The sequence below is a fragment of the Xanthomonas euvesicatoria pv. euvesicatoria genome (assembly GCF_020880415.1).
GTDB classification, from domain to species: Bacteria; Pseudomonadota; Gammaproteobacteria; order Xanthomonadales; family Xanthomonadaceae; genus Xanthomonas; species Xanthomonas euvesicatoria.
The window spans coordinates 57,672-114,667 of record NZ_JAJIUJ010000020.1 but is presented as its reverse complement, the minus strand read 5'-3'; the positions used below and the strand labels follow the sequence as shown (position 1 = coordinate 114,667).

The following is a 56,996-nucleotide window of genomic DNA, read 5'->3' as shown; positions in this document are numbered from 1 at the left end:
AGCGCCCGCCCGATGGTGTCCGAATCGGCGGATTTGGGAATGAAGCCGAACGCGCCGTGGTCGATCGCGCGTCGCATCAGGGTGGGCTCTTCGCGTGCGGAGACCACCACCACCGGCAATTGCGGGTGCAGCGAGCGCATGTGCACCAACGCGCTGAATCCCTGCGCGCCGGGCATGTTGAGATCCATCAACAGCAAATCGGCGTCCGGCTGCGCGTCGGCCAGCGTGTACAGCGCATCCACGTTATCGGCTTCGAACAGTTCGACCCCCGGCATCACGCGCTGCACCGCCCCGCGCAAGGCTTCACGGAACAGGGGATGGTCGTCGGCGATGAGCAGGGTGGTCATTGGGGAGCCGGGATTGGGATTGGGGATTCGTAAAAGCAGGGATGTTGGGATTCGTAACTGCCCGCACGCATTACTGTTCGACAATGCAGATCCGGAGATGAAAATGGAAAGAGATTGGAAAGCCGCTTCTGCGAATCCCCAATCCCGAATCCCGAATCCCGGCCCTTCGGCGCGTCAGCGCGCCAGGCGCTCGTTGACCAGCGAATCCACTACCGACGGATCTGCCAGCGTGGAGGTGTCGCCGAGCTGGTCGGGCGCGTTCTCGGCGATCTTGCGCAGGATGCGGCGCATGATCTTGCCCGAGCGGGTTTTGGGCAGGCCGGGCGCCCACTGCAGGTGATCGGGCGAGGCGATCGGGCCGATCTCCTTGCGCACCCAGCTGACCAATTCCTTGTGCAGGTCTTCGCTCGGGCTCTGCCCGGCGATCAGGGTGACGTAGGCATAGATGCCCTGGCCCTTGACGTCATGCGGGAAGCCCACCACGGCCGCTTCGGCGACCTTGGGGTGCGAAACCAGCGCGCTTTCCACTTCGGCGGTGCCGATGCGGTGCCCGGAAACATTGATCACATCGTCCACGCGGCCGGTGATCCAGTAGTAGCCGTCGGCATCGCGACGGCAGCCGTCGCCGGTGAAGTAGCTGCCCGGATAGGTGCGGAAGTAGGTGTCGATGAAACGCTGGTGGTCGCCGTACACGCTACGCATCTGGCCCGGCCAGGAATCGAGCAGCACCAGATTGCCTTCGGTGGCGCCTTCCAGAATCTTGCCTTCGGCATCGACCAGCGCCGGCTGCACGCCGAAGAACGGCAAGGTGGCCGAGCCCGGTTTGAGATCGACCGCGCCGGCCAGCGGCGAAATCAGGATGCCGCCGGTTTCGGTCTGCCACCACGTATCCACGATCGGGCAACGGCTGTCACCGACCACCTCGTAATACCAGCGCCAGGCTTCCGGATTGATCGGCTCGCCAACGCTGCCAAGCAGGCGCAGGCTCTTGCGCGAGGTCTTTTTGACCGGTTCCGCACCGTCGCGCATCAGCGCGCGAATCGCGGTGGGTGCGGTGTAGAAAATGGTGACCTGATGCTTGTCGATCACTTCCCAGAAGCGCGACACGTTCGGGTAATTGGGCACGCCTTCGAACATCACCGCGGTGGCGCCATTGGCGAGCGGGCCATAGACGATGTAGCTGTGGCCGGTGACCCAGCCCACGTCGGCGGTGCACCAGTAGATGTCGTCCTCGCGCAGGTCGAACACCACTTCATGCGTGTAGCTGGCAAACAACAGATAGCCGGCGGTGGTGTGCAACACGCCCTTGGGTTTGCCGGTGGAGCCGGAGGTGTAGAGGATGAAGAGCGGGTCTTCGGCGTTCATGCGCTCGGGTGTGCACTCGGCCGGCTGGCCGTCGACCACATCGTGGAACCAGCGATCGCGCGGTGCCTGCATCTCCACTGCGCCACCGGTATGGCGCACCACCAGCACGGTTTCCACCGTATCGGTGCCGGGAATCTTCAGCGCTGCATCGACATTTGCCTTGAGCGGAATCTTCTTGCCGCCGCGCAGGCCTTCATCGGCGGTGATGATCAGCTTGCTCTGGCAATCGATCACGCGGTCGGCGATCGAGTTGGCGGCAAAGCCGCCGAACACCACCGAATGCACCGCACCGATACGCGCGCAGGCGAGCATGGCCACAGCGGCGTCGACGATCATCGGCAGATAGATGGTGACCCGGTCGCCCTTCTTGACGCCCAGGTTGCGCAGCGCATTGCCCAGCTTGCAGACGCGCTCGTACAACTCGCGGTAGGTGACCGGGTAGGAGGCCGCATCCGGGCTGTCGGGTTCGAACAGCAGTGCGGTCTTGTCGCCGCGTGTGGCCAGCTGGCGGTCCAGGCAGTTGACGCTGGCGTTGAGCTCGCCATCGCCGAACCAGCGGATATGGAAGTCGTCCAGCGCGTAGCTGACGTCCTTGATCTGGGTGGGTTGCTTGAACCATTCGAGCCGCTGCGCGGCCTTGCCCCAGAACTGTTCGGGGTGTTCGATCGATTCGCGGTACAGCGCGGCGTACTGCTCGCGCGTCACGCGCGCATCGGCGGCGAACGCGGGATCGACGGGATAAACATCAGCCATGGCACCCTCACTTGCGATGAACTTGTCGGAAGAGGGCGTTGCGGCTGCCCTCGGTAGACAATCAGTGTGCCGCATCCATTCTGTCCCGGCGGTCAACGGCGCCTTAGACCATGGTCGTAACCGGGGTGAGTGCGCAAACGCACATGCCAGGCGTGCTGCGGTGCGACCATCGGTCATCTTGCGCAATGCTGCGTTGCAGCTACGACCAAAGGCGAATAGGCTCCGAAGCGCGGACTGCCTCACGCTCCGCACAGCATCGCCATCAAGCGCGAGGCCTTCATTGGGGAGAGGGTTCCATGAAACACCGTATTGCACCGCTGGTGCGCCATCCGTTGGCGGCCGCCTTGTTCGTGGCCACCATTTTGCCGGGCGCTGCGTTCGCCCAGACGTCCAAGGAAAAGGCACTGGAAGCGCGCATCGCCGAGCTCGAGCGCCAGGTCCAGATGCTGGTGTCTGCGCAGCAACAGCAGCAGGGCCAGATCGCGCAGACGCAGACGCAGGTCACCGAAGTGCGCACCTTGCAGGCGCAGACGCCGCCTGCACCGGCGGTGCCGGCCGGCAAGAAGCCGATCCAGCTGACCAGCATCACGCCGAACGCGTTGCCGGGGACAACGTTCCGTTACGGTGGTTTCATCAAGGCCGACTTCATGACCACCCGCACCAGCGACGGCGCATTGCCTGAGGGTGCGGTGGGGCGTTACCTGTATATCCCGACGCAGACGCCGGTCGGCGGCCAGGCGTCCAGCACCGATACCGACTTCCACGCCAAGTTCTCGCGCTTCAATCTGGGCGTGGACACCGTCACCGAGAACGGCGACAAGCTCACCGCCTTCATCGAACTGGATTTCTTCGGCAACGCGCTGGCCAACCAGGTCAACAATCTGTATGGCGGTACCTTGCGGCACGCCTACATGAGCTGGAACAACTGGCTGGCCGGTCAGACCTGGTCCAACTTCATCGATCCCACCATCCTGCCGGAAGCGGCCGACATCGTCGGGCCGACCGACGGTGCGTTGTTCAGCCGTCAGACCCAGATCCGGTACACCCGCGGCGCTTTCAGCGTGTCGGCCGAAAACCCCGAGACGCTGACCACCCCGTACCAGGGCGGCAACACCATCCTGGCCTCGGACCATGGCGCGATGCCGGACCTGACTGCACGCTACAACTGGAAGGGCACCTGGGGCACCTTCGGTCTGTCGGCCATTGCGCGCCAGTACCGCACCCGCAGCGCGCTGACCAACGACACCGACTTCGGCGGTGCCATCGCCGGCGGCGGCCGCTGGATCATCAACTCCAAGAACGATCTGCGTTACCAGCTCAGCTACGGCGAGGGCCTGGGACGTTATCTGGGCCTGGGCAACGGCTCGGATGTGGAGATCGACATCGACGGCAATATCCAGACCGTCACCACGGTTGCCGGTTGGGTGGCCTGGCGCCATGACTACAACGCCAAGCTGCGCAGCACCCTCATGTACTCGCGCGTGAATTACGACCATTCGCTGGCCAATACCGGTGGGCTTGCCAGCAAGTCCCAGCAAAGCATTCGCGCCAACGTGTTCTATTCGCCGTTGCCGAAGGTGGATGTGGGCGCCGAGCTGATGTACGGCCGTCGCGAAGCCGAAAACGGCGACAGCGGCGACATTTCGCGGCTGCAGTTCACCACCAAGTACAGCTTCTAGCGTTCTGCCACTGGCGGCCTGCTCCACTGCGGTGGAGCGGGCATCGCCGCCTTATGTCTTACCAGCGCTCTACCAGGAGACAGACCATGACCGTCTCGAATGACGCGTTGATCGCCAAGATCGATGCCAATCCGAAGTACCACGCACTCAAGCGTCAGCGCAACACGCTGGGCTGGACGCTCACCATACTGATGTTGCTGGCCTATTACGGCTACATCGGCCTGATTGCCTTCGACAAGGAATTCCTCGCCAAGCCGATCGGTGCCGGCGTGACCTCGATCGGCATCCCGATCGCGATCGGAGTGATGGTGTTCACCATCGTCATCACCGCCATCTACGTGCGTCGCGCCAACAACACCTACGACCAGCTGACCGCGCAGATCCTGGAGGAAGCCCGCAAATGAGCAAGACTTCGCGCCTTCTCCTGATCCTGGCCGGCCTGGTGCCTGCCGGCATCGCGCTGGCCGCCGGCGGCGACCTGGGCCAGGTCGACAAGCAGCCCACCAACTGGGTGGCGATTGCCATGTTCGGCTTCTTCGTGCTGGCCACCCTGTGGATCACCAAATGGGCGGCGGCCAAGACCAAGTCGGCCGCCGACTTCTATACCGCTGGCGGTGGCATCACCGGTTTCCAGAACGGCCTGGCGATCGCTGGCGACTTCATGTCGGCGGCCTCGTTCCTGGGCATCACCGCTGCGGTGATGGCCAACGGCTACGACGGCCTGATCTATGCGATCGGTTTTCTGGTCGGCTGGCCCATCCTGACCTTCCTGATGGCCGAACGCCTGCGCAACCTCGGCAAGTACACCTTCGCCGACGTGGCCGGTTACCGCTTCGCGCCCACAGCGACCCGCAGCTTTGCGGCGTCGGGCACCTTGGTGGTGGTGCTGTTCTATCTGATCGCACAGATGGTCGGTGCCGGTGCGCTGATCAAGTTGCTGTTCGGCCTGGACTACTGGGTGGCGGTGACCCTGGTCGGCGTGCTGATGATGATCTACGTGTTGTTCGGCGGCATGACCGCAACGACCTGGGTGCAGATCATCAAGGCCGTGCTGCTGCTGACCGGCGTGACCTTCATGGCCGTGGCGATCATGTGGCATTTCAACTTCAGCTTCGAGGCGCTGTTTGCCGAAGGCGTGCGGGTGAAAACCGCGGTCGCGGCCAGCGGTGGCGCTTCGCCCGAGGATGCGGCAAAAGCAGGCTTGTCGATCATGGGGCCGGGCGGTTTCGTCAAGGACCCGATTTCGGCGATTTCCTTCGGCATGGCGCTGATGTTCGGTACCGCCGGCCTGCCGCACATCCTGATGCGCTTCTTCACCGTTCCCGATGCCAAGCAGGCACGCAAGTCGGTGCTGTGGGCCACCACCTGGATCGGGTACTTCTACATCCTGATCTTCATCATCGGCTTCGGTGCGATCGCACTGGTGTTGACCAACCCGCAGTTCGCCGATGTCGCCACCGGCACCATCCACGGCGGCAAGGGCGCGGCCAACATGGCGGCGGTGCTGGTCGGCAACGCGGTGGGCGGCAACGTGTTCATGGGCTTCATCTCGGCGGTGGCCTTCGCCACCATCCTGGCGGTGGTGGCCGGCCTGACCCTGTCCGGCGCCTCGGCGGTGTCGCATGACCTGTATGCCACGGTGATCAAGAAGGGCAACCCGGCGCCTGGTTCGGAGCTCAAGGTCTCGCGTGCCACCACCCTGGTGCTGGGCGTGATCGCGGTGCTGCTGGGCATCGTGTTCGAGAAGCAGAACGTTGCCTTCATGGTGTCGCTGGCCTTCGCCATCGCCGCCTCGGCCAACTTCCCGGTGCTGATCCTGTCGTTGCTGTGGAAGAACTGCACCACCCGTGGTGCAGTGACCGGTGGTTTCCTCGGCCTGATCTCCTCGCTGGTGCTGACGATCCTGTCGCCGTCGGTGTGGGTGGACACGCTGGGCAACGCGGCCGGCTCGGCGCCGTTCCCGTACACCTCGCCGGCGCTGTTCTCGATGACGATTGGTTTTGTCGGCATCTGGTTGTTCTCGGTGCTGGATCGCAGCCCGCAGGCAGCCAACGAACGCGCTGCCTTCAAGGCGCAGCAGATCCGTGCCGAAACCGGCCTGGGTGCCAGTGGCGCCTCCGGTCACTGATCGACGGGTTGATGGTTGCTGTGATCGCAGAACGCCGGCCCAGTGCCGGCGTTCTGCGTTTTGGCGATGCCGCCGCTGTTGGGGCGGCCCGGCCAGGAACGTGTGCGAGATGCCCGCGCGGCCCTGGCCCAGGTGGCCGCGTGTTCGCGGTGGTGCGCGCATACTCCGGTGCCACGGCTGAGGTCGGCACGGGTGAGTAGGCCGGCCAGACGCAGGCGGTCGCGCATGTCGCGCTCGTCAAGGCTCAGGCCGGGGAAGGCAGGCGACTGCGGTGGCGACGCGACTGCGGCGGATGACGGCATGGCCGGCGGTCTCATGGGGGTCAGGCCAGCTTATCCACTTCGACCGGGCGGGTTGCTTCACGTCAAGTGATTGAATGACGGCGGCTGTCCGGTGCAGGTGCCCGCCTCGTGCCTTCGCTCACGGGCGGCGGCGGCGCCCGACCGGCAGCGCCCGCGCGTAGGCGCAGGCCGCTCGCCAACGTTCGGCGGCAAGCGCGTCAGTTGCGCTGATCCAGTGCGCCAGCTCGCAGGGTGGCGCCGATGACGCGCACGCCAGGCCGGCACGCGCGCCTTCCCACACACGGCACGGCAGCGCGTGGCGGAATAGCCCGGTTCCGCCACGCCGGGCTCCACCGTCCTGAGGGCGACGCATGGCGCGGTACCATTGGTGGTTTGAACCATGGTCCGCGCCATGAAGATTGCCTCCTGGAACGTCAACTCGCTCAATGTGCGCCTGCCGCACCTGCAACAGTGGCTCGCCGCGTTTGCGCCGGATGTGGTGGGCATCCAGGAAACCAAGCTGGAAGACCACAAGTTTCCCGATGCAGCGCTGGCGGCACTGGGCTACCGCAGCGTGTTCTGCGGGCAGAAAACCTATAACGGCGTGGCGATCCTGTCGCGCTCGCCGGCAGTTGACGTGCAGATGGGCATCCCCGGGCTCGACGATGTGCAGCAGCGCGTCATCGCCGCCACGGTGGATGGCGTGCGCATCATCAATCTGTATGTGGTCAATGGCCAGGACGTGGGCACCGACAAGTACGCCTACAAGTTGCGCTGGCTCGCCGCAGCGCACGACTGGATCGCGCAGGAGCTGCAGCGGTACCCGCAGCTGGTGGTGCTGGGCGACTTCAACATCGCCCCGGACGCGCGCGACGTGCACGATGCAACGGTGTGGAACGAGCACCACATCCTCACCTCGACCGACGAGCGCGCCGCGTTGGACAAACTGCTGGCGCTGGGCTTGCACGACGCATTCCGGTTGCACAACCAGGACGCCGAGCACTTTAGTTGGTGGGATTACCGCCAGGCCGGTTTCCGCCGCAATCTGGGCTTGCGTATCGACCTGACCCTGGTCTCGGACGCGTTGCGCACGCGCGCGGTGGAATCGGGCATCGACCGCGAACCGCGGACCTGGGAGCGGCCCAGTGACCATGCGCCGGCGTGGGTGCGGCTGGCGGAGGTCGGCGCATGAGCGAGCGGCATCTGCGTCGTAGCACGCACAAGGTGGGCGATGTCACGCTGGGGCCGGTGCATCGCCTGAGTTGCCACTGCGGTGCAGTGCAAATCGATCTGGATCTGCCGCATGGCCTGCTCGATCCACGCCGCTGCGATTGCTCGATGTGCCGCCGGCGCGGCGCCATCGTCGCGTCGGTCACCCTCGATGGCCTGCATGTAGTGCAGGGCGAGGAAGTGCTGCAGCTGTATCAATTCAACACGCAGACCGCAGCGCATTATTTCTGCGGCGTGTGCGGCATCTACACCCATCACCGGCGCCGCTCCAATCCCAATGAATACGGCTATAACGTCGGCTGCCTGGAAGGCGTCAATCCGTATGCGTTGAACATCGCCGTGCCGGTGGAAGACGGCGTGCACCACCCGGCCGATCGCATTGCCGCGAAAGGCTGAAACGACAACGCCCGGGCAGGCCCGGGCGTTGCGCGACGCGAGAGCTGTGTGAGGCGCTGCGTTAGCGCAGGCGGCCGCGGGTCACCAGATTGACGATGGCCAGCAAGATCACCGCACCCACCAGCGACCACACGAAGGTCCACAGCGTAATGGCCTGGTTGATGCCGCCACCAAACAGGAAACCGGCGATCAGTGCGCCCACGATGCCCACCACCACATTGAGGATGATGCCCTGCTGCGCGTCGCGGCGCATGATGATGCTGGCCAGCCAACCCACGATGCCGCCGACGATCAACCAGATGATGATGCCCATGTTGCTGATCTCCATGTTCTCGTGCACCGGAAGTGGTGCATGGGCGCCATTCAACGCAGCTGCGCGTGAAGCAGCTGTCGAGCGCGATGAACGATGTGGCCGAATGTTCGGCTTGGTGCACGGCGCGTGACAGCGCATGCGAGCTGGCAGGTTGGCCCGGTGCAGCTGTGGCTACGCCCGCACCGCCCCGGCGAGCGTGGCGAGCCGCAGGCGCGTCAGTTGCTCGGCCCGGCCTTGGGCATCGACCCGGCAGTGGTGCCATTGCAGCGCGATGCACGCGGGCGTCCCTCGTTGCAGCCGGCGCTGCCCGACCGCGATACCGGTTGGAGCCACAGCGGCGACTATCTGCTGGTAGGGCTGGGCCAGGGCGTGCGACTGGGCGTGGATCTGGAGCGCATTCGTGCGCGCCCGCGTGTGCTGGAGATCGCGCAACGCTTCTTTCATCGCGATGAAATCGCCTTGCTCGCTGCGCTGGCGCCGGACGCACAACACGCGTTGTTCTTCCGGCTGTGGTGCGCCAAGGAAGCCTTGCTCAAGGCCCATGGGCATGGCCTGTCGTTCGGCTTGCACCGGCTTGCGTATGCGCCCGTGCCCGACGGCGCACTGCGCCTGCAGTGGTGCGATCCGGAACTTGGCCAGGCCGAACACTGGCAGCTGCACGAATGGTGGGCCACTCCAGAGTGCCGCGCCGCATTGGCGTTCCATCCGTTGGCGGGCGCGTAATCCGTCCGCCGCGTTCCTAAGCCACGCCGTGCGGCAGAATCGGTTGACGGAACTGCGCCACCCCATCCAGGTCGCGCAACGTCACCGTGAGGACGCCGCTGCGGCCATCAATGTCCACTTCGCCAAAGAACTGGTAACCGGCCAGCGGCGAGGTGTTGGGCGCAGGTGGCGCTTTTTGAAACACCACGCTCGGGCCGAACGTGGCATCCAGTGCATTGGGCCCGAAACTGCCGGCATTGAGCGGGCCGCCGACAAATTCCCAGAACGGTTCGAACTGCTGAAATGCGGCGCGATCGGGGTGATAGTAGTGCGCCGCGCAGTAATGCACGTCGGCGGTGAGCCACACCGTATTGCGGATGCGTGCGCGGCTGATGAAGCGCAACAGCGTGGCGATTTCCTGTTCGCGGCCACGTGGCACGCCGGGGTCGCCATTGGCAATCGCCTCCCAGCGCGGGCGCCCGTTTCCATCTTCGCCATCTGGCACCTGCAGGCCGATCGGCATGTCGGCGGCAATCACCTTCCATTGCGCGCGCGAGCCGGCCAGTTCGCGCTGCAACCACGCCAGTTGCTCCGGCCCGAGAAACGCGGCATCGGGACCGGGCCGCGGTTGCAGGTTGTCGCTGTTGGCGCCGCGGTAGCTGCGCATGTCCAGCACGAACACATCCAGCAACGGGCCGTAGGCAATCTTGCGGTAGATACGCCCGCTGCCGTCGGCGCGCACGCCGCGCATCGGCGCGTATTCCAGAAACGCCTGGCGGGCGCGCCTGGCCAGCACGTCGATGTCGCGCACCTGATAGCGCGCATCCAGTTGCTTGCCGGGCGACCAATTGTTGGTGGTTTCGTGGTCGTCCCATTGCCACAGTTGCGGCACCTCGGCATTGAAGCGGCGCACGTGCGCATCGAGCAGGTTGTAGCGATAGTTGCCGCGAAATTCGTCCAGCGTTTCGGCCACCTTGCTTTTGGCCGCGGTGGTGAGATTGCGCCAGCGCTTGCCGTCTTCCACCGTCAGCTCGGCCGGGATCGGGCTGTCGGCGTAGATGGTGTCGCCGCTGTGCAGGAAGAAATCCGGATTGCGCTCGCGCATCGCCGAGTAGATGCGCATGCCGCCGATGTCCGGGTTGATGCCGAAGCCCTGGCCAACCGTGTCGCCGCTCCAGACAAAGCGCACATCGCCACGCGCCTGCGGTGCACTGCGCAGATGGCCGTGGACGGGCGCGCTCAACACACCGCTGTCGGCATCTTCGAAACGCACGCGATAGAAGATGTCCTGGTCGCGTGGCAGGCCGCGCAGGTCCGCACGTGCGGTGAAGTCGTGCGCCGCCGATGCGATCGTGCCGTCCACGCGCCGCGCCTGACGCAGGCTTGGGCGGGTGTCCCATTCCACCCGCAACCGCGCCGGGCGATCGGCACGGCTCCACAGCATCGCGCGGTCGTCCAGCACATCGCCGCTCTGCACCCCGTCGGTGATGGTGGGTCGTCCCGACGGCGCGGCCAGGCTGCGCGCTGACCAACCGGCAGTGGCCGGCAGCAACACGCCGGCACCCAAGCCTTGCAGGATGCGGCGACGGGCGGGATCGGAGACAGTCATGCGTGTCCTTCAGGCGGCTGCGGCTGCGTGCAGGTGTAGCGCCGCCGTCTTACCGCCACGTGTCCGTGACCACCCCTGGCCGCGTTACCGCGATGGGCCGCACAGTGCGCCGCGATCAGGATGCCGCGCGCACCAGCCTCGGGGCAGTGCGTCCGCGGCTACCGCCCCGGCTCAGGCCCCCACTGCGCCGGGTCTGCCGTCCTCCACCACGAAGCGCTTGGTGGTCGACACCGTGGCGTTGCGGTCGCGCCGATCGGAGATGCCCTGCAGCCGGGTTTCCATCTGGCCCGGCGTAAGCGTCACCGACACATAGCCGCGCGTTTGCCCGTCCACGTAGTGCACATGCGGGTTGGCTGCCATGGTCGCGTGCAGTTCGTCGTTGCTCTGGCCGTCGGAAGTGATCGAAGTGCCGACGAATTCGGTGGCCAGCGTTGCCGACGCGTCGTCGGCCGGATCGGCCTTCAGGTCGGTGACCCAATACGAGTGGATGTCGCCGCCCCAGAACACCGGGTTGCGCAGGCGCGTCTTGGCAATCGCATCGAGCATGCGGTCGCGCGTGGCCGGGTAGCCGTCCCAGCCATCGGTCCAGTGCCCGACCACGCCGTCGCGCCCAGCCTGTCGCATCGGTGCCACCAGCAGATCCTGCGCAATGACGTTCCAGCGCGCTGGCGACTGCGCGAAGCGGCCATGCAGCCAGCGCTCCTGCTCCCAGCCGAGCATGGTGCGCTGCGGGTCGGTGCGCTGGCGGCAACTTTCGGCCACCACATGGCCGCCGCGCCAGCCATTGGCCTGCGGGCAGGGTTGCTCGCTGCGGTACTGGCGGCCATCGAGCACGTAGAAACGCGCCAGCTGGCCGTAATCGAAGGAGCGGTAGATGCGCATGTCCGCGCCGTGCGGGCGATGCCGCGCACGCAGCGGGAAATGTTCGTAGAAGGCGCGGTAGGCGGCAGCGCGCCGGGCCAGAAAGGTATCGACCGGAATCGAGGGGTCCTGCGACCAGCGATTGGCGTAATCGTTCTGTACCTCGTGGTCGTCCCAGGTCGCCACGCAGGCGCTGCCGGCGTGCAGCGCCTGCAGGTCCGGGTCTGTGCGGTAGAGCGCGTAGCGGTTGCGGTAGCCGGCCAGATCCAGGCATTCGCCGCTGCCGTGCGGGCGCACGATCTTGTGCGCCGCCTCGCCGTGGTTGCTGTACTCGTAGATGTAATCGCCGAGGAAGAACACCAGGTCCGGCTGTTCCGCGGCGAGGTGGCGGTAGGCACTGAAATACCCCAGTTCCCAGTGCGAGCAGGAGACAAACCCGAACCGCGCTGCGTCCGGCGTCCGATGCGCCGCCGGCAGGGTGCGCGCACTGCCGATCGGGCTGCGTGCACCCAGGGCCTGAAAGCAATACCAGTAGGGACGATCGGCCGCCAAACCGGTGAGCTCCACGTGCACCGCGTGGCCCCAGACGGGGCTGGCGATGGTCTCGCCCTGGCGCACGATGGTGCGCATCTGCGGGTCGCTGGCCACCTGCCAGCGCACCGGCACCGCTGCGCGCAAGCCGCCGCGTCCGTCCGGGTCCAGCGGGCGGGGTGCCAGCCGTGTCCAGAGTACGAAGCCATCGGCCAACGGGTCGCCGGCCGCAACGCCCAGCGTGAAGGGATCGGCACTGCCGCTGGCGCGTGCGAACGGGCTGAGCAGCCCCGCCGCGGCCAGGCTGGCGCCGGCAATGAGGATGCGCCGCCGGCTCGGATCCGGTGGCGCCGGCGTGGCAGCGCAATCAGGCAGGGGTGAGGCGGCAGACGGGTCGATCACAGGCATGGACAAACGGCAGGCAAGCAGACACGGCCATGCTGTGGCCACGGCATGTCCGTTTTGTGTCACGTGTTGCAGCGTCACTGCCGGTGGTTCAGCACAGCCAGCCACGGCGCGGCCGGGCAGCACGCGGCAGGGCAACGGCCTGCCGAGGCAACCACGCCATTCCCAGCCGCGATGCAAAGATCGGTGCGCGCATGCCCGCCAGCCCAGCTGCGATAATCGCGCCATGAACGATGCCGCACTCGCCCCCGATGTCTCTGCCGCGCTCGAACGCGGCCTGCAGGCCCAATCCCTGGATGCGGCCTTCGCCGCACCGCTGCTGCGCTACCTGGCCCTGCTGGTGCGCTGGAACAAGACCTACAACCTGACCGCCGTGCGCGACCCGCGCGAGATGGTCACCCGCCATCTGCTCGATTCGCTGGCCATGCAGCCCTACATCGCCAGCGGTACCCTGGCCGACCTGGGCACCGGCCCCGGCCTGCCCGGCATCCCGCTGGCGATCACCCGCCCGCAGCTGCAGGTGACGCTGGTGGAAAGCAATGGCAAGAAGGCGCGCTTCATGCGCGAGGCCTTGCGCCATCTGGAGTTGGGCAACGCCCGCGTGGCCGAATCCCGTGCCGAAGCGCTGGACGAGCCGGCCGCCTACGACCACCTCACCGCGCGCGCGCTGGACACGCTGGCCGGCATCATCGCCGTCGGCGGCCACCTGTTGCGCCCGGGCGGCAGCCTGTTGGCGATGAAGGGTGTGTACCCGCACGAGGAAATCGCCGCATTGCCGGCCGGCTGGACCGTTGGCGAGGTGCACCCGCTGCAGGTCCCCGGCCTGGAGGGCGAGCGGCACCTGGTGGTGGTGCGCAAGGGCTGAGCCGAAGCCGCGTCGGCCGGTCTCAAGCGGCCCTCACCCCGACCCTCTCCCACAGGCGGGGGCGATACCGCACTCACCAAGAGCGTCTCGTCCTTCCCTGACAAACCTAAAAGTCCCTTCCCCCGCCTGCGGGGGAAGGTGCCCGAAGGGCGGATGGGGGCAGTCCCCCTGACACGCCCGTCAATAACAGGGCAGCACCGACACTCCAGCCATGCCCCTGCACCAGCCCGTGTTGGGACTTCCGGCCCATGGCAGCACGACCGGGTGCTGCCATGATCGGGCGTTCGCTCCAGATCAGGCGTCCGCACGTGACCTCTCCGCTCGCCGCCGCACTCTCGCTCGCCCTGCTGGGCGCAGGCTTCGCCGCCCCCTCGGCGCAGGCCGCCACGCCACCGGCCACGCTCACCGCCGAGGCACCGGCCGATGCACGCTTTCGCGCGATCTACGAGAAAGAGTGGGCCTGGCGCCAGGCCGAGACCGGCCAGGCCGACGAAGACAGCGACACCACCGGCGACAACACGCATCTGCCCGATGTCAGCGCGGCCGCGCAGCAGGCGCGTCTGGCGGTATGGGACGGCGTACTCAAGCAGCTCGACGGCATCGACCCGAAGCAGCTCTCGCCGGCCAACCAGATCAACTTCGCCATCTACCGCCCGCAGGTGGAAAACCTGGCCGCCGAAGTGCGCCTGCGCCTGTACGAAATGCCGTTCAATTCGGATAGCTCGTTCTGGTCGAATCTGGGCTTCATGGCGCAGCGGCCGATGAAGACCGCGGCCGAGTACCGCGCCTACATCGCGCGCCTGAACGATGTACCGCGCTATTTCGACCAGCAGACGGTCAACATGCGCGCCGGCCTGGCACGCGGATTCAGCGTGCCGCGTGCCGTGCTGGACGGGCGCGATGTCTCCATCGCCACCGTGGCCGATGTCAAAGATCCCACCGAATCCACTTTCTACGCGCCGTTCAAGCAGCTGCCTGCGCAGATCCCGGCGGCCGAGCAGGCGCAACTGCGCGAACAGGCCAAGGCCGCGTTGCGCACCGCCGTCCTTCCGGCGTACAGCAAGCTGCTGACGTTCTTCCGCAACGACTACATGCCCAAGGCGCGCACCACGCTGGCGGCCGAAGCACTGCCCGACGGCAAGGCGTTCTACCGGCAGCAAATCCGCGAATACACCACGCTGGAACTGACGCCCGAGCAGATCCACCAGATCGGCCTGGACGAAGTGGCGCGCATCCAGACCCAGATGAACGCCATCATCCAGCAGGTGGGTTTCAAGGGCAGCTTCGCGCAGTTCCTGGCCTTCCTGCGCACCGACCCGCAGTTCTACGCCAAGACCCCGCAGGAGTTGCTCGATCGCGCCGCATGGATTTCCAAGCGCGTGGACGGGCAGGTGGGCAAGTTCATCGGCACGCTGCCGCGCGGGCGCTTCACCATCAAGCCGGTGCCCGACGATATCGCCCCGTTCTGGACCGCCGGCCGCGGCGGCGCCACCACTTACTGGGTCAACACCTACAACCTGCCATCGCGGCCGCTGTACAACTTGCCGGCGCTGACGTTGCACGAGTCCTCGCCGGGTCATTCGCTGCAGGGGTCGCTGGCGCTGGAGCAGGGCGAGCAACCGGCGTTCCGGCGCGAGAACTACATTTCCGCCTACGGCGAGGGCTGGGCGCTGTACACCGAAAAGCTCGGCCAGGAGATGGGCATCTACGAAACCCCGTACGAAGAATTCGGCCGGCTCACCTACGAAATGTGGCGCGCCTGCCGGTTGGTGATCGACACCGGTGTGCACCATGACGGCTGGAGCCGCGCGCAGGCACTGGCCTATCTGCGCGACCGCACTGCGCTCAGCGAGCACGAAGTCACCACCGAAGTGGACCGCTACATCTCCTGGCCAGGCCAGGCGCTGAGCTACAAGCTGGGCGAGATCACCATCGTCAAGCTGCGCGCCGAGGCAGAAAAGGCGCTGGGTGACCGCTTCGACATCAAGGCCTTCCACGATGTGGTGCTGCGCCAGGGCTCGGTCACCTTGCCGGTGCTGGAGCAGCAGGTGCGCGCCTTTATCGCTGAGAGCAAGGCACGCCCGATAGACGCCAAATCGGCCGGTCGCGCGGCGCCGTGATGCTGGGTCGCATTGCCGACCGCCGGCCAACCTTCTAGTGCGGTGAGGGCATCGCGCCCTCAAGGTCTTCGCGTTTACTCCAGGGCCCTTGCCCGCCCACCATCGCGGGACACGCCGCAAGTGCGTCCATGTAGGCTCCGTGGCGGCATCCATGCCGCCAAGGGCCCCACGACGGTAGGCGGGCAAGGACCAGTCGCGTTGGTGTGCAGCGTTTTCAACAAGCAACCAGCAGACCACCGGACGTGGCTCTCGCTCTTCAGTAAGAATCACCAGCCAACTGTCTGGTGCGGTGTCCTTGCCGCCATCGAGCCCCCATGGACGGGTTGACGGCGTGTCCCGCGAGCGGCGAGGGCACCGCGCGCTCGAACCACTGAGCTTTGAAAGCCACCTAGCGCATCAAACAACGCAACACCCCGTGCAATTGTGTAACCACCCCGGCCCCTATACGCTGCGCCCATGCTGCTTCCTCGCGCCCGCCTGTCGCACCCGTTGCTCCGCCTGATGGCGTTGCTGGTGCTGGTCATGGGCGTGCTGGTTGCACCGGTCGCCTGCGCACTAGGCGATGTGCATGCGCTGGCGCACGATCAGGCCCACCTGGACGACACCGCACCGCATGGCCATGACGGTGCCGACGAAGGCGATGCCGGCGAACGCGACGGTGCCGGTTTGCTGCATGCCTTGATGCACAGCGGCTACTGCCACGGGCACAGCCCGGCCATGCTGCCGGCGTTGGCCTGGGGCCCGTTGCCTGCGCGCACGCACGGGCAGCCGCCCGTGCTGACCACCGCCTACCGCTCGCATCTGAGCGAGACCGGATTGCGTCCTCCGATCGCGGCCTGATGTATCGCCGGCAGCTGCCGGCCTGTCCATCGATCCCGATTCCGGAGACACCCTCATGTGGTTGCGACTGACGGCGCTTGCCGTCTTCGCGGTGGTGCCGTGCGCCAAAGCGCAGGACCTGCCGCCCAAACCCGTGCTGACCCTGGACGACGCCATTGCACGCGTCGCCCGCCAGCACCCCGATCTGCGCCTGGCCGATGGCCAACGCGCGGTCCTCAGCGCCGACGCCGAGCGCGACGCACTGCGTCCGCCGTTGCGGATCGGTGCCGAACTGGAAAACGTGTTCGGCACCGGCCCCACCCGCGCGCTGGACCAGGCCGAACTCACCGTCACCCTGGCCGGCGTGCTGGAACGCGGCGGCAAGCTCGACGCGCGCCGCACCCTGGCGCAAGCACGTCTCGATGCGCTGGCACCGCAACGCGCCCTGGCCCGGCTGGATGTGCTGGCCGAAGTCGCGCGGCGTTACCTGGCCATCGGCATGGCCGCGCAGCGGCACGCGGCGGCGCTGGACACGCTGGCCCAGCGCCAGCGCACCGTCAGTGCTGCGCGCCAACGGCTGCAGGCCGGCGCATCGCCCGAATCGGTGCTGCTGACCGCCCAAGCCCTGCAGGCGCGCGCAGAACTGGAGCGCGATCGCGCCCAGCAGGAGCTGCTGGCCGCACGGCGCCAGCTGGCGGTGTTGTGGGGCGAGCGCACGCCGGACTTCGGCGCCATCACCGGCGACCCGTTGCAGCTGCCGGCGATTCCCGAGTTCGAGGTGCTGGCGCAGCTGCTCGATGCCACGCCGGAACTGGCGCGCTTGAACGGCGAGCAGCGCGTGCGCGAAGCCCGCGTACGCCTGGCGCGCAGCCAGGCGCGCCCGGATCTGGACTGGCAGGTGGGCGTGCGCCGGCTCGAAGGCAATGACGCCACTGCATTGCTTGGCAGCGTCTGGCTGGCATTGGGCAGCGCTGCACGTGCGCAGCCGGAGATTCGCGCCGCCGAAGCGGAGCTGGCGTTGCTGGACATCGAACGTCAATCGCAGGCGTCGGTGCTCTACGCCACGCTGGCCGATGCGCATGGCCGCTACCGCGCGGCACAGCTGGAAGTGACGCGCATGCGCGAGGATGTACTGCCGGCGCTCGCACGCGCCGATGCCGCCGCCGAGCGCGCCTATCGCGCCGGCGCCACCAGTTATCTGGACTGGGCGCAGCTGCAGGCGCAACGCAGCGATGCACGCCAGCAGCAACTGGCCGCCGCACTGGAAGCACAGACGGCGCTGATCGAAATCCAGCGTCTGACCGGGCAGCCGTTCGTGCGCGAGCCTGCCGCGCAGGTGACGCCATGACTGCTGTTTCGCTACTGCGTTTTCATGCCGCGCGTGAGGGCGTTATTGGAATCGCCGCATCTGCAGCGATGTCGGCACCCAGCGCTCGCCAAACGCTGCCCACCCCAGGCGCACCTTCTTCGCAACCCACTTCCATTCGTTCGCCCGACGCAGCGCGTCGGCGCCAACCAGGACCACCTTCGATGACACGTTTCATGATTGCGCCGCTGCTGCTGGCGCTGGTGCTCAGCGGCTGCAGCCGCAACAGCGACGCAGCGCACGAAGACCACACAGGGCACGCCGCCGAAGGCGAGGCGGGCGCCGATGCGCACGCTGATGAAGCCCAGACCGGCACGCACGGCGGGCGGTTGCTCAGCCAGGACGGCGACAGCGTGGAGCTGGCCATCGCCGAAGACGGCACGCCGCCTACGTACCAGGCCTGGCTGTACCGCGATGGCAAACCATTGCCGGCCACCGCCGGCAAGGTGGAGGTGCATCTGACCCGGCTCGGCGGTATCAATGAAGTGCATCGATTGCAGCCGCGCGACGACGGCAGCCTGCTGGCCGACAGCACGGTCGGCGAGCCGCATTCGTTCGATGTGGAGGTGCGCGCCACCGTGCAGGGCAAGACCCATCGCTGGGCCTATCCCAGCTATGAAGGCCGCACCACCATCGCGGCCAAGGTTGCGCAGGACGCCGGCATTCGTGTTGCGCCGGTGGGCGCCGGCAGCATTGCCGACCAGCACGAAGTGCAGGGGCTACTGACGCCGGCAGAAGGCGCGCAAGCGCAGGCAACCGCGCGTTTTCCCGGGCCGGTACGCAGCCTGCGCGTCAACGTGGGCGACCAGGTACGCGCCGGTCAGGTGCTGGCCACGGTGGAGAGCAATCTGAGCCTGACCACCTATTCGGTGAGCGCACCGATCAGCGGCACCGTGCTGGCGCGTAATGCCAGCCTGGGCAGCAATGCCAGCGAAGGCCAGGCCTTGTTCGAGATCGCCGACCTGTCCACCTTGTGGGTGGATCTGCACATCTTCGGCGCCGACGCCGGGCATATCACCGCCGGCGCACCGGTGACGGTCACGCGCATCAGCGATGGCGTCGTGGCGCAAACGAACCTGGAGCGTGTATTGCCCGGCACGGCGACGGCGAGCCAGAGCACGGTGGCGCGCGCGGTGCTGCGCAATAGCGATGGTTTATGGCGGCCTGGCTCTGCGGTGAAGGCGCGGGTCACGGTGGCGCAGCAACCGGCAGCGATGGTGGTGCCGGTGGGGGCGTTGCAGCGGTTCCGCGACTGGGACGTGGTGTTTGTACGGGTGGGCGATGTCTACGAAGTGCGGCCGGTGAAGCTGGGGGCGCGCGATGCGCAGCAGGTGCAAGTGTTATCGGGCTTGGCGGTAGGCGATGCGGTGGTGGTGGAGCAGAGTTATCTGGTGAAGGCCGATATCGAAAAGTCGGGGGCTTCGCATGATCATTGATCGCGTTGGTTTGTGTGGCAGTGCGTTGTCGAGTGGGGGCGTTTGTTGGGTGCAGGGGGACGTGCCACGTCCAAGGCCTTCGCGCCCTCTTGGGCTGGAGCAGAGGCTTTCGCGCCCCTTCGGGCTAGGGCAAAGGCTTTCACGCCCTGTCGGGCGCGAGTCACTTTTCTTTGCTTGTGCAAAGAAAAGTAACCAAAAGAAAGCACACCCCGTCCTCGCGCCCTCCGCGCCTGCGGCGCTGCGGGTTCGCAAGGCCGGCAGAAATTTTTGTAAGGGACGTCCCTGTCCCTTACAAAAACGTCGCGCATCCATGCGCGCCGCCCTGCGGGTTGTATCTGCCGGCCTTGCCGCTGCGGTATGGGGCCCCGAAAGCAAACAACAGCAACAGCAACAACGAGAACTAATACCACGACAGTGCTGGCGCGTGGGTGAGTGTCTGTTTGATGTGGTGCGGCGCGTTCCTGTGGGGCAACGGCGCTGTCTGTCGGTGGTGCGACCAGTGCGACGCTCGGCGGCTTGCGGTGCCATGTCTGCACGGGGGAGCGTGTCATGCTGACCAACATCATTCGCTTTGCGATCGCGCAGCGGTGGTTGATGCTGGCGTTGACCGGCGTGCTGATTGCGATCGGGGCGTGGAGTTTTTCGCGCTTGCCGATCGATGCAACACCGGACATCACCAACGTGCAGGTGCAGGTCAATACCGCAGCGCCCGGCTATTCGCCGCTGGAATCCGAGCAGCGGGTGACGTTTCCGTTGGAGACAGTGCTGGCGGGCTTGCCGGGTCTGGAATCCACCCGCTCGCTGTCGCGCTATGGCTTGTCGCAAGTCACGGCGGTCTTTGCCGACGGCACCGATCTGTATTTCGCGCGGCAACAGGTGGCCGAGCGTCTGCAGCAGGTCAAGTCGCAATTGCCTGCCGAGCTGGAGCCGCAACTAGGGCCGATTGCCACTGGCCTGGGCGAGATCTTCATGTATACCGTGGAGGCCAAGCCGCATGCGCGCAAGCCCGATGGCAGTGCATGGACGGCGACCGATCTGCGCACCTTGCAGGATTGGGTGGTGCGCCCGCAGCTGCGCAATGTGCCGGGCGTGACCGAGGTCAACACCATCGGCGGGTATGCGCGGCAGATCCATATCACGCCCGATCCGGCGCGCCTGGTCGCGCTGGGATTTACCCTGGACGACGTTGCCCAGGCGGTCGAGTCCAACAACCGCAACATCGGCGCCGGCTATATCGAACGCAACGGCCAGCAGTTTCTGGTGCGGGTGCCGGGGCAGGTGGACGACATCGCGCAGATCGGCGCGATCGTGCTGGATCGGCGCGCCGGCGTGCCGATCCGCGTGCGCGATGTGGCGCAGGTGGGCGAGGGGCGTGAGTTGCGCACCGGTGCGGCCACCCAGGACGGCACCGAGGTGGTGCTCGGCACGGTGTTCATGCTGGTCGGCGCCAATAGCCGCACCGTGTCGCAGGCCGCTGCCGAGCGCTTGAAAGTGGCCAACGCCAGCCTGCCGGCCGGCGTGCAGGCAGTGCCGGTGTACGACCGCACCGCACTGGTGGACCGCACCATCGTCACCGTCGCCAAGAACCTGATCGAAGGCGCATTGCTGGTGATCGTGGTGTTGTTCCTGTTGCTGGGCAACGTGCGCGCAGCGCTGATCACGGCCGCAGTGATTCCGCTGGCGATGCTGTTCACGCTCACCGGCATGGTGCGTGGTGGCGTGTCCGGCAATTTGATGAGCCTGGGTGCGCTGGATTTCGGCCTGATCGTCGATGGTGCGGTGATCATCGTAGAGAACTGCCTGCGCCGCTTCGGCGAAGCGCAACGCTGGCTGGGGCGCGTGCTCGAACGCGATGAGCGCTTCGCGCTCACTGCCGAAGCCACTGCCGAGGTGATCCGCCCCAGTCTGTTCGGCCTGGGCATCATCATCGCGGTGTATCTGCCGGTGTTCGCGCTCACCGGCATCGAAGGCAAGATGTTCCACCCGATGGCGATCACCGTGGTGCTGGCGCTGACCGGCGCGATGCTGCTGTCGCTGACCTTCGTGCCGGCAGCGATCGCGTTGCTGCTCGGCGGCAAGGTGGCCGAGCACGACAACCGCGCAATGCGCTGGGCGCGCGGCGTCTACGCGCCATTGCTCGAACGTGCGCTGCGCCACGGCCGGTGGGTCGGCATTACAGCGTTTGCAACGGTGGCGCTGTGCGCGGTGCTGGCCACGCGCCTGGGCAGCGAGTTCATCCCCAATCTGGACGAAGGCGATATTGCGCTGCATGCCCTGCGCATTCCCGGCACCAGCCTGGAGCAGGCCATCACCATGCAATCCACGCTGGAAAAACGCATCAAGCAGTTTCCGGAGGTGGCGCATGTGTTCGGCAAACTCGGCACCGCCGAAGTGGCCACCGACCCGATGCCGCCATCGGTCGCCGATACCTTCCTGATCATGCATCCGCGTGCGCAGTGGCCGGATCCGCGCAAGCCCAAGGCGCAGTTGCTGGCCGAGATCGAGGAGGCGGTAAAGCAGCTGCCCGGCAACAATTACGAGTTCACCCAGCCGATCCAGATGCGCATGAACGAGCTGATCTCCGGTGTGCGTGCGGATGTGGCGATCAAGGTCTATGGCGACGATCTGGACACGTTGGTCCAGCTCGGGCAGCGCGTGCAGGAAATCGCCGGCGCGGTGCCCGGTGCGGCCGATGTGAGTCTGGAACAGGCCACCGGTTTGCCGATGCTGGCGGTGGTGCCCGATCGCGCCGCGTTGGCCGGCTACGGGCTCAATCCCGGCGTGGTGCAGGACACCGTGGCGGCGGCCGTAGGCGGGCAGGAGGCCGGGCAATTGTTCGAAGGCGACCGGCGCTTCGACATCGTGGTGCGCCTGCCCGAAGCCCTGCGCCAGGACCCGACGGCGCTGGCCGATCTGCCGATCCCGCTGCGTGGCGATGGCGAACGTGCCGATGCGGACGAGTCCAGCCACGCGGCAGGCTGGCGCAGTGGCGAGCCGACCACCGTGCCGCTGCGCGAGGTCGCCAAGGTCGACACCGTGCTGGGGCCCAACCAGATCAACCGCGAAGACGGCAAGCGCCGCATCGTGATCACGGCCAACGTGCGCGATCGCGATCTGGGGAGCTTCGTGGCCGAGGTGCAGCAGCGCGTCAAGGCGCAGGTCAAACTGCCGACCGGGTACTGGATCGGCTACGGCGGCACCTTCGAGCAGTTGATCTCCGCCAGCCAGCGCCTGGCCTGGGTGGTGCCGGGCACCTTGGTGCTGATCTTCGCGCTGCTGTACTGGTCGTTCGGCTCGCTGCGCGATGCGCTGGTGGTGTTTAGCGGCGTGCCGCTGGCGCTGACCGGCGGCGTGGTGGCGTTGGCGCTGCGCGGGCTGGCCTTGTCGATTTCCGCCGGCGTGGGCTTTATCGCGTTGTCGGGGGTGGCGGTGCTCAACGGTCTGGTGATGATCGCCTTCGTGCGCAGCCTGCGCGCCGAGGGCATGCCGCTGGAGCAGGCATTGCGCGAAGGCGCGCTGGCGCGGCTGCGACCGGTGCTGATGACCGCATTGGTGGCCGCGCTGGGCTTTGTGCCGATGGCCTTCAACGTCGGTGCCGGTGCCGAAGTGCAGCGCCCGCTGGCCACGGTGGTGATCGGCGGCATCGTCTCCTCCACCCTGCTCACCCTGCTGGTATTGCCGGTGCTGTATCGCTGGCTGCATCGGGAGCGGGCGCCACGCGTCGCATCGCTTCCCACGCAGCCGCACGGGAGCACGCCATGAGCGATGCCTGCTGCGGCTGCGGCAAGACCCTGGATGTGGCCGCCATGCAGGCGCGCCAACGGCGCGTCCTGTGGTGGGTGCTGACGATCAATACCGGCAGCTTTGCGCTGATGTTGGCCGGCGCGCTGCACAGCGGCGCGGCCTCGCTGCTGTCCGGCAGCCTGGACAATCTGGGCGATGCACTCACCTATGCACTCAGCCTGGCTGTGGTAAGCGCCAGCCTGACCGCCAAGGCGCGGGTGGCCCTGCTCAAGGCCGGCATGATCCTGCTGGCGGCGCTGGCGGTGGCGGCCGAGATCGGCTGGAAACTGGCCCACCCACAGCTGCCGCTGTTCCAGAGCATGGGGGTGGTGGCGGCGCTGAACTTCGCCGCCAATCTGGTCTGCCTGCGCCTGTTGTGGCCCTACCGTAGCGGCGACATCAACCTGGCATCGGCCTGGGCCTGCTCGCGCAACGATGTCTACGAGGGCGTGGCGGTGCTGGCGGCCAGCGCAACGGTGTGGGCGTTCGGCAGTGGTTGGCCGGACCTGCTGATCGCAGGGGTCTTGCTGCTCTTGTTTCTGCGCTCGGCCTGGCAGGTGGCGCGTGGTGCCTGGGCGGAACTGCGCCGGGTCGCTGCGCCAGCGCAAGCCGGAGGCGGGTGATCGCGCGTTGGCACCGTTGCCGGGTGCGCCGCCGACCGCGTCCGGCAGGTAGCGTAAGTGCTTGCGGCACATAGGAAAGCCGTGCATAATGCGCGGCTCGCTGTGCCCGGATCGCTCCGGATGGCGGTACCCAGCGCAATGGGGTTTCCGGCCTGTTCCAGCGTAAGTTCTTGATTCCCAACGTTGCGTGACAGCCCTGCGCTGTCGGGGCCGCCGCTCCCCAGGCTATGGGTGGCAATTCATTTATCGAGGTGCGTAATGTCCCGCGTATGCCAAGTGTCCGGCAAGCGTGTGCAGACGGGTAACAACGTCTCCCACGCAAACAACAGAACCCGTCGTCGCTTCCTGCCCAACCTGCACGAGCGTCGCTTCTGGGTTGCCAGCGAAAACCGCTGGGTGAAGCTCCGTGTTTCCGCGCATGCATTGCGCACCATCGACAAGAACGGCATCGATGCCGTTCTGAAAGAGCTGCGTGCGCGCGGCGAAAAGGTCTGAGGAGTAAGCAGTCATGGCAAAAGGCAAGCGTGACAAGATTCGTATGATTTCCTCGGCCGCTACCGGCCACTTCTACACCACGGACAAGAACAAGAAAAACACGCCGGGGAAGATGGAAATGATGAAGTACGACCCGGTCGTGCGTAAGCACGTGATGTACAAGGAAGGCAAGATCAAGTGATCGACTGATCGCTGGATCCGCTTTCAAGCAAACACCCGCCGCAAGGCGGGTGTTTGCGTTTGTGGGGTTGGGGAATGGTGTTGATGCGTGCAGGTGCCGATGGCAGTGTGATTTCCACTACCGGGTTGCCAGCCAAGCCCAAGAGAAACAAAGGTGCGTGATAAAGCCCCTCTCCCCTCGGGAGAGGGGTTGGGGTGAGGGTACGGGGCGAAGCCTCGCAATTATTCTGACTGCACGAGGCTTCGCCCGTACCCTCATCCGCCCTACGGGCACCTTCTCCCGACGGGAGAAGGGGACACGGCTACAGCCCACGCGCACGCAATTGTGCGTCCAGCCGTGGATACACCCGCCGCGCATTGCCCTCGAACACCTTGTGCTTGTCGGCATCGGAAATCGCCAGCGCATCGATGTAGCGTTTGGTGTCGTCGAAATAGTGGCCGGTCTGCGGATCGATGCCGCGCACTGCGCCGACCATTTCCGAGCCAAAAAGGATGTTGTCGATGTCGATCACCTTGAACAACAGGTCGATGCCGGGTTGGTGATACACGCAGGTGTCGAAGAACACATTGCCCATCACATGCGTGGACAGCGCAGGCTTGCCCAGCATGTCGGCCAGGCCGCGGAAACGGCCCCAGTGATACGGCACCGCACCGCCGCCGTGCGGAATGATGAAGCGCAGCTGCGGAAAATCGGTGAACAAATCGCCTTCGAGAAACTGCATGAAGGCCGTGGTGTCGGCATTGAGGTAATGCGCGCCGGTGGCATGGAAATTGGCATTGCAACTGCCGGAGACATGCACCATCGCCGGGACGTCGAGTTCGACCATTTTTTCGAAGAACGGATACCAGGCGCGGTCGGTCAGCGGCACACCGTTCCAGTGCCCGCCGGATGGGTCGGGATTGAGGTTGCAGCCGACGAAACCCAGCTCGTTGACGCAACGTTCCAGTTCGGCGATCGCGTGTGCGATCGGCACGCCCGGCGACTGCGGCAGCTGGCATACGCCGATAAATGTCTGCGGATACAGCTGTACCACGCGGGCGATCAAGTCGTTGCAGTGGCGCGTCCACGCCTGGCTCACGGCTTCGTCGCCGATGTGATGCGCCATGGTGCTGGCGCGTGGCGAAAAGATCGTCATGTCGGCACCACGCTCGCGCAGCAGGCGCAGTTGGTGCATCTCCACACTTTCGCGCAGCGCATCGTCGCTGATGTGCGGATACACCGGCACAGGCGCTTGCGCATCGTTGTAATGCGCGATCTGTGCCTTGCGGAACGCATCGTGCGCGGCAGGCGCGGTGGTGTAGTGGCCGTGGCAGTCGATGATCATGGCGATGGTGGGTACGTTGTAGCGGAAGCGGTGCGCCAGCGATTGCCTGCGCGCAAGGTGGGGCTGCCGGGGGCACGGACGCTGCAGGTCCCGACGGATGTGGCGGTCCCAATGCGCAGATCGGCACGGATCACGACGCGCTGCGTGTCGATGGCCTGCTCAGGCGGTCCATACGCACACGTGCCGCTGCGATGGCGGCCGCGGCAGCTCGGCGATGCAACGGCACGTTCAGCCATACAGCTCACCATCGAACAATTTGCGCGCCGTGCGGACCACCGCGGCACCGACCACGCTGCCCTGCGCATCGAGCTCGATCAGGCAACTGCTCGCACCGCTGGGGTGTTCGACGTCCAGCCGCTGGCTGCGCCCGCCAGGCACCTGTGCCAGCGCGTGGGCGGGCGAGCCGGGCAGCAGGCAGGCGGTAGCGACGGTGACCGCACCCAGCACGCCAATGGAGGCATGGCAGCGGTGCGGGATGAACGAGCGCACGCTGATGGCACCACCGGCGCGCGGGGCGGCGACCAGCATCATTTTCGGCACCGTGGCAGTGCCTACATCGCCCAGATGCATCAACGGGCCTGCCTGCAGACGCAGCGTTTCCAGGCGCGCCCTGAGCGCAGCATCGGCGTCGAGCGTGGCGCGGTCTTCGTAACCGCTGATGCCGACATCGCTGGCGCGTAGCACCACGCAGGGCATGCCGTTGTCGATCAGCGTGACCTGCAGGCCGTCGAGGGTGTCCACCGCATGCCCACTCGGCAGCAGCGCGCCGCACGAAGAGCCGGCGATATCGGCGAATGCCAGCGCGATCGGCGCGGCCGTGCCGGGGACGCCGTCGATGCGGGCATCGCCGTCGTAACGCACCGTGCCACCGGGCGTCTGCACGGTGGCGGTGGCCAGGGTGCCGGTGTTGCGCATGAAGATGCGCACCTGGGTCTGGCCATTGCGCGTGGGCAGCAAGCCGCGTTCCAGCGCGAACGGGGCAACGCCGGCCAGCAGGTTGCCGCAGTTCTGTGCATCGCTGACCTGCGCGTGTTCCACCGCGACCTGCAGGAACAGATAGTCCACGTCGGCATCGGCACGCGTCGAGCGCGACACCACGGCGACCTTGGACGTCAGCGGGTCGGCGCCGCCCATGTCGTCGATCTGGCGCGCATCCGGCGAGCCGTAGGCGCGCAGTAAAAACGCGTCGCGCGCGGCGGTGTCGGCGGGCAGATCGTCGGCCAGAAAGAATCCACCCTTGGAGGTGCCGCCGCGCATCCACATCGCGCGCACGCGCTCAGACATAACGCAGGCCTTTGGCGGCCAGACGTTCGCGCATCGCATAGATGTCCAGGCCAAGTTCGCCGTTTGCCAGGCGTTCGCGCTTGCGCAGCTCGCGTGCCTGGCGCGCCTGTGCCTCGGTCAGCACCTCGGCAGCGGTGGCACGCGGCACCACGCAGACTCCATCGTCGTCGGCCACCACCACATCGCCGGGCTGGATCAGTTGCCCGGCGCACACCAGCGGCACGTTGACCGAGCCGAGCGTCTCCTTGATGGTGCCCTGCGCGCAGATGGCGCGGCTCCAGGCGGGGAACTGCATGGCAGTGAGATCGCGCACATCGCGCACGCCGGCGTCGATGATCAGGCCGCGACATCCGCGCGCCTGCGCCGAGGTGGCCAGCAGGTCGCCGAAGTAGCCGTCGCAACAGTCGCTGGTGGGCGCGACCACCAGCACATCGCCTGCATGCAGTTGCTCGATGGCCACATGCATCATCCAGTTGTCGCCGGGCGGAATCGACACGGTGACCGCGGTGCCGGCGATGCGGCAGCCGGCGTAGATGGGACGTAGCCGATGGTGCAGCAGGCCGCTGCGGCCCTGCGCTTCGTGCGCGGTGGCCACGCCGGCCTGCGCCAGCCCGTCGACGATGGCCAACGGCGTCCGCTCGATCCGGGTAACGACCTGGCTCATCCATCCATCCTCGTTAAGAGTGCGCCGAGTCTGGCTGGCCGAAGCCAGCTGGCTCAAGATTCATTTGAGGTATGCATATTGGTTTTGCTTATAGTTAGAGCATGCAGCCGATCCCGGAACCAAATCTGCGTCACCTTTACGCGCTGGTCGTGGTGCACCAGGCCGGAAGCATCAGCGCGGCGGCGCCGCGGGTGAATCTGTCGCAGCCGGCGCTGACCCAGGCGGTGGCGCGATTGGAGCAGCACCTGGGCGTGCGTCTGTTCGACCGGCACCCAGGTGGCATGTCGGCCACCGAGGCTGCCGGGTTGCTGGTGCCGCGTATCGAGCGGGTGCTGGCGCATCTGGCACGGGGGATCGGGGTCGCGCGGCGTGCGCTGCGCCTGCCGGCGCGCCCTGGCCTGGAGCGGCGGGTGTCGCTAGGCCAGCTGCAGGCCTTGGTGGCGGTGGATGCGGCAGGCAGTTACGCGTTGGCGGCGGTGCGCGCCGGTGTTTCGCAGCCGGCGATCTATCGCGCGGTGCAAGCGCTGGCCGATGTGATCGAAGTGCCGTTGACGGTACGCCGCGGCAAGACCATGCAGCCCACGCCGGTGGCGCTGCGGCTGCTGCGGCAGGTGCGGCTGGCGCTGGCCGAGTTGCGCGCCGGGCTGGACGAGGTGGCCGCGTTGCGTTCCCAGCACGTCGGGCGCCTCACCCTGGGGGTGATGCCGCTGGCGCGCGCCATCCTGTTGCCGCAGGTGCTGGCGCGGTTTGCGCGTGCGCATCCGGGGGCCAGCGTCCAGGTGGTCGAGGGCCCGTACGAGCAATTGCTGGCGCGTCTGCGCGAGGGCGGCCTGGATCTGTTGATCGGTGCGCTGCGCGACCCGTTGCCGGTGCGCGATGTGCTGCAGGAGCCGTTGTTCGACGACGAACCGGTGATCGTGGCGCGTAGCGGCCACCCCTTGGCCGGGCAGGGCTACGCGTTTGCGCAACTGCGCGATTACCCCTGGGTGATCGCTGCCGCCGGCACGCCGGTGCGCGCGCGCTGGGAGCAGCTGTTCGGCGACCACCAGCTGGAGCCGCCGCCGGTGCGTATCGAATGCGGCGCCGAATTGACCGTGCGTGGCCTGCTGCTGGAAGGCGACTGGTTGACCTTGATGTCGCGCGACCAGTTCCTGTTCGAGCGCCGCGCCGGCCTGCTCGAGGAAATCGGCAGCGCCGGGCCGCTGCTGCGCCGGCAGATCGGCATGACCACGCGCAGCGACTGGTATCCCACCCGGATGCAGTCGGCCTTCGTGCAGACGTTGCGGCAGGTCTGCGCCGAACGCGTGCAGCCGGCCGATGCGCAGGGCGGGCCGTTTCGTTATTGCCCCCCTGTCTATGCACCGCCGTTGCGTTTGCGCGCGGCCAAGTCAGAATCGGATTCCTGATGAAAACGGACCACTGATGCTGCCCGATTGGGTCACAGGTACCTGGCTGCTGGCGCTGGACTGGGCGATCCGCCTGGCCGCGCTGCTATGGATTCCCGCCCGCACCACGCCGGGTGCCGCGCGCAGCTGGCTGCTGTTGATCGGCTTTGTGCCAGTGGTCGGTCTGCCGCTGTACCTGTTGTTCGGCCACCCATGGTTGTCGCGGCTGCGGGTGGAGCGGCAAGCCACCGCTTCGCAGGTGATTCGCGAACAACAACTGCCCTTGCATGCATTGCGCTGGATGCCGCAGGCAGACACCAGCAGTGCCGAAGTGGTGCCGCTGATCGAACGCGAGGGCGATTTCATGCCCACCCTGGGCAACGCGGTGGAATTGCTCGACGACTACGCGCAGTCGTTGCAGGCCCTGATCGCGGCGATCGACGCGGCCGACAAACGTGTGCACCTGCTGTACTACCTGATGTTCGACGATGCGGTGGGCGAGGCGGTGGTGGCGGCGCTGGAACGCGCCAGCGCGCGCGGCGTGCGTTGCCGCGTGCTGCTGGATGCGGTGGGCGCCAAGCGCGGCCTGCGCCGTTACCGCAAGCGCCTGCAGGACGGCGGCGTGCAGGTGCTGGCGGTACTGCCGGGCGGCCTGCGCTGGCGTCGCAGCGGCCGCATGGATCTGCGCAACCATCGCAAGATTGCGGTGCTCGACAACCGGGTGGCGTTTGTCGGTTCGCAGAACCTGGCCGAAGCCGGCTTCATCCATGGCGTGCCCAATCGCGAATTGGTGGCACGCGTGCGCGGGCCGGTGGTCAATCATCTGGAAGCGGTCTTCGCCAGCGACTGGTTCACCGAAACCGGAGAGCGGCTGAATGTGTGGCCCGATGCACCGGTGTGCGAGGCCAATATCGCGACGCAGTTGCTGCCCAGCGGGCCGGCGTACCCGTTCGAAAATGCGCGCGATGCGATCAATGCGGTGATCCATCTGGCGCGGCGCAAGGTGGTGCTGGTCACGCCGTACTTCGTGCCCGACGAAGCCTTGCTGAGCGCATTGCGCATCGCCGCCGTCTCGGGCGTGGACGTGCAGCTGATCCTGTCCGAGCACAACAATCAACGCCTGGCCGCGTGGGCGCAGGAAGCCTATTTCGAAGAACTGCTGCGTTGCGGGGTGAAGATTTCGCTGTATCGCCCGCACTTTCTGCACGCCAAGCACCTGAGCATGGATGAAGACATCGCGCTGGTGGGCTCGATCAATCTGGACATCCGCTCGTTCGCGCTCAACGCCGAGATCGGCATGCTCTGCTACGACACTGGGGTGGTGCAGCGGTTGCGTGAGATCGAGCAGGATTATCTGGCCAACGCGCGGCAACTGACGTTGGAACAGTGGCGTCGCCGCCCGGCCTGGCGCCGCAGTCGCGAGGGCATTGCGCGGCTGGCCGACGCGTTGATGTAGGGCGCCTGGGTCAATCCAGGCGCATGACCTGAAAGACGTTGCCCTCCGGGTCGCGGCCGTCGTACATCTGGTACGCAAAGCCGGGGTAACGTTTGAGCTCGCCCACATGCACGCCTGCGTGCTGCAGTTGCGCACGATGCGCGACCAGATCGCTGGTCATCGCAAACACCAGTTTGGTGGTCGCGTGTGTCGCATCCGCGACAGGAGCCGGCGCATGCGTCGATGGCCGCTGCCGGTAGGCTTGGCCCACCCGGTGCAGCGCCAGCTCGATGCCGCCAGCTGCGAGCACCACCCACTCGTCGGCAATTTCCTCGGTGACCGGGAGCGCGAAGTGGGTCTGGTAGAACGCCTTGATTGCCGCCACATCGTGGACGTAGAGGATGAGCCTGACCAGGGTGATGGACATGTTGCAGATTCCCCAAGGGCGCGTGCCGATGCTGATCAACCAATCGTAAGCGCCTGGCATGCAGTGCGTGTGGGAGGCGTTGACACACACCGCGCTTGTGATGCCGTGAAGACAATCACTGCCGGCGACAGCCTGCGGGTATTGCGCATGCATCGCCTACAATGTCGACATGAATACACTGCGTGATCCCGGCGATGCCGTCATCGCCATCGTCGGTGGTGGCGCGTCCGGTGTGCTGGTGGCGCTGCAGCTGCTGCGCCAGGCCGCAGCGCCGTTGCAGATCGTCATGATCGAGCCGCATGCGGCGCTTGGCGAAGGCGTGGCGTATTCCACCGCGCGTGGCGAACACCTGCTCAATGTGCCGGCTGCGCGTATGAGTGCGCTGCCGGAACTGCCCCACGACTTTGTCGATTACCTGCGCGCGAACGCTTGTTGCCCCGAACTGGACGATGCGCAGTTGCCGCAGCAGTTCGTGGGGCGGCGGCACTACGCGCCGTATTTGCGCGACCGCCTGCAGTCGGCGCGTGCGCACAGCCCGGCGACGCTGCGCGTCCACCCCGCACGCGTGCAGGCGCTGCAGCCCAATGCCGGTGGCGCACTGTTGCAGCTGGACGATGGACAGGTGCTGCAGGCGAGCGTGGTGGTCTTGGCAGTGGGCAATGCGCTGCGACCGCTGCCGCTGCGGGGTGCCACCGGGCTGTCGCACGCGCAGCGTGTCGAAGCCTGGGAGACCGAGGCGGTGGCAGCGCTGCCACCGGACGCGGCCGTGTGCATCGTCGGTTCGGGCTTGAGCATGGCCGATACCGTGATGACGCTGGCAGCGCAGGCGCATCGGGCAAGCGTGCACGTGGTGTCGCGGCATGGACTGCTGCCGTTACCGCAGGCGCACGGCGGCGTGGCGCTGTTCGATCCACAGCCGCTGCTGACCATGCCGCTGCGCGCACGCATGCGCACACTGCGCCAGCACGCGCGTGCCGCCGCCGCGCAGGGCCTGCCGTGGCAGAGCGTGATGGAGCGCATCCGGCCGTTGAGCCAGGCGCTGTGGCAGACGCTGTCGGTTGCCGACCAGCGCCGTTTTCTGCGGCATGTGGTGCGCTACTGGGACGTGCATCGGCATCGCATCGCCGCAACGGTGCATGCGCAGCTGCAGGCCATGCAGGCAAGCGGGCAGCTGCAGGTGCATCGCGCACGGCTGGACGTGGCCTTCGAGGTGGGTGCTTTCGTGCGCGTGAGCGCCGGGGCCGCCAGCGCCGCCAGCGCCGGACATGCCTTGCAGCTGGATGTGCAGACGCTGGTCAATGCCACTGGGGTGGAAATGCGCGTGCAGGCGATGCGCAACCGGCTGCTGCAGCAACTGCTGGGGCAGGGCATTGCCGTGGCCGGGCCGCATGGGATCGGCGTGGACACCACTGCCGATGGCAGCCTGATCGATGCCGAAGGGCTTGAGAATCCGCAACTGCGGGTGATCGGCAGCCTGCGCATCGGCACGCTGTGGGAAAGCCTGGCGGTGCCGGAGTTGCGCGAGCAGGCTGCGGCGATTGCGCGGGATGTGTTGGGAGTGCTGGGGCGGTGATGGGCGTTGTTCCCTTCTCCCGCTGGGAGAAGGTGGCGCGAAGCGCCGGATGAGGGTGCGAGCGAAGCCTCGTGTTACCCATCACTCGCAGTGGCTTCGCCCCGTACCCTCACCCCAATCCCCGCTCCGCGCTCCGCGCCCAGCCCGCGCCAGCGGCGCGGCCGCTCAAAGGCACGCGCGCCTTCGGCACGTAAGCCGTGCCTTCTCTTCCCGAGGGGAGAGGGGCGAGTGCAGTCCCTGCTCGATGCTGACATGTCCAGGAAGGCCCTCTTCCCAAACCGCTTCATCGCAATCTCAGCCGCAGCGACGCCACAACCGGTAAAATGCGCCGGTGGATGTCTCTCATTTGCTCGATCATTTAAACCCCGCCCAGCGTGAGGCCGTTTCTGCGCCGCCGGGGCATTACCTCGTGCTGGCCGGCGCCGGCTCCGGCAAGACGCGCGTGCTGATCCATCGCATCGCCTGGCTCAACGAAGTCCAGGGCGTGCCCAACCACGGCATCTTCGCGGTGACCTTCACCAACAAGGCGGCCGGCGAAATGCGTCACCGCACCGACCTGCAGCTGCGCAATGGCAGCCGCGGGATGTGGATCGGTACATTTCACGGGCTGGCCCATCGCCTGTTGCGTCTGCATTGGCAGGACGCGCGGTTGCCGGAAGGCTTCCAGGTCATGGACAGCGACGACCAGTTGCGGTTGGTCAAGCGCGTGGTGCAGGCGCTGGAGCTGGACGAGAGCAAGTATCCGCCCAAGCAGATGAGCTGGTGGATCAACGAGCAGAAGGATGAGGGCCGCCGTCCGCAGCATATCCAGCCCGAGCCCAACGACGATTGGACCGAGGTGCGCCGGCAGGTGTATGCGGCTTATCAGGAACGCTGCGACCGCTCCGGGCTGCTGGATTTCGCCGAGTTGCTGCTGCGCGCGCACGAGTTGCTGCGCGACACCCCGGCCTTGCTGGCGCATTACCGTGCGCGCTTCCGCGAGATTCTGGTCGACGAGTTCCAGGACACCAACGCCATCCAGTACGCCTTCGTGCGCGTGCTGGCCGGCGAATCGGGCAATGTATTCGTGGTGGGTGACGACGACCAGGCCATCTACGGCTGGCGCGGCGCCAAGGTCGAGAACGTCCAGCGTTTTCTCAAAGATTTCCCCGGCGCGCAGACCGTGCGGCTGGAGCAGAACTACCGCTCCAGCGCCAATATCCTGGGCGCGGCCAATGCGGTGATCGCGCACAATCCGGACCGCATCGGCAAGCAGCTGTGGACCGATTCCGGCGATGGCGATCCGATCGATCTGTATGCGGCCTACAACGAAGTGGACGAGGCGCGTTATGTGGTCGAGCGTGCACGGCAGTGGGTGCGCGACGGCGGTAGTTATGGCGAAGTAGCGGTGCTCTACCGCAGCAATGCGCAATCGCGCGCGCTGGAAGAAGCGCTGATTTCCGAGCAGTTGCCGTACCGCGTGTATGGCGGTATGCGCTTCTTCGAACGTGCCGAAATCAAGGACGCGTTGGCTTATTTGCGCCTGCTCACCAACCGCAGCGACGACGCGGCCTTCGAACGCGCGGTCAACACGCCCACGCGTGGCATTGGCGACCGGACGCTGGATGAGGTGCGCCGGCTGGCGCGTGCCAGTGCGCTGTCGTTGTGGGAAGCGGCCATGTTGTGCACGCAGCAGAACACGCTGGCCGCACGCGCACGCAATGCCCTGGCCAGCTTCCTCAGCCTGATCGGCCAGCTGCATGCCGAAACCGGACAGATGGAACTGGCCGAACGCATCGACCATGTGCTGATGCGCTCGGGTCTGCGCGAGCATTGGGCCAAGGAAAGCCGTGGCGGGCTGGATTCGGAATCGCGTACCGAGAACCTGGACGAACTGGTGTCGGTCGCCTCGCGCTTCACCCGCCCCGACGACGAAGACAGCCAGGGCATGACCGAGCTGGTCGCCTTCCTGGCCTATGCCTCGCTGGAGGCCGGCGAAGGCCAGGCCCAGGCTGGCGAGGAAGGCGTGCAGCTGATGACATTGCATTCGGCCAAGGGCCTGGAATTCCCCATCGTGTTCCTGGTCGGTCTGGAAGACGGCCTGTTCCCCAGCGCACGCTCGTTGGAAGAGAGCGGCCGGCTGGAAGAGGAGCGTCGCCTGGCGTACGTGGGCATCACCCGCGCGCGGCAGAAGCTGGTGCTGTGCTACGCCGAATCGCGCCGCATCCACGGCCAGGACAACTACAACGTGCCCTCGCGCTTCCTGCGCGAGATTCCGCGCGACCTGCTCAACGAAGTACGCCCCAAGGTGCAGGTTTCGCGCACCGCATCGCTGGGCGCGGCCCGCGGCGGCCCGGTACATGGCATCGTGGAGACCGCGCCGATCAAGCTCGGCGCCAACGTCGAACACCCCAAGTTCGGCGGCGGCGTGGTGGTCGATTACGAAGGCGCTGGCGCGCATGCGCGCGTGCAGGTGCAGTTCGACGAGGTCGGCGCCAAGTGGCTGGTGATGGCCTACGCCAATCTGACTGTGGTGTAGGCGGCTCGGCACTCGTCAGCGATTGCGCGTTGTTCAGCAGGCGAGGGCGTCGTGCCGTTGCATTGTGCGTGCAGCAAGCAGAGCCGACCGCTGCTGCACTTCATACGTCGAGCGAGATCGCATGACCATCCGTGACAGATGATCGATGGATGAAGTGTCGCCTCCGCTGCGCTGTTGCGCGCCTACATTTCCCAGCTGAAGCTTGAGTTGATCTGCTTGCCGTTCACGGCCAGTGTCGACTTGTTGGCGAGCACGACCAGGGTAAAAGGCGGCACGCGCGTGTCGTCGCCTGTGTAAATCAGGCGCAGGATTCTGCGTTTGGTATCGAACGTCTTGACCTGGAAATTGCCCCGCAACCAGATGCCCGCGCTGTCGCCAGGTGCATTGAAACGAAGACTGGCGATCACTGGTCGGGTGTCGTGCCCGATTTCGAACAGGATGGAGTAGCCACTCTCTTCAAAAGAAAGTGAGGAAGTTGCGTGCGCAGAGGTGCTGAGGTAGGCCGACAGCAACAACGCAATGCAAGCGGCTACAAATCGTGTCATGACGTCATCCTTGAACGTGGTCGCACCGGAAGGGCACGGCCTGGAGTATCGATGCCGGCGCCGCGGCATTGCAACGGATGCGACAAGCGGTGAAATGGCGACACAGTCACCTCGCGGGTGAGGCCGGTGCTCGAACTCCCATTGGCGGTTTCCGGTGGTGAGCGCGCCAATCGCTTTAGCGAATAGGCAGATCGTGAGGTTCTGAGCCGGCAATCGGGGCTATTGGTGCATCGCTCGATGCGTAGCGCGCTGCATCCATGCCACCCTGTCAGCAGTTCATTGCACAGGTACCCGGCGGCATGCAAACCGAAAAACAGAAGATGCTGGCAGGCGAGCTCTACAACGCCACCGATGCGCAACTGCAGGCCGATCAAGCGGCGGCTGCGGCGTGGATGGAGCGCTACAACGCCACTGGCGCGCAGCCATCCACACAGCGGCATGCATTGCTGGTCGAGCGGCTCGCCGAGGTGGGTGCCGGTGCGGTGATCCGGCCGCCATTTCATTGCGATTACGGCTACAACATCCATCTGGGCGCGGGCGTGTTCCTCAATTTCAATTGCGTGATTCTGGATATCTGTCAGGTGCATATCGGCGAAGGCACGCAGGTGGGGCCCGCCGTGCAGTTCTACGCTGCCGATCATCCGCGCGATGCGGCCGGACGCGCCAGCGGGCTGGAGTTCGGACGGCCGATTCGCGTCGGGCGCAATGTGTGGATCGGTGGCGGGGCGATCATCCTGCCGGGCGTCAGCATTGGCGACGACGCAGTGATCGGTGCCGGTGCGGTGGTCACGCGCGATGTGCCGGCCGGCGCGACCGCCGTGGGCAATCCGGCGCGCGTGCGCGTACCCCGGGGTGCTGCCGATGAAGCGCCCACTGACTGAAGGCAACCAAGAAGCGCCGCGACCGAAGCTGTCAGGCGGACGTGGCCGCTGCGCAATGCAGCTCATACGCAAACAGGGCAGTTTTGAGCGCGTTACTGGCGCCGAGGTGATGGTCGCTCGTCAGCCAGATGAGCGGCTTGAAGCGCTACAGTCCGTGACGTGCAAGATTGATTTGCATCAAGGTCTGCGTTGTTGAGTGCTGTCAATCTCAAATCGCCGGCGCCGCTGCCGGTTCATCCGGGAGGTCATCATGTACAAACGAATCCTGATCGCCATCGATGCGTCCGAGCTGTCGCATCGCGGCCTGTTTCAAGGCCTGGAGCTGGCCAAGGCGACCGGTGCGAAAGTGGATATCGTCACCGTGTCCGAGCCGTGGGCGATGGGCATGTACGACGCAATGGGCTGGAGCGTGGGCTACGAGGCCAGCCCCGAATACCGCAAAGAGCGCGAAGCGGCCGCCGAAAAGATCCTGCGCCCGGCGCTGGAGCTGGCCGCCGCTGCCAACATCAAGGCCACGCCGCGGCATGTGCTGGATCGTTTCGCGGCCGAGGGCATCGTGCAGACCGCCAAGGACTGCAACAGCGATCTGATCATCATGACCTCGCACGGCCGCCGCGGGATGCAGCGCATGCTGCTCGGCAGCCAGACGGTGGAAGTGCTGACCCACAGTGCGATTCCGGTACTGGTCATTCGTTGATGCCGATGCCAGTGCCTTGCCTCACCTGGGCGCGTACCTGGGTGCGATGTGGCGCCCAGGTCATGCACTTCGTGCCCAGGCGCGCTCCTACGCAACTCAAGGTGCTTCGCTCTCCATCGGCTCCAGTTGTGCCGCAAAGCGCGGGACCGGTCGGGCGAGCCGGCGCAGTGCTTCGGTATGCACCAGCGGAGAGCCGTGCGTGGGTGTGGCCGCGCCGCTGCGCATGGATGCGTACTCGGGTTGTACGTGCTGGCTCAGTTCGCGCATGAAGCGCCACATCGGCACGTAGTGACCACGCCGTGGCGCAGGAAGATGCGGCGCTGCGCGGCACTGGCGACGCCACTGCATGGGCGGCATGCCGAAGCGCTGCTGAAACGCGCGCTGAAACTGACGTTCGGACGCAAAGCCCATCTCGTAGAGCAACCAGGTCAGGCTGCAGTCCGGATAGGCCTGCAGGTAGCGGTGCGCGGTGCTTAGCCGCTGCTCGCGGATATAGCTGGCCACGCCGCCGCGCGACTGGAACAGGCGGTACAGCGATGCGCGCGATAACGCGAACGCGTGCTGCAACGACTCGGTGCCCAACTCCGCCTCGCCGATGTGCTGCTCGATATACGCCAGCAGGTCGATCATCAGCGGCGTGTGTGCCTCCCCGGCCGTGGATACGTGCGGAACGATGGCGCTGTAGTAACCGGTGCTGCTCATGCGGATGCTGCCTGCGGCCCACTCCCCGGGGCCTGTCCCCTGGTCAACCGAGAAAAGCAGCGCCAACCCATCACGCCTCTTTCACAAAGTCGGCGCTGGATCACGCATCGGTGCCTGCCTGCGCACGATCGCGGCGATTGAGACGATTTGTCGGGTGAGCCCACGGGCGCATTTCTATCCTCGCCGCAGCGCTGAGGAAGCGTCATCGCACGGCCCGCCGCTTCGGTCCGCGTGGTGCGCGGCGGTTGCGGGCTAGCCCGCGGCAGCGGCGTCGCACGCAGGCTGCAGGCATTCCGCCGGGCCGGCGACATCCAAGCCACATGGCAGCGCACGTGCACCGCACGCTGGCGCAACGGGCTCAATCGGAGATCAGGCATGGCCAGCAGTCAGAAGTTCATTGCCCGCAATCGGGCGCCACGGGTGCAGATCGAATACGACGTGGAGGTCTACGGCGCGCAGAAGAAGGTGCAGATTCCGTTCGTGATGGGGGTGATGTCCGATCTGTCCGGCGCCAATGCCGGTGAGCTGCCCTCGCTGGATGAGCGCAAGGCACTGGAGATCGACGTCGACAACTTCGACAGCCGCCTGCAGTCGATGCGGCCGCGCGCGCAGTTCAAGGTGCCCAACACGCTCACCGGCGAAGGCGAGCTGGCGGTGGATATCACCTTCGAAAGCATGGACGACTTTTCGCCGGCCGCCATCGCGCGCAAGGTTGCGCCGCTGGCGAAGTTGCTGGAAGCGCGCACGCAGCTGGCCAACCTGGACACCTACATGGACGGCAAGGCCGGTGCAGAGCAGCTGATTGCCAACGCCATCCGCGACCCGGCGTTGCTGCAGTCGCTGGTGTCGGCCGCCAAGCCTGCCTCCGAACCGGAAGGAGCCTGACGCCATGTCCGCGACCGAAGCCGCACTGGCCACCAGTAGCACCGAAACAACCGAACAGGGCGACTTTGCCGCGCTGCTCAATCGCGAGTTCCGCCCCAAGAGCGAGCGCGCCAAGGAAGAAGTGGAATCGGCCGTGCGCACGCTGGCCGAGCAGGTGCTCAACCGCAGCGATGTGGTCAGCGAAGACGTGTCGCAGACCATCAAGGCCTATATCGCCGAGATCGATCGCGCCCTCACCGAGCAGCTCAACCACATCCTGCATCACGCCGATCTGCAGCAGCTCGAAGGCGCCTGGCGCGGCCTGCATTATCTGGTCAACAACACCGAGACCGACCAGCAGCTCAAGATCCGCGTGCTGAACATCAGCAAGAAGGAACTGGGCAAGGTGCTCAAGCGCTACAAGGGCACCGCCTGGGACCAGAGCCCCATCTTCAAGAAGGTCTACGAGCAGGAATACGGCCAGCTCGGTGGCGAACCGTATGGCTGCCTGGTCGGCGATTACTATTTCGACCAAAGCCCGCCGGATGTGGAACTGCTCAACGGCATGGCGCAGGTGGCTGCTGCCGCGCATGCACCGTTCATTGCCGCGGCCGCGCCCAAGTTGATGGGCATGGACAACTGGAGCGAGCTCTCCAACCCGCGCGACCTGGCGAAGATTTTCTCCACGCCCGATTACGCCGCATGGCGCTCGCTGCGCGAATCGGAAGATTCCAAGTACATCGGCCTGGCCATGCCGCGCACGCTGTCGCGTCTGCCTTACGGCGCGGCCACCAGCCCGGTGGATGAATTCGATTTCGAAGAAGACACTGCCGGCGCTGACTCGTCCAAGTACACCTGGCAGAACGCTGCCTATGCGATGGCAGTGAACATCAATCGCTCGTTCAAGCAGTACGGCTGGTGCTCGCGCATTCGCGGTATCGAATCCGGCGGCGCAGTGGAAGGCTTGCCCACCCACACCTTTCCCACCGACGACGGTGGCGTGGACATGAAGTGCCCGACCGAAGTGGCGATCACCGACCGCCGCTCTGCCGAATTGGACAAGATGGGCCTGATGCCGCTGGTGCATCGCAAGAACTCGGACATGGCCGCCTTCATCAGCGCGCAGTCGCTCAACAAGCCCGACGAATACGACGACCCGGATGCCACCGCCAACGCAGCGTTGGGCGCGCGCTTGCCGTACATGTTCGCGTGCTGCCGCTTTGCGCATTACCTCAAGTGCATCGTGCGCGACAAGATCGGTTCGTTCTCCGATCGCGAACAGATGCAGAGCTGGCTGACGCGTTGGGTCACCCAGTACATCGACGGCGACCCGTCCAACTCAAGCGAAGAAACCAAGGCGCGCAAGCCGCTGGCTGCCGCCGAGGTGGTGGTGGAAGAAGTGGAAGGCGCGCCGGGCTATTACAGCTCCAAGTTCTTCCTCAAGCCGCATTACCAGCTGGAGGGCCTGACCGTGTCGTTGCGGTTGGTCTCGCGCCTTCCCTCGGCCGCCAAGGCCTGATCCGACGCATTCGCGTCACGGGCACGACGCGAATGCGCGTCGCGCCACCTCGTGTTGTCACTCTCATTGAAGGAGCAGTTCCATGGCGTTCGACATGCACATCAAGTTCGGCAGCGGCAAGGTCAAGATCGAAGGCGCGTCCAACCACAAGAAGCACAAGGGCGAAATTCCGATCCTGGCCTGGTCGTGGGGCGCGAGCAATTCCGGCGACCTGCACACCGGTGGCGGCTCGGCCAGCGGTGGCAAGGCGCATATCCAGGACATCTCCATCACAAAGTACGTGGATGGTTGCTCCAACGCATTGCTCGATGCGGTATGCACCGGGGCACGTGTGGAAAACGCCTGGCTGTACGTCACCAACGCCACTGGCGAGCAGAGCGACTTTCTCACCCTGGAATTGAGCGAAGGCGTGCTGATTACCTCGTTGTCGACCGGCGGTTCCGGCGGCGAAGACCGCCTGACCGAAAACGTGACGCTGCACTTCGGCAAGTTCAAGTACGGCTTCCAGCCGCAGGACGACAAGGGTGCCGCCCAGGGTGGCGCGAAGGAATTCACCTACGACATCCAGGGTGTGGCCAAGGCCTAACACGAACGCGGGCAACCACAACGCTTTCGCCACGCAGGAGCGTTTGGCGACGCGGTGCGGCACGCAACATGCGTGTACATCGCTCGCTCTGCGCCGCCCATTGGAAGTTGACGCTTTGACGTTGGCTGCCTCCGATGGCGGCAATGCAATGACGGGCGGTGCCGCGCACGGCACCGCCACCTTCTTCGATAAGGAACCACGCGATGGATGCCACCGCACAGACCCTGCTGGCCCAAGGCGAGCCGGCGCAGGCGTTGCAGCAACTGATCCAGCAGGTGCGCCGGCAACCGGCCGATGCAGCGCAGCGCGTGTTCCTGTTTCAGTTGCTGGCCGTCCTCGGGCAGTGGTCGCGCGCCGCAGATCAGCTGCGCGCCTGCGCTGAACTGGATGCCGCCACGCTGCCCTTGGTGCAGACGTACCTTGCAGTGCTGCAGGGCGAACAGACGCGCGCCGAGGTGTTTGCCGGCGCGCGATTGCCGCATGTGATCGGTGAGTCGGCCGAATGGTTGGCGATGCATCTACACGCGCTGCAACTGTCGGCGCAAGGGCGTGGCGAACAAGCAGCTGCGTTGCGGACGCAAGCGTTCGAGTTGGCACCGGCTAGTGCCGGCGTGCTCGATGGCGAACGCTTCCAGTGGCTCGCAGATGCCGATACCCGTTTCGGACCCTGCATCGAGCTCATGCTCGACAGCGGCTACGCCTGGGCACCGCTCAGCCACATCCAGCAGTTACGCATGCAAGCGCCGCTGGATCTGCGCGACACCGTGTGGGCGCCGGTGAGCGTGCTATGGCGCAACGGCGGCCAGGCCTTCGGCTACCTGCCGGTGCGTTACCCCGGCAGCGAGCACCTGGATGCCGGCGAGCTGCAATTGGCGCGCCGCACCGAATGGACCCACGGCACGCAGGGCGAAATCGGCCTGGGCCAGCGCATGTGGAGCACAGAGTCGCACGAGATTGCGCTGCTCGATGTGCGTGACGTGCAGTTCGACGCGGACTGATTTCAATGGCCGAACTCACCACTACCGAACGCTTGCAGCCTTCGCTACTGGACCGGCTCACCGATGCCGCGCCCAGCCAGCGCGAAGAGAGCCGCGAGCAACGCGTGATCTCGGCCACGCGCCTGCGCGAATGCGTGATCCGCGATCTGTCGTGGTTGCTCAATGCCGTAAATCTGGAAACCAGCCGCCCGCTGGAGGCGCACCCGCAGGTGCGCAGCTCGGTGCTGAATTACGGCATCCCGGACCTGGCCGGTGTTGCAGTGGCCGGCATCGATGCGGCAGCGCTGCAACAGCGCATCCGCGAGGCGATTCTGGCCTTCGAACCGCGGCTGATACCCGAGACGCTGCGCGTCAGTGTGCATGCCGATGCCGCACGCATGGACCGGCGCTCGCTGCTGTTCACCATCGAATCGGAGATGTGGGCGCAACCGCTGCCGTTGAATCTGTATCTGAAGACCGCGCTGGACCTGGAAACCGGGCGGCTCGATGTCGTCGAAGGGCACGGTTGACGCCATGGACCCGCGCCTGCTGCCGTACTACACCCGCGAATTGCAGCACGTGCGCGACATGGGCGCGGAGTTCGCGCGCGAGTATCCCAAGATCGCCGGACGGCTCGGTCTGGACGCGTTCGAATGTGCCGACCCGTATGTCGAGCGGTTGCTGGAAGGCTTCGCGTTCCTGGCCGCGCGCGTGCAACTCAAGCTGGACGCGCAGTACCCCGTGTTCACCCAGCACCTGCTGGAGATGGTCTACCCGCATTATCTGGCGCCGCTGCCGTCGATGGCGGTGGTGCAGTTGCAGCCGGATCTGAAAGACAGCGGGCTGGCAGCAGGCGTGGTGGTGCCGCGGCAAAGTGCGCTGCGCAGCCTGGTCGGCCCGGGCGAGCGCACCGCCTGCGAATTTCGCACCGCGCATGCAGTGAGCTTGTGGCCGTTGCAGCTGGCCGAGGTCAAGTATCTTGAATCGCCGGCCGCGTTGGCGGCTGCCGGCATCGCCTTGCCGGCCGGGCGCGTGGTGCGTGCCGGCGTGCGTCTGCGCTTTGAGCTGGTGGGTGGTGCGCAGACGCAAGCGCTGGCGCTGGATCGGCTGCCGCTATTCCTGGCCGGCGCCGACGGCTTGCCCAAGCGGTTGTACGAACAGCTGCATGCCGATACCACCGCCGTGGTGGTGCGTGGCAGTAATGCCAGCGGTGGCATGCTGGAGATGACGCTGGGCGCCGATACCGTGCAGATGCGCGGCTTTGCCGGCGACGATGCATTGATTCCGTACGACGGCCGTTCGTTCAGTGGTTACCGCCTGCTGCAGGAATACTTCGCCTGTCCGGAGCGCTTTCTGTTCGCAGAACTCACCGGGCTGCGCGCGTCATTGCGGCGGTTGCACGGCAGCAGCTTCGAGGTGGTGGTGTTGCTGCAACGCAGCCTGCCCAGCCTGGCTGCGGCAGTGGGCGCCGAGCATTTCAAATTGTTCTGCACCCCGGCAATCAATCTGTTCCCGCGGCGTGCCGATCGCATCCATCTGCACGCCGGCCTGCACGAATACCACGTGCTGGCCGACCGCACCCGGCCGATGGATTTCGAGATCCATCATTTGGGCGAAGTGGAAGGCTTCGGCGATCGTCAGGAGCCGGAGCAACGCTTCGCGCCGTTCTATGGTGGCGACGCACGCACTTGGCATGCCCGGCATGGCGCGTTCTACAGCATGCGCCGCGAGCCGCGCATGCTATCGGCCCGCCAGCGCCGCGATGGCGCGCGGTCGAGTTATGTGGGCAGCGAAGTGTTCGTCAGCCTGGTCGATGCCGACGATCAGCCGCACAGAACGCGCCTGCGCCAGCTTGGGCTGCAACTGTGGTGCAGCAACCGCGATCTGCCGCTGCATATGCCGGTAGGCAAGGGCACCACCGATTTCACCATGGACAGCGGCGTGCCGGTGCAGAGCGTGCGCTGCGTGGCCGGGCCGACCAAGCCGCGCCCGGCGTTGTCGGATGGGCAGACTGCGTGGCGCCTGCTCAGCCAATTGCAGCTCAATTATCTCTCGCTCTTCGAAGACGGCCCCGACGGCGCCGCTGCGCTACGCGAGATCCTCACCTTGTACTGCGACCCGTTCGACGCATCCGCGCAGCGGCAGATCGAAGGCGTCAAGCAGGTGAGCGGCACACCGATCGTGCGGCGTATCCCGGTGCCTGGCCCGATCACCTTCGGCCGCGGCCTGGAGATCACGCTGACCTGCGAGGACGCCGCGTTCGAAGGCACCGGCGCCTTCCTGCTGGCTTCGGTGCTGCGGCACTTCTTCGCGCGCTATGTCTCGGTGAATTCCTTCACCGAAACCGTGCTGCGCACCACCGAACGCAACGAGGTGGCCCGATGGCTAGCCCAGCCCGGCACGCGCCCACGCCTGTGAGCGCCGCGGCTGCGGCGCTGGCCCAGGCGCTGCAGACCCGGCCACAGGATTTCAGCCCGTTCGCGGCCTTGCGCGCGATCGAGCGCTGCCATCCGCTGCAGCCACGCCTGGGTGAATCGACGCGCGCCAGCGACGATGTGCTGCGGCTGCGGCATGCGCCATCACTGGCATTCGCACCCCATGCGCTGGACCGCTACACACCGGCAACGCACGATCAGCCTGCCGCGCTGTACGGTCTGTTTTTAGGCCTGTTCGGCCCGAATGCGCCGTTGCCGTTGCACCTGACCGAATACGCCATCGAGCGTGCGCAGCAAGCCAAGGACGGCACCTTTGCCGCATTTGCCGATGTGTTCCACCACCGCATGCTCAGCCTGTTCTACCGCGCCTGGGCGCAGGCACAGCCCAGCGTGCAGGCCGAGCGCCCGGCGAGCGACCAGTTCCGTGCCTGGCTGGATGCACTGGTCGGCATCGCCAGCCCGCATCTGCGCGACCGCGACGCGTTGCCGGACGATGCACGTCGTTACTACGCCGGCCGTCTTGGTACCGCCACGCGCACGCCGGAAGGCTTGCGTGCCCTGCTGCAGCAGTTGTTCGAATGGCCGGTGCAGGTACAGGAATTCATCGCCGAATGGATGCGCCTGCCGGCCGATGCGCACCTGCAACTTGGTCTGGGTCCGCGCAACGCGCGGCTGGGCGTGGACAGCGTGGTGGGCGCACACGTGCGTGGCGCCCAGCAACGCGTGCGCATCTGCCTGGGGCCGCTGCCGCGCCTGGCATTTCAACGCTTTCTTCCGGGCGGCCAGGCGCTCAGGCAACTCACCGCTGCGGTGCGCAGCTATCTGGGCGACGAATTTGGCTGGGAACTGCAGCTGTTGCTCAAGGCTGATGAGGTCCCCACGCCGCACCTTGCGCGCAATAGCCGGCTGGGCCTGGACACCTGGCTCGGCCGCCGCGCCTGGAGCATTGCCGACGCCGACGAGGTGCTGCTGCGCCCATCGGGCTGACGCACACCGCTCTCCCTTTCGCTCACACGCAACGTACCGACTTCGAAGGACGCACCATGGCCGAGATCTCCCGCAGTGCCCTGTTCGGCAAGCTCAATCCGCTGGCCTACCGCGGTATCGAGAGCGCCACCGTGTTCTGCAAGCTGCGCGGCAACCCGTATGTGGAGCTGGTGCATTGGCTGCATCAGTTGCTGCAGCTGCAGGACTCGGACCTGCATCGCGTCATCAAACACTTTCAACTCAACCCCTCCACGCTGGCGCGTGATGTCACGTCGGCCCTGGACGCCTTGCCGCGCGGTTCCACTGCCGTCACCGACCTGTCGGCCAATGTCGAAGAAGCGGTGGAGCGCGGTTGGGTGTATGCCTCACTGAGTTTTGGTGAAGCGCAGGTGCGCACCGGCTATCTGGTGGTTGGCATTCTGAGCGTGCGCGGTTTGCGTAATGCATTACTGGCGATCTCCAAGGAGTTCGACAAGCTCAAGCCCGCGGTACTCAGCGAAGACTTTGCGCGGATCGTGGCCGGCTCCCCGGAAGATGGTTTGCTGCCCAGCGATGGTTTCTCACTCGGTCAGACCGCTGCACCTGGGGAGGCTAGCGGCGCCATCGCGCCGGCCGCACTGGGAAAGCAGGAAGCACTGAAGAAATTCACCACCGACCTCACCGCACAAGCACGCGAGGGCAAGCTGGACCCGATCATCGGCCGCGACGACGAGATCCGCCAGGTGGTCGATATCCTGATGCGCCGCCGCCAGAACAACCCGATCCTGGTTGGCGAGACCGGTGTCGGCAAGACCGCGGTGGTGGAAGGCTTCGCGCAACGCATCGCGCGCGGCGATGTGCCACCCGCGTTGAAGGACGTGCAGCTGCGCACGCTGGATGTGGGCCTGCTGCAGGCCGGCGCCAGCATGAAGGGCGAATTCGAGCAACGCCTGCGCGCAGTCATCGACGAAGTGCAGGCCAGCCCCAAGCCGATCATTTTGTTTGTCGACGAAACCCACACCCTGGTCGGCGCCGGTGGCGCGGCCGGTACCGGCGATGCGGCCAACCTGCTCAAGCCCGCACTGGCGCGTGGCACCTTGCGCACCGTGGGGGCGACCACGTTTGCCGAGTACAAGAAGTACATCGAAAAAGACCCCGCGCTGACGCGGCGCTTCCAGGCCGTGCAGGTGGACGAGCCGGACGAAGCCAAGGCAGTGCGCATGATGCGCGGCGTCGCTTCGATGATGGAACAGCACCACCGTGTGCAGATCCTGGACGAAGCGCTGGAAGCGGCGGTCAAGCTCAGTCACCGCTACATCCCGGCGCGGCAGCTGCCGGACAAATCGGTGAGCCTACTCGACACCGCCTGCGCGCGCGTGGCGGTGAGCCTGCACGCTACGCCTGCGGAAGTGGACGACAGTCGCCGCCGCATCGAATCGCTGGAGACCGAACACGCCATCATCGAACGCGAGCGTGCGATTGGTATCGTGGTGGAGGAGCGTGCTGCCGCTTGCGCCAACCTGCTGCAAAGCGAGCATAGCCGCCTGCGCGAGCTGGACCAGCGCTGGGTTGGCGAGAAGGCATTGGTGGACGAGCTGTTGTCGTTGCGCGCACAACTGCGTAGCGGTAATTCATCGGTGGAAGGCACCGGCAGTGCGTTGGAAGCAGAGGCCGACACCGACGCAGATGCCGCTGTGGCGCAGTCGGCGTCTGGCGACACTGCCGTGCTCGACGCACCGGTGCAAGTTGATCGCGACACGCTGTTAGCGCGCCTGCAGTTGGTGCAGGCCGAACTGGCAGCATTACAAGGCGAATCGCCGCTGATCCTGCCCACCGTCGATTACCAAGCGGTTGCCGCCGTGGTCGCCGACTGGACCGGCATCCCAGTCGGGCGCATGGCGCGCAACGAGATCGACACCGTGCTGCGCCTGCCCGACCTGCTGGCCAAGCGCGTGATCGGCCAAGACCATGCCATGGAGATGATCGCCAAGCGTATCCAGACCAGCCGCGCCGGTCTGGACAACCCGGACAAACCGATCGGCGTGTTCCTGCTGGCCGGCACCTCCGGCGTGGGCAAGACCGAAACCGCACTCGCGCTGGCCGAAACCTTGTACGGCGGCGAACAAAATCTGATCACCATCAACATGAGCGAGTACCAGGAAGCGCATACCGTCTCCTCGCTCAAGGGTGCACCGCCGGGCTATGTGGGCTACGGCGAAGGCGGCGTGCTCACCGAAGCGGTGCGACGCAAGCCGTACTCGGTCGTGTTGCTGGACGAAGTGGAAAAAGCCCACTCGGACGTGCACGAACTGTTCTTCCAGGTCTTCGACAAGGGCTGGATGGAAGACGGCGAAGGCCGCCGCATCGACTTCCGCAACACCTTGATCATCCTGACCAGCAACGCCGGCACCGACCTGATCGCCAGCCTGTGCAAGGACCCGGAACTGATACCCGACCCGGAAGCCATGGCCAAGGCCATCCGCGAGCCGTTGTTGAAGGTATTTCCGCCGGCATTGATCGGGCGGCTGGTGGCGATTCCGTATTACCCGCTGAGCAACGACATGCTCGGCCAGATCGTGCGGTTGCAGTTGAATCGCATCAAGAAGCGCATCGAGGAGCGCTACAAGATTCCGTTCGAGTACGACGATTCAGTTGTTGAGCTGGTGGTGAGCCGGTGTACCGAGAGCGAATCGGGTGGGCGGATGATCGATGCGATTTTGACGAATTCGATGTTGCCGGAGATCAGTCGCAAATTTCTGCGTGGGGTAGTGAATCGGGAACGGACTGAACGCGTTGATATTCGTGCTGAAGAGTCTGCATTGGTTTATTCGTTTCTCTGATTTCGAAAATTTTATGCTGGATTTAGTGGTTAATAGAAAATTAGTGGCGACGGGAAGGCCGGGCCATGAGTGGGGGGGTGTATGACTGACTACGACACCTTGAGAAGTAGCGGTTTCAATCCTATTTAAAATCATGCATTGGTTTAATTTTTCGATATTCAAGAAAATCGCCAATTTCACTGTTGCGGGAAGGTAACGGTGTAGAGGAGTTTAATGATGCCAAAAGCATTGCGTAAGCGAGTTAACCGCAAGGATAAGGGCTACCATGCGCTCCGGCGCTCGGAGATAAACGACCTAGACAAGGCTGCAAGTTTTTTACTAGCAATTAGCTACTCTGGACGAACTTCGCAGACAAAAGTTTCCCAAGGACTGATTCAAATGGATTGCGTTGCACTGGCGGTCATTAACGACGAATGGCTAGTGGCGGCCAACAGCCGTCGACTCGACGACTGGCATATGGAAGAGCTGGCGCAGGAGCTGGGGTTCGATTTTACATACGCCATCGTCGAGCGTGGCCAGGGTGGTATGCATGCCGAGATGCAGGTTTTGGAGGAGATTAAAGCCAGTAGCTACTCGGCAAAGGGCGTGCATATGGGAATCTCGAAGCCGTGCTGTTTCGATTGCAAGACGACGCTTGATACCGTGCAAGCTCTGTACTCCCACTACCACACAGATACAGTGGTGAACTGGGAGGCTCCGGATCTGAGCTAGATATCGTGCCTCAGGCTCAGATAATTTGCATACAGCACTACGGAAGTTATGCGACGCATGGATCGTGATTTAAAGTTGCCACAACTTAATTTGATTTATTCAAGTAGTTTTACAGTCTTGCTGAGGTGATGAATGGGAGCCTCTGAACACGAGTATGAGGTGTCGCGCGCAATACGCAATTCGGCTGATCCAGGAGATAATCCAAGCGACCGCTGTGCAAAAGGTGGCCTTCGAAGCGTCAAGGAAACCGACCCCCGTCGAATTTCCATCATCCGTGAATGGGAGTACGCCGCTTCGCGGGTGATTGCTTTCTCGAAAGTCGATTCATGTCTGGGCGCGTTGCAGATAATAGATAATGATAGACTGCGCGGCGCTCACTTCTCTATGTTTGCATCGGGTGCGCAATACGATGTAGTTCAGTTCAATGCGATGATGGCTTCCGCTGGATTTCAGGTAAATCTGCCAATTTTATATTTCGGTGGAGGCGTGGATGATTGGCGGCAGGGGCTGGGTGTCAATACTTACATGAGTGTAGGACCTTTCGCCCACCCTGTAATTGACGCGGAGCAAAAGGCGTGGATTTTTGAGATGAATAATGGTGCTTTTACTTACCATTCAATGAATTAGCAAATTGAAATTACAATAAAAGTTGGTAACGGGATCAGGTTTGGTAACGAGGGTAACGGGGTCGGGTTCACTTTCTCCACGAGCGCGATGTTACGGAGAGCAACTCCACCCCGCGACCCCCTGACCGATGTGCATCCGCCCGAGTGGCGACTGGATGGTGCCGCATGTCGGTGGGCCGATGATCGCGTTGGGTGCACCGAAGGTGCTGATCGGAGCAAAAGGGGTACAGGTAATTGACTGGAAATATTTACGTCCGACAGAGGGGCGGAGGTCATTAGGTCGCATAAAAGTGCCGCATTCGTCATTTGATATGCGTCCTGTGTATTGAGCAGATGAATGTCGCGAACGTCAAGCGGATGGCCGACATTTCTTGTCTCCGGTGCGACTCCGCCATTTTCAGCTGCTTCCGGGATCTCTCACAAAATACGAGGTGATTTATGGTTGAACTAGTATGCAGCGTCTGCAAGAAGCCCGCCTTGGGATTGGTAACGAAGCCGGTGAATCCATCCGACCAGCGTCATCGCAAATGTGATGGCGCAACGGTAGTGGCGCAGCAGAGCGTGGTTGTCCAGAAATCCGCGCTTGCCGCACAGGGACGCGAAAAAGGGGCAGCACGCAAAGCCCTGACGGGCCGCGATCACCAGGGCAATCATGACAGCCGGACCAAACCGGAAGTGCGTGGAGGTCCAAAGGGCGATCGGCACGATCACGGACGGCGTCAGAATGGCTCGGCCGGGCAGAACTGATCACGAACGTTCAGCACTCCGTCCGGGCACGATCGGGGTGCTTTCCGGTGATGTCACCCGAACGAACGGGCGCAGGTTCACGTGCGAAGCCAACCCGACACCGGTCGTCCCGAGGATCTAAATCTGGCGCTGGTCAAGGTGATCTGGGATCTGACCGGCGGATGCTTCCTGGCGATTGGTCTGGGGCCGTTGATCGGCAATGCCGACAGGCTCGGCCCTGGCGTCTACCGGTTGCTCGTGGGCTATCCCAGCGTCATGCGCGCGATCAATGGGTTGGTCGCCACGGTCGGCAACAACCGGACCGCGTCGGCCGGCGCGCTGCTGACGGTATTGGTGGCCGTGTACGAGGCCGGCGTGTTCATGCCGTTGCTGCGGCTGGTGCTGAGCATGGCCGGGTGGTGGGCCCTGTCGATGGCGCTGGTCACCATCCTCACCAAGGTGCTGGGCGGTGCGGCGAGCGCCGGTGCGACGGTGGCGGCAGAGCTGATCACCAGTTTCGCGATCTGGGCTTACCAGACGACGATGGACGTGCTGGCCTACGTGGCCTCGACCAGCGCCGGGGCGGCCTTCCTGATTGCACAGGACGACGGGAGCGCCGCGCCGTCGCCGCTGCTGGAGGCCTGATTCGCATCCAGGCACCCGCCACGTCATTGCGGCGCGGCGGGTGTTGGACCTGCGCTGATGGGGTGTGGCGATGTTTGTCGAGCAGCTGCAGGCAGCGTGTTATCGACATCACCATCTGGATGGATCGGCGCAGCAGATATCCGGGTAACCGGGTCAGGTTAACTTATCGGTCGAATGCGACTTGAGGTGCCGACGAGCCGCCCAATGCCCGCAAAAAGATGCATCAACGCCCGCTGTGCTTGCACCTCGGCGGTACCTGCAGTTCTTTACGCTTCCATTGCCGGCTGGAGTTCTGTCCGGCGCAAAGAACGGGGCATGCGACATCGGTCAGCGAGCACTGTGCGTCTGCTTGGCGCTGCCATCGGCAATGTGCCGGGTTCATGGCGGTCCAAGCCGGTCCAAGCCGGTCTGTAACAAGCCGCCAAGCGCGCTTTACCCGTCTTCGTCACTGAAGAAGAGAACGCGTGCGCCAAGAGACAACGCTTCGTTCTCCGCTATCGGTAAGCTATGCCGTTTGGGGGGAGGCGTAAATGAAAATAAGTCTTGCGGTGGTGATGTGCGTGTTGTCGTTACCGGCAGCGGCGCAGTCGGCCTACAAGTGCAGCGATGCAAAGCTGGGGACCGTTTACCAGTCCACGCCGTGCGCCGACGGCGCCGAGCAGAAGCGTTGGAACAAGCAAGCCGGGCCGGCTCCGACCGCAACGGTTGCGGCGACGCAGGCAGGCCCGAACACGGCGTCTGCCACGGGCCAGGAGTCAAACCTGGGCTTACGCCTGATCAGCTACGAGCGCCAGCCGAGCCCGGAGGCGTGTACGCGCGCCACCCATGTGCGCGACAGCGCCCGCGCCGATCCTACGATGCGTGGCGATCCGGATTTCATGCAGGCTCTTGAGCGAGCGGTCGTGCAGGCCTGTCGCTAGCAAGGGTGTTCAAGTCGCGCATCTGCAATCAAGGCACGGCAAGGAAGATCGATGCAAGGACGTGAAGGGGCTTTTTCCAAATGGTGCGAGTTGCTGATCGTGGTGACGATCGCCTTCGGTCTGCTGATCTGGTCCAGCCTTTCGGCGGTGGCGCGCGATGCCATAGAGCCGGTCTTCTCCGACGCTAGCCTGTGGGGCATGGTGGTCTACGAACTGCTCGTTCTGGCGATCTTGCTGCCAGTGCTGTGGTTCCGCGGATGGAGGCCGCAGTCGCTCGGGCTACAGTGGCAACTACGCGACTTGGCGGCGGGACTCGGCTTGCTGGCGGTGTGTCTGTTGCTCACCTATCCACTGACGCTGTTGAACTGGAGTTCGGGGAGCAACACGAATCCATTCGATGCGATGGTCGTCGGGCGGCTATCGATCGCGGCTGTGCTGGCGATCTCGCTGATCAATCCGATCTTCGAGGAAGTATTTGTGTGCGGTTACGTGATCCGCGCGCTGGAGCCGCGCTATGGCCCTGCAGTTGCGGTGAATGTCAGCGTGGCGGTCCGCGCCTCGTATCACCTGTATCAGGGTCCGATTGGTGCCATTAATATCTTGATGTTCGGGCTGATCCTGGGCTGGTGGGTGGCCCGACGCGGGCGGCTGTGGCCGGCGATCCTGGCGCATGGCGCGCTGGATTTGCTGGGCTTGATGGCCTACACCTGAGTGGTCTGGCGTAGCCGCGATGCCGCACACTTGTCGCTTAACCGAACACGGGACGAAGCAATGGCACGACGATATGGATGGAGCGGGATGCTGGTGTGGCTGGCGGCGTTCGGCGCGATGGCGGCCGGCCCGACGCCCGGCGAATACGGCACCAAGCAAGGTTGGGGCAGCCTGCAGGTCAGCGAAAAGGGTGGAGCGCGCCACTTCGAGATTCTCGCCGTGGGCGCCAACGGCCACACCTGTTCGCTGGAGGGCACGCTGCAAGGCGACAAGGCGGAAGTGCGCGATGCCAGCGACACGCCTTGCAAGCTCGCGTTCAAGCCGGTGGCCGGTGGCTTCAGCATCGCCGCACTGACGCAAGACAGTTGCCGCGACTACTGCGGCATGCGCGCCAGCTTCGAAGGCGACTATCTGAAGTTGCCTGCCGGCTGCACCTCCGCGGCCAGCAGCCGACGACGTGAGGCGTACCTGCGCGACTATCGCGGCAAGCGCTATGCCGAAGCACTCGCCGGCATGCAGGCGTTCGCGGGCGAGTGCGGCGAGTTTTTCAACTGGCTCGATCGCGACCGCTTCGCCAACGACCGCGCGCTCACCCTGCTGCGCCTGAACCGTCCGCAGGAGTGCCTGAAGGCGCTTGATCAGACCATGGCCGGTCGCAGCCGCGACGAGGCCTCGTTCCAGGCGGAGATGGACAAGGACAGCACGATGCTACCGCCAAGCGACTGGGATGCGTACCTCCCCATTGCCAGGTCCACCTGGTTCAATCGCAAGCTCTGCGAGGCGGCAAAGCGTTGAGCGCGATGGCCTGCCATGCTGCGCGCAGGGAAACCCTTGCGCGCGGCGTCGCACGGAGCGTCGCTCGTGGTTGATCAAGGTGATGCGCAAGAAAGTGGGCGCTTGCAGCCGCGCGCGCTGGTACTCACATCAGTATCGCCACTTCAGCCCGCGAAGGATGGACAATCGAGTTCATCGTTGGATTCTTGCCAATACGCAGTCATGCCGTTCCCGATCGTCCATCGCCGCAATGCTGCGGCTGATCGCACTAGAGCGTCTTGTCTAGCGTGATGACCTGGAGTCCGCTGCAGACAGAACCACCATTCTCGATCTTCGCAACCGGCTGAAACCCGTTACCTTGCCGCGCAACTACTGCCGAGCGTCAGCGCGGATCTGTCCCGAAAGCGCCGGCATCTGCGGTGCTGTTTGATCTTGGATGTGGCCCCGGAACCGCGCGAAGTTGAAAGCCCGTGCACGCATGGAGTACGGGACTTTGGGTGCTAGGCAATTGCGGAACGTTGCAGAAGTACGCCATCGCGCGCTGCGAGGATGCTGGCCGAAGCCTCGTCATGATTGCCGCAGACAAGAAAAGCGGCGCCAGACCGACGCCGCTCCGTTGCAGTGGTAGAACCGTTCGCTCAATCCTTCCGGTAGATCACACCCAGCTTGTCGATGGCATCGCCGGCGCGGCCGGTGAAGCCGGCGATATGCCAGCCGGTGGGAGCAGTGAGGGTGTAGCGCTCGCTGGTCGGGGTGCCGGCGGCGATGCTGCGGCCCTGGTTGGTGGTCAGGCTGAGCGAGAACAGCCGGGTGCGGCCGTTGTACTGGCCGAGCGTGACGGTGGCCGCGGTCAGCGTTTCGCCGCTGCGCAGGGCCAGGGTGGTGGCGGTGCCGCCGCTGCCGCCGTGGGCGAGCGTGGCGCCGTTGTCCAGGCTGGCGGCCACTGCATCCAGGCGTTCGGCACCGCGCAGGGTGACACTGCGCAGCTGGCGCTGGTGCGCGCCGCCGGCCACGTCGTTGAACGGTACGCCATGCGGTCCGCCGAAGCTGTCGCTGGTGCGCACGTCGGTGCCCACCGCCCAGCCGAACTGCGTGTACAGCGGATAGTGATCCGACAGCGGCTTGCCGGCGCTGTCGTAGAAGCCGCCTGGGTCGAGCTGGTAGCGATTGGCGGCCAGGGTCAGCTGCGGCGCGGCGCGGTACAGGATCTTGTCCACCACCTCGCAGGTGTTGGTCGGCGGCGTGCCGCACAGCAGCGGCGCGGCGCCGGCGGCCGGGGCGGTGCCCTTGATCAGTTCCACCCACGGATCGATCAGGTTGTTGCTGGCGATCAGTTCGCGGATGTTGTCGTCGCTGCGGGTGTAGCGGGTGTTGGAGTCCATCATCACCAACACCGCGTTGCCGGCCGACCAGGTGCCGATGAATTGCGACAACTGGCTGATGTTGGCGCGGCGGGCGGCCAGGTCGGCAGTTTCGGTACCGGCATTTGGATGGGCGTTGTAGACGTCCAGCAGCACGCCGTTGTCCAGCCGCAGCTGCATGTAGCTGAAGCCCTTCGGCGTGAGGCAGTCGGTGCCGTTGCACTTGTCCCATGTGACCCGGGTGAAGTCGTTGAAGGGATAGTTGCTCAGCGTGTTGAGGCCATCGCCGATGGCGGCGCCGCCACTGGTGGGCGTGCGGTAGGGATGGTTGTCGCCGGCGTAGAGCGCCGCGTGGTAGTTGAAGTCTTCCTGCACGTGGACCAGCGCATACGGCGCCAGTTTCGGTGCCAACAGCGGCGTATTGGTCGCGGGATTGCCGCTGGAGATGCCTTCCGGCAGGCCAGCGACGTTGTAGGTGAGCACGTCGAGGACGCCGACGCTGGATTGGGCGTGGGCGACACCGGCGCAGGCCAGGGTTAGACCGATTCCGACGCTGAGCAGAGAACGCAGATGCTGAAGCATGATGACCTCGTGCGGTTGGGGAACAGCGGATGGACGCGACGCGTTGGGCCCAGCGCGTCGCGTGGAGGGGGATCAGTGGTCCATGGCGAGCGGGTCGAGTGCGGCCTGGACGATGCGGGCGAACTGCGGCAGTGGGCAGTCGTACGCCGGCGTGGCGGTGCTGCAGCCGGGAATGAAGATGGCCGCGCTCGGCGGCGGTGCCTGCAGCGTCAATGGCACGCGTTCGCGCAGCTGCGTCAGGCTCTGCGCGGTGTAGCGCAGGCGGAGGACGCGCTCACCGTCGGCACGCCGCCAGCGCTCGAACACGAGCGCGCCACCGGGAACGGTCTGGTCCGGTTGGTAGCCGGGCAACTGCCAGTGCAGATCGAGCATGCCGGCCAGCAGGGTCAGGGTGCCGTCGTGGCCGGACACCACCACCAGGCGCGCAGCGCCGCCGATGGCGTCGGCAGAGGAGGCTGCATCGCTACCTTGCTGCAGGGTTGCCAGCAAGCGTGCGGCCAATGGCGTGCTGGCCAGACGCGCGACGGTCGGCGCACGCAGACGCAGCGCGAATTCGGCCTGATGCGGGGCGAACACGCGCAGCAGCGTTGCTTCGTCCAGGCCTTGCCAACCGAGTGCAGCGAAGTCCTGTCCATCGGCCCAGCCCATCAGCAGGCTTTCGGTGATGCCTGAGGCGGCTGCGGCAGGTCCATCGATACCGGGAATCGACGGGCCGGCATCGTCCAGCCCGGCCGGTACCGTGGTCAGGCGCAGCTTGCCAGGCGCGGCCTGGGCGGGACATGGCCGTTGCGCGCATTGCAGCAGCAGGTGTTCGAGCGTGGCGATCGCATCGGCCTGGGCGGCGTTCCAGGCCTGCGCATCGCCGCCGATGCGGCCGGCGATGGCGGCCTGCATGCGCGCACGCGCTTCGGGTCGACGCAGCGCAGCGGTGCCATCGAACAACACATCGGAGCTGCCAGCCGGCACGCCGTGCACCGGGTTGGCACAACCAGGCGTCAGCGTGCTGGCCAACGCTTGCGCCGAGGCAATGGTGCGTTGGGTGCGGTTTGCCCAGTAATAAGCCTGGCTGCAGCCATCACCGTTCAACAGACCAAGCGCGGTGTAGCGGGCGCGGTAGTAGTCGCCGAACAGGCGCTCCAGCTGCGCGCCGTTGGCGGTGAGATGACCAGCCGGCACGGCAAAATGTGGCCATGGATGCAGCGAATAGCGGCCCAGCTGTTCGGGGCTGGACATCGCCGCACGCACGCCATGGCGTTTGAGGATCACCACCTTTTCCAGCGTGTCGGGCGCCGCGTCGGTGGCGTGGGCAGGGCAGAGCGGTACGAGCGCGAACCCGAGCAGGGCGGTGGCGCGGCGGCAGAAACGCAGAAGCATCGGAAAATCCAGTGCGAATGAAACGGTGGGGCGAAAAGAACGGCGCAGCACAGTGACGGCCGCGCGCGAGGGCGACGACCGCCAGCGAAGCATGCAGGCGCGCTTAGAACCGCGCGCGCAGACCCAGCGACCAGGTCCGGCCGTAATCGGTGTAGCCGCCGAACAGGTGATCGCCGACGTATTGCCGCTGCACCTGGCCGGTGAGGTTGATGGCGTTGACGAACACCGACAGGGTGTCGTTGACCTTCCAGGCCACGTTCGCGTCCAGACTGCCGAAGGCATCGCTGTTGAGCGTGGCGACATTGGCCGTGCCCACCGCGTTGACGATGTTGTCGCTCCAGCTGTAGCTGGCGCGCGCCATCAGCGGGCCCTTCTCGTAGAACAGCACGGCGTTGTAGGTGTTCCTGGCCACGCCTTCCAGGCTGTCGGTGAAGCGGCGTGTGCCGTCGCGGTAGGTCGCCTGGCTGTCGGTGAAGGTGTAGTTGAGCTGCATGCCCAGGCCGTCCAGCGGCGCCGGCAGGCCGGTGAACACCTGCTGGTAGGCCAGCTCCACGCCCTTGACGCTGGCCTGGCTGCCGTTGGTCTTGGACGAGAGCAGATAGGTCTGGCCCTGGTAGTCCAGGTAGGACAGCTGGGTCTGGATGAAGCTGGAGATG

The 56,996-nt window shown here is 65.4% G+C and carries 51 protein-coding genes (2 of these 51 cut by a window edge); 35 read left to right on the top strand and 16 right to left on the bottom strand.

The window, feature by feature from the left end; translation table 11 throughout:
- A protein-coding gene (locus LN450_RS02910) for a response regulator transcription factor (RefSeq protein WP_011349040.1) crosses the window boundary here: on the bottom strand, positions 1-347 show its 5' portion. The gene continues 322 nt to the left of window position 1, outside the view; 347 of the gene's 669 nt are visible here — the first part of the coding sequence; it begins with the start codon at positions 345-347; its stop codon lies beyond the left edge, outside the window.
- Positions 348-521: 174 nt separating this feature from the next.
- Positions 522-2,465 carry an acetate--CoA ligase gene (acs, locus tag LN450_RS02905; RefSeq protein ID WP_008575986.1) on the bottom strand — a complete coding sequence of 648 codons (1,944 nt, stop codon included), beginning with the start codon at positions 2,463-2,465 and terminating at the stop codon, positions 522-524.
- A 296-nt stretch (positions 2,466-2,761) separates the two neighbouring features.
- On the opposite strand from acs, the gene LN450_RS02900 reads away from it, so the two are divergent.
- From LN450_RS02900 to LN450_RS02890, 3 genes are all read left to right on the top strand, one after another.
- Positions 2,762-4,144 (top strand): DcaP family trimeric outer membrane transporter, encoded by a 1,383-nt coding sequence (locus LN450_RS02900; RefSeq protein ID WP_008575984.1) that lies wholly within the window; start codon positions 2,762-2,764, stop codon positions 4,142-4,144.
- Between the two features lie 86 nt (positions 4,145-4,230).
- Positions 4,231-4,548: a DUF485 domain-containing protein gene (locus tag LN450_RS02895; protein ID WP_008575982.1), complete on the top strand. Its 318-nt coding sequence runs from the start codon at positions 4,231-4,233 to the stop codon at positions 4,546-4,548.
- Positions 4,545-6,272, top strand: a complete 1,728-nt coding sequence (locus LN450_RS02890) for a cation acetate symporter (protein WP_228892601.1) — start codon at positions 4,545-4,547, stop codon at positions 6,270-6,272. Before LN450_RS02895 ends, LN450_RS02890 begins: the two co-directional genes overlap by 4 nt.
- On the opposite strand, the gene LN450_RS02885 is transcribed toward LN450_RS02890, so the two are convergent.
- Complete coding sequence (locus LN450_RS02885) at positions 6,266-6,574, bottom strand: hypothetical protein (RefSeq protein WP_074038688.1); 309 nt, start codon at positions 6,572-6,574, stop codon at positions 6,266-6,268. The genes LN450_RS02890 and LN450_RS02885 overlap by 7 nt on opposite strands.
- Before the next feature lie 391 nt (positions 6,575-6,965).
- On the opposite strand from LN450_RS02885, the gene xth reads away from it, so the two are divergent.
- Positions 6,966-7,745 carry an exodeoxyribonuclease III gene (xth, locus tag LN450_RS02880; protein WP_008575976.1) on the top strand — a complete coding sequence of 260 codons (780 nt, stop codon included), beginning with the start codon at positions 6,966-6,968 and terminating at the stop codon, positions 7,743-7,745.
- Positions 7,742-8,179 (top strand): GFA family protein, encoded by a 438-nt coding sequence (locus LN450_RS02875; RefSeq protein WP_008575974.1) that lies wholly within the window; start codon positions 7,742-7,744, stop codon positions 8,177-8,179. The genes xth and LN450_RS02875 overlap by 4 nt, the downstream gene beginning before the upstream one ends.
- A gap of 61 nt (positions 8,180-8,240) precedes the next feature.
- Here LN450_RS02875 and LN450_RS02870 read toward each other — a convergent pair whose 3' ends face one another.
- A complete protein-coding gene (locus LN450_RS02870; RefSeq protein ID WP_005914591.1) occupies positions 8,241-8,492 on the bottom strand; it encodes a GlsB/YeaQ/YmgE family stress response membrane protein in 252 nt (83 codons plus the stop codon).
- Positions 8,493-8,618: 126 nt separating this feature from the next.
- Here LN450_RS02870 and LN450_RS02865 point away from each other — a divergent pair, with 126 nt between their 5' ends.
- Positions 8,619-9,215, top strand: coding sequence for a 4'-phosphopantetheinyl transferase family protein (locus tag LN450_RS02865; RefSeq protein ID WP_029820730.1), 597 nt, complete (start codon positions 8,619-8,621; stop codon positions 9,213-9,215).
- A 16-nt stretch (positions 9,216-9,231) separates the two neighbouring features.
- Here the strand turns inward: LN450_RS02865 and LN450_RS02860 are convergent, their stop codons facing one another.
- Both LN450_RS02860 and LN450_RS02855 read right to left on the bottom strand, forming a co-directional pair.
- Positions 9,232-10,803, bottom strand: coding sequence for an alkaline phosphatase D family protein (locus tag LN450_RS02860; RefSeq protein WP_011349035.1), 1,572 nt, complete (start codon positions 10,801-10,803; stop codon positions 9,232-9,234).
- Positions 10,804-10,974: 171 nt separating this feature from the next.
- Entirely contained in the window at positions 10,975-12,603 is a 1,629-nt protein-coding gene (locus LN450_RS02855; RefSeq protein WP_011349034.1) for an alkaline phosphatase D family protein, read from the bottom strand.
- A gap of 223 nt (positions 12,604-12,826) precedes the next feature.
- Between LN450_RS02855 and rsmG the strand changes: the two genes are divergently transcribed.
- From rsmG to rpmG, 9 genes are all read left to right on the top strand, one after another.
- Entirely contained in the window at positions 12,827-13,465 is a 639-nt protein-coding gene (gene rsmG, locus LN450_RS02850; protein WP_008575964.1) for a 16S rRNA (guanine(527)-N(7))-methyltransferase RsmG, read from the top strand.
- A 308-nt stretch (positions 13,466-13,773) separates the two neighbouring features.
- Positions 13,774-15,585, top strand: coding sequence for a DUF885 domain-containing protein (locus LN450_RS02845; protein ID WP_039418096.1), 1,812 nt, complete (start codon positions 13,774-13,776; stop codon positions 15,583-15,585).
- Positions 15,586-16,041: 456 nt separating this feature from the next.
- On the top strand, positions 16,042-16,425 hold the full coding sequence (locus tag LN450_RS02840) for a DUF2946 family protein (RefSeq protein WP_011349032.1): 384 nt from the start codon (positions 16,042-16,044) through the stop codon (positions 16,423-16,425).
- Between the two features lie 55 nt (positions 16,426-16,480).
- Positions 16,481-17,752 (top strand): TolC family protein, encoded by a 1,272-nt coding sequence (locus LN450_RS02835; protein ID WP_011349031.1) that lies wholly within the window; start codon positions 16,481-16,483, stop codon positions 17,750-17,752.
- A 182-nt stretch (positions 17,753-17,934) separates the two neighbouring features.
- Positions 17,935-19,206 carry a permuted SH3 domain-containing protein gene (locus LN450_RS02830; protein WP_011349030.1) on the top strand — a complete coding sequence of 424 codons (1,272 nt, stop codon included), beginning with the start codon at positions 17,935-17,937 and terminating at the stop codon, positions 19,204-19,206.
- 549 nt (positions 19,207-19,755) lie between these two features.
- On the top strand, positions 19,756-22,968 hold the full coding sequence (locus tag LN450_RS02825) for an efflux RND transporter permease subunit (RefSeq protein WP_011349029.1): 3,213 nt from the start codon (positions 19,756-19,758) through the stop codon (positions 22,966-22,968).
- On the top strand, positions 22,965-23,612 hold the full coding sequence (locus LN450_RS02820; RefSeq protein WP_011349028.1) for a cation diffusion facilitator family transporter: 648 nt from the start codon (positions 22,965-22,967) through the stop codon (positions 23,610-23,612). Before LN450_RS02825 ends, LN450_RS02820 begins: the two co-directional genes overlap by 4 nt.
- A gap of 258 nt (positions 23,613-23,870) precedes the next feature.
- Positions 23,871-24,107, top strand: coding sequence for a 50S ribosomal protein L28 (rpmB, locus tag LN450_RS02815; protein ID WP_002809459.1), 237 nt, complete (start codon positions 23,871-23,873; stop codon positions 24,105-24,107).
- A 13-nt stretch (positions 24,108-24,120) separates the two neighbouring features.
- A complete protein-coding gene (rpmG, locus tag LN450_RS02810; protein WP_002809462.1) occupies positions 24,121-24,288 on the top strand; it encodes a 50S ribosomal protein L33 in 168 nt (55 codons plus the stop codon).
- Between the two features lie 301 nt (positions 24,289-24,589).
- Here the strand turns inward: rpmG and LN450_RS02805 are convergent, their stop codons facing one another.
- The 3 genes from LN450_RS02805 to LN450_RS02795 all read right to left on the bottom strand — a co-directional run bounded on the left by LN450_RS02805 (position 24,590) and on the right by LN450_RS02795 (position 27,560).
- Positions 24,590-25,612 (bottom strand): amidohydrolase family protein, encoded by a 1,023-nt coding sequence (locus tag LN450_RS02805; protein WP_008572519.1) that lies wholly within the window; start codon positions 25,610-25,612, stop codon positions 24,590-24,592.
- A gap of 228 nt (positions 25,613-25,840) precedes the next feature.
- Entirely contained in the window at positions 25,841-26,896 is a 1,056-nt protein-coding gene (locus LN450_RS02800) for a 4-oxalomesaconate tautomerase (RefSeq protein ID WP_041855095.1), read from the bottom strand.
- Positions 26,889-27,560 carry a 4-carboxy-4-hydroxy-2-oxoadipate aldolase/oxaloacetate decarboxylase gene (locus LN450_RS02795; RefSeq protein WP_011349026.1) on the bottom strand — a complete coding sequence of 224 codons (672 nt, stop codon included), beginning with the start codon at positions 27,558-27,560 and terminating at the stop codon, positions 26,889-26,891. Before LN450_RS02795 ends, LN450_RS02800 begins: the two co-directional genes overlap by 8 nt.
- Before the next feature lie 101 nt (positions 27,561-27,661).
- Here LN450_RS02795 and LN450_RS02790 point away from each other — a divergent pair, with 101 nt between their 5' ends.
- Both LN450_RS02790 and cls read left to right on the top strand, forming a co-directional pair.
- Complete coding sequence (locus tag LN450_RS02790; protein WP_011349025.1) at positions 27,662-28,966, top strand: LysR family transcriptional regulator; 1,305 nt, start codon at positions 27,662-27,664, stop codon at positions 28,964-28,966.
- A gap of 16 nt (positions 28,967-28,982) precedes the next feature.
- Positions 28,983-30,401, top strand: a complete 1,419-nt coding sequence (gene cls / locus LN450_RS02785) for a cardiolipin synthase (protein WP_039419238.1) — start codon at positions 28,983-28,985, stop codon at positions 30,399-30,401.
- Positions 30,402-30,411: 10 nt separating this feature from the next.
- On the opposite strand, the gene LN450_RS02780 is transcribed toward cls, so the two are convergent.
- Positions 30,412-30,807, bottom strand: coding sequence for a VOC family protein (locus tag LN450_RS02780; protein WP_011349023.1), 396 nt, complete (start codon positions 30,805-30,807; stop codon positions 30,412-30,414).
- Positions 30,808-30,976: 169 nt separating this feature from the next.
- Between LN450_RS02780 and LN450_RS02775 the strand changes: the two genes are divergently transcribed.
- Positions 30,977-32,380: an FAD/NAD(P)-binding protein gene (locus tag LN450_RS02775; protein ID WP_011349022.1), complete on the top strand. Its 1,404-nt coding sequence runs from the start codon at positions 30,977-30,979 to the stop codon at positions 32,378-32,380.
- A gap of 331 nt (positions 32,381-32,711) precedes the next feature.
- Entirely contained in the window at positions 32,712-34,898 is a 2,187-nt protein-coding gene (uvrD, locus tag LN450_RS02770) for a DNA helicase II (RefSeq protein ID WP_031424853.1), read from the top strand.
- A gap of 182 nt (positions 34,899-35,080) precedes the next feature.
- Here uvrD and LN450_RS02765 read toward each other — a convergent pair whose 3' ends face one another.
- The gene (locus LN450_RS02765; protein WP_039418537.1) at positions 35,081-35,305 is read right to left on the bottom strand and encodes a hypothetical protein; all 225 of its coding nucleotides are present in this window, start codon (positions 35,303-35,305) and stop codon (positions 35,081-35,083) included.
- Positions 35,306-35,742: 437 nt separating this feature from the next.
- On the opposite strand from LN450_RS02765, the gene LN450_RS02760 reads away from it, so the two are divergent.
- Complete coding sequence (locus tag LN450_RS02760) at positions 35,743-36,324, top strand: sugar O-acetyltransferase (RefSeq protein ID WP_008572534.1); 582 nt, start codon at positions 35,743-35,745, stop codon at positions 36,322-36,324.
- A 250-nt stretch (positions 36,325-36,574) separates the two neighbouring features.
- A complete protein-coding gene (locus LN450_RS02755; RefSeq protein ID WP_008572535.1) occupies positions 36,575-37,021 on the top strand; it encodes a universal stress protein in 447 nt (148 codons plus the stop codon).
- 96 nt (positions 37,022-37,117) lie between these two features.
- Here the strand turns inward: LN450_RS02755 and tagK are convergent, their stop codons facing one another.
- Positions 37,118-37,789 carry a transcriptional regulator TagK gene (tagK, locus tag LN450_RS02750; protein WP_011349019.1) on the bottom strand — a complete coding sequence of 224 codons (672 nt, stop codon included), beginning with the start codon at positions 37,787-37,789 and terminating at the stop codon, positions 37,118-37,120.
- A 309-nt stretch (positions 37,790-38,098) separates the two neighbouring features.
- Between tagK and tssB the strand changes: the two genes are divergently transcribed.
- From tssB to LN450_RS02700, 10 genes are all read left to right on the top strand, one after another.
- Positions 38,099-38,608, top strand: a complete 510-nt coding sequence (gene tssB / locus LN450_RS02745; protein WP_008572540.1) for a type VI secretion system contractile sheath small subunit — start codon at positions 38,099-38,101, stop codon at positions 38,606-38,608.
- A gap of 4 nt (positions 38,609-38,612) precedes the next feature.
- A complete protein-coding gene (gene tssC, locus LN450_RS02740; protein WP_011349018.1) occupies positions 38,613-40,106 on the top strand; it encodes a type VI secretion system contractile sheath large subunit in 1,494 nt (497 codons plus the stop codon).
- An 82-nt stretch (positions 40,107-40,188) separates the two neighbouring features.
- On the top strand, positions 40,189-40,692 hold the full coding sequence (locus tag LN450_RS02735) for an Hcp family type VI secretion system effector (RefSeq protein WP_008572542.1): 504 nt from the start codon (positions 40,189-40,191) through the stop codon (positions 40,690-40,692).
- A gap of 203 nt (positions 40,693-40,895) precedes the next feature.
- The gene (locus tag LN450_RS02730) at positions 40,896-41,690 is read left to right on the top strand and encodes a type VI secretion system accessory protein TagJ (RefSeq protein ID WP_011349017.1); all 795 of its coding nucleotides are present in this window, start codon (positions 40,896-40,898) and stop codon (positions 41,688-41,690) included.
- A 5-nt stretch (positions 41,691-41,695) separates the two neighbouring features.
- Positions 41,696-42,199 (top strand): type VI secretion system baseplate subunit TssE, encoded by a 504-nt coding sequence (gene tssE / locus LN450_RS02725; RefSeq protein WP_008572544.1) that lies wholly within the window; start codon positions 41,696-41,698, stop codon positions 42,197-42,199.
- A gap of 4 nt (positions 42,200-42,203) precedes the next feature.
- A complete protein-coding gene (gene tssF / locus LN450_RS02720) occupies positions 42,204-44,087 on the top strand; it encodes a type VI secretion system baseplate subunit TssF (protein ID WP_041855094.1) in 1,884 nt (627 codons plus the stop codon).
- Positions 44,051-45,091 carry a type VI secretion system baseplate subunit TssG gene (gene tssG / locus LN450_RS02715; protein ID WP_011349015.1) on the top strand — a complete coding sequence of 347 codons (1,041 nt, stop codon included), beginning with the start codon at positions 44,051-44,053 and terminating at the stop codon, positions 45,089-45,091. The genes tssF and tssG overlap by 37 nt, the downstream gene beginning before the upstream one ends.
- Before the next feature lie 56 nt (positions 45,092-45,147).
- Positions 45,148-47,910, top strand: a complete 2,763-nt coding sequence (gene tssH / locus LN450_RS02710) for a type VI secretion system ATPase TssH (protein WP_011349014.1) — start codon at positions 45,148-45,150, stop codon at positions 47,908-47,910.
- Between the two features lie 213 nt (positions 47,911-48,123).
- Positions 48,124-48,621, top strand: coding sequence for a hypothetical protein (locus LN450_RS02705; RefSeq protein WP_011349013.1), 498 nt, complete (start codon positions 48,124-48,126; stop codon positions 48,619-48,621).
- 132 nt (positions 48,622-48,753) lie between these two features.
- Positions 48,754-49,248: a hypothetical protein gene (locus LN450_RS02700; protein WP_126952868.1), complete on the top strand. Its 495-nt coding sequence runs from the start codon at positions 48,754-48,756 to the stop codon at positions 49,246-49,248.
- Positions 49,249-49,694: 446 nt separating this feature from the next.
- Here the strand turns inward: LN450_RS02700 and LN450_RS02695 are convergent, their stop codons facing one another.
- On the bottom strand, positions 49,695-49,958 hold the full coding sequence (locus LN450_RS02695) for a hypothetical protein (protein WP_039419229.1): 264 nt from the start codon (positions 49,956-49,958) through the stop codon (positions 49,695-49,697).
- A 117-nt stretch (positions 49,959-50,075) separates the two neighbouring features.
- On the opposite strand from LN450_RS02695, the gene LN450_RS02690 reads away from it, so the two are divergent.
- The 4 genes from LN450_RS02690 to LN450_RS02675 all read left to right on the top strand — a co-directional run bounded on the left by LN450_RS02690 (position 50,076) and on the right by LN450_RS02675 (position 53,044).
- Complete coding sequence (locus LN450_RS02690; protein ID WP_011349011.1) at positions 50,076-50,618, top strand: hypothetical protein; 543 nt, start codon at positions 50,076-50,078, stop codon at positions 50,616-50,618.
- Positions 50,619-51,148: 530 nt separating this feature from the next.
- Entirely contained in the window at positions 51,149-51,538 is a 390-nt protein-coding gene (locus tag LN450_RS02685; RefSeq protein WP_011349009.1) for a DUF4124 domain-containing protein, read from the top strand.
- Positions 51,539-51,637: 99 nt separating this feature from the next.
- Entirely contained in the window at positions 51,638-52,249 is a 612-nt protein-coding gene (locus tag LN450_RS02680; RefSeq protein WP_228892605.1) for a CPBP family intramembrane glutamic endopeptidase, read from the top strand.
- Between the two features lie 60 nt (positions 52,250-52,309).
- Positions 52,310-53,044, top strand: coding sequence for a hypothetical protein (locus LN450_RS02675; RefSeq protein WP_011349007.1), 735 nt, complete (start codon positions 52,310-52,312; stop codon positions 53,042-53,044).
- Positions 53,045-53,661: 617 nt separating this feature from the next.
- Here the strand turns inward: LN450_RS02675 and LN450_RS02670 are convergent.
- The 3 genes from LN450_RS02670 to LN450_RS02660 form a co-directional block, all read right to left on the bottom strand.
- A complete protein-coding gene (locus LN450_RS02670; protein WP_011349006.1) occupies positions 53,662-54,966 on the bottom strand; it encodes a jacalin-like lectin in 1,305 nt (434 codons plus the stop codon).
- A gap of 72 nt (positions 54,967-55,038) precedes the next feature.
- A complete protein-coding gene (locus tag LN450_RS02665) occupies positions 55,039-56,340 on the bottom strand; it encodes a histidine-type phosphatase (protein WP_011349005.1) in 1,302 nt (433 codons plus the stop codon).
- A gap of 103 nt (positions 56,341-56,443) precedes the next feature.
- Positions 56,444-56,996, bottom strand: partial view of a TonB-dependent receptor gene (locus LN450_RS02660; protein ID WP_011349004.1) — the final stretch only. 2,339 nt of this gene lie beyond the right edge of the window; the window shows 553 of its 2,892 coding nt (coding positions 2,340-2,892); the start codon falls outside the window, past its right edge; the stop codon is at positions 56,444-56,446.

Bases quoted from the DNA above. Each gene is read 5' to 3' on its own strand.
- rpmG (WP_002809462.1), top strand. From the start codon at position 24,121: ATGGCAAAAGGCAAGCGTGACAAGATTCGTATGATTTCCTCGGCCGCT.
- LN450_RS02820 (WP_011349028.1), top strand. From the start codon at position 22,965: ATGAGCGATGCCTGCTGCGGCTGCGGCAAGACCCTGGATGTGGCCGCC.
- LN450_RS02790 (WP_011349025.1), top strand. From the start codon at position 27,662: ATGCAGCCGATCCCGGAACCAAATCTGCGTCACCTTTACGCGCTGGTC.
- acs (WP_008575986.1), bottom strand. From the start codon at position 2,465: ATGGCTGATGTTTATCCCGTCGATCCCGCGTTCGCCGCCGATGCGCGC.
- cls (WP_039419238.1), top strand. From the start codon at position 28,983: ATGCTGCCCGATTGGGTCACAGGTACCTGGCTGCTGGCGCTGGACTGG.
- LN450_RS02805 (WP_008572519.1), bottom strand. From the start codon at position 25,612: ATGATCATCGACTGCCACGGCCACTACACCACCGCGCCTGCCGCGCAC.
- LN450_RS02760 (WP_008572534.1), top strand. From the start codon at position 35,743: ATGCAAACCGAAAAACAGAAGATGCTGGCAGGCGAGCTCTACAACGCC.
- LN450_RS02775 (WP_011349022.1), top strand. From the start codon at position 30,977: ATGAATACACTGCGTGATCCCGGCGATGCCGTCATCGCCATCGTCGGT.
- LN450_RS02795 (WP_011349026.1), bottom strand. From the start codon at position 27,560: ATGAGCCAGGTCGTTACCCGGATCGAGCGGACGCCGTTGGCCATCGTC.
- tssC (WP_011349018.1), top strand. From the start codon at position 38,613: ATGTCCGCGACCGAAGCCGCACTGGCCACCAGTAGCACCGAAACAACC.
- xth (WP_008575976.1), top strand. From the start codon at position 6,966: ATGAAGATTGCCTCCTGGAACGTCAACTCGCTCAATGTGCGCCTGCCG.
- rsmG (WP_008575964.1), top strand. From the start codon at position 12,827: ATGAACGATGCCGCACTCGCCCCCGATGTCTCTGCCGCGCTCGAACGC.
- LN450_RS02705 (WP_011349013.1), top strand. From the start codon at position 48,124: ATGATGCCAAAAGCATTGCGTAAGCGAGTTAACCGCAAGGATAAGGGC.
- LN450_RS02835 (WP_011349031.1), top strand. From the start codon at position 16,481: ATGTGGTTGCGACTGACGGCGCTTGCCGTCTTCGCGGTGGTGCCGTGC.
- LN450_RS02855 (WP_011349034.1), bottom strand. From the start codon at position 12,603: ATGCCTGTGATCGACCCGTCTGCCGCCTCACCCCTGCCTGATTGCGCT.
- LN450_RS02670 (WP_011349006.1), bottom strand. From the start codon at position 54,966: ATGCTTCAGCATCTGCGTTCTCTGCTCAGCGTCGGAATCGGTCTAACC.
- tssG (WP_011349015.1), top strand. From the start codon at position 44,051: ATGGCTAGCCCAGCCCGGCACGCGCCCACGCCTGTGAGCGCCGCGGCT.
- LN450_RS02875 (WP_008575974.1), top strand. From the start codon at position 7,742: ATGAGCGAGCGGCATCTGCGTCGTAGCACGCACAAGGTGGGCGATGTC.
- LN450_RS02885 (WP_074038688.1), bottom strand. From the start codon at position 6,574: ATGCCGTCATCCGCCGCAGTCGCGTCGCCACCGCAGTCGCCTGCCTTC.
- tssH (WP_011349014.1), top strand. From the start codon at position 45,148: ATGGCCGAGATCTCCCGCAGTGCCCTGTTCGGCAAGCTCAATCCGCTG.
- LN450_RS02700 (WP_126952868.1), top strand. From the start codon at position 48,754: ATGGGAGCCTCTGAACACGAGTATGAGGTGTCGCGCGCAATACGCAAT.
- LN450_RS02900 (WP_008575984.1), top strand. From the start codon at position 2,762: ATGAAACACCGTATTGCACCGCTGGTGCGCCATCCGTTGGCGGCCGCC.
- LN450_RS02730 (WP_011349017.1), top strand. From the start codon at position 40,896: ATGGATGCCACCGCACAGACCCTGCTGGCCCAAGGCGAGCCGGCGCAG.
- LN450_RS02665 (WP_011349005.1), bottom strand. From the start codon at position 56,340: ATGCTTCTGCGTTTCTGCCGCCGCGCCACCGCCCTGCTCGGGTTCGCG.
- LN450_RS02825 (WP_011349029.1), top strand. From the start codon at position 19,756: ATGCTGACCAACATCATTCGCTTTGCGATCGCGCAGCGGTGGTTGATG.
- tssE (WP_008572544.1), top strand. From the start codon at position 41,696: ATGGCCGAACTCACCACTACCGAACGCTTGCAGCCTTCGCTACTGGAC.
- LN450_RS02870 (WP_005914591.1), bottom strand. From the start codon at position 8,492: ATGGGCATCATCATCTGGTTGATCGTCGGCGGCATCGTGGGTTGGCTG.
- LN450_RS02755 (WP_008572535.1), top strand. From the start codon at position 36,575: ATGTACAAACGAATCCTGATCGCCATCGATGCGTCCGAGCTGTCGCAT.
- LN450_RS02685 (WP_011349009.1), top strand. From the start codon at position 51,149: ATGAAAATAAGTCTTGCGGTGGTGATGTGCGTGTTGTCGTTACCGGCA.
- LN450_RS02860 (WP_011349035.1), bottom strand. From the start codon at position 10,803: ATGACTGTCTCCGATCCCGCCCGTCGCCGCATCCTGCAAGGCTTGGGT.
- LN450_RS02780 (WP_011349023.1), bottom strand. From the start codon at position 30,807: ATGTCCATCACCCTGGTCAGGCTCATCCTCTACGTCCACGATGTGGCG.
- LN450_RS02735 (WP_008572542.1), top strand. From the start codon at position 40,189: ATGGCGTTCGACATGCACATCAAGTTCGGCAGCGGCAAGGTCAAGATC.
- LN450_RS02800 (WP_041855095.1), bottom strand. From the start codon at position 26,896: ATGTCTGAGCGCGTGCGCGCGATGTGGATGCGCGGCGGCACCTCCAAG.
- LN450_RS02830 (WP_011349030.1), top strand. From the start codon at position 17,935: ATGACACGTTTCATGATTGCGCCGCTGCTGCTGGCGCTGGTGCTCAGC.
- rpmB (WP_002809459.1), top strand. From the start codon at position 23,871: ATGTCCCGCGTATGCCAAGTGTCCGGCAAGCGTGTGCAGACGGGTAAC.
- LN450_RS02840 (WP_011349032.1), top strand. From the start codon at position 16,042: ATGCTGCTTCCTCGCGCCCGCCTGTCGCACCCGTTGCTCCGCCTGATG.
- LN450_RS02890 (WP_228892601.1), top strand. From the start codon at position 4,545: ATGAGCAAGACTTCGCGCCTTCTCCTGATCCTGGCCGGCCTGGTGCCT.
- LN450_RS02675 (WP_011349007.1), top strand. From the start codon at position 52,310: ATGGCACGACGATATGGATGGAGCGGGATGCTGGTGTGGCTGGCGGCG.
- tssB (WP_008572540.1), top strand. From the start codon at position 38,099: ATGGCCAGCAGTCAGAAGTTCATTGCCCGCAATCGGGCGCCACGGGTG.
- tssF (WP_041855094.1), top strand. From the start codon at position 42,204: ATGGACCCGCGCCTGCTGCCGTACTACACCCGCGAATTGCAGCACGTG.
- LN450_RS02895 (WP_008575982.1), top strand. From the start codon at position 4,231: ATGACCGTCTCGAATGACGCGTTGATCGCCAAGATCGATGCCAATCCG.